The organism is Candidatus Paceibacterota bacterium (assembly GCA_041666915.1).
GTDB lineage: Bacteria > Patescibacteriota > Minisyncoccia > Phycocordibacterales > PALSA-1337 > C7867-002.
In genome coordinates this window covers 1-57,671 of sequence record JBAYFZ010000001.1, presented here as the reverse complement: position 1 = coordinate 57,671, position 57,671 = coordinate 1, and the positions used below count along the sequence as shown (strand labels likewise).

At 38.8% G+C, this 57,671-nt stretch carries 54 protein-coding genes, 3 tRNA genes and 1 pseudogene (1 of these 58 running past the window's edge); 26 read left to right on the top strand and 32 right to left on the bottom strand.

Going from position 1 to position 57,671, the window contains the following annotated elements; genetic code table 11:
- Positions 1–62, top strand: the final stretch of a protein-coding gene (locus WCS89_00290) for a S1 RNA-binding domain-containing protein (GenBank protein ID MFA6553934.1). The gene continues 1,228 nt to the left of window position 1, outside the view; 62 of the gene's 1,290 nt are visible here — the last part of the coding sequence; its start codon lies off the left edge, out of view; it ends in the stop codon at positions 60–62.
- 452 nt (positions 63–514) lie between these two features.
- On the opposite strand, the gene pyrF is transcribed toward WCS89_00290, so the two are convergent.
- The 4 genes from pyrF to WCS89_00270 form a co-directional block, all read right to left on the bottom strand.
- Positions 515–1,264, bottom strand: a complete 750-nt coding sequence (pyrF, locus tag WCS89_00285; GenBank protein ID MFA6553933.1) for an orotidine-5'-phosphate decarboxylase — start codon at positions 1,262–1,264, stop codon at positions 515–517.
- A 29-nt stretch (positions 1,265–1,293) separates the two neighbouring features.
- On the bottom strand, positions 1,294–2,043 hold the full coding sequence (locus tag WCS89_00280) for a phosphoribosyltransferase (protein ID MFA6553932.1): 750 nt from the start codon (positions 2,041–2,043) through the stop codon (positions 1,294–1,296).
- A gap of 184 nt (positions 2,044–2,227) precedes the next feature.
- Positions 2,228–3,361 carry a dihydroorotase gene (gene pyrC / locus WCS89_00275; protein ID MFA6553931.1) on the bottom strand — a complete coding sequence of 378 codons (1,134 nt, stop codon included), beginning with the start codon at positions 3,359–3,361 and terminating at the stop codon, positions 2,228–2,230.
- A complete protein-coding gene (locus WCS89_00270) occupies positions 3,322–4,191 on the bottom strand; it encodes a hypothetical protein (GenBank protein MFA6553930.1) in 870 nt (289 codons plus the stop codon). The genes pyrC and WCS89_00270 overlap by 40 nt, the downstream gene beginning before the upstream one ends.
- Positions 4,192–4,392: 201 nt before the next feature.
- Between WCS89_00270 and WCS89_00265 the strand changes: the two genes are divergently transcribed.
- Positions 4,393–4,602 carry a hypothetical protein gene (locus tag WCS89_00265; protein MFA6553929.1) on the top strand — a complete coding sequence of 70 codons (210 nt, stop codon included), beginning with the start codon at positions 4,393–4,395 and terminating at the stop codon, positions 4,600–4,602.
- Between the two features lie 58 nt (positions 4,603–4,660).
- Here WCS89_00265 and pth read toward each other — a convergent pair whose 3' ends face one another.
- Positions 4,661–5,254: an aminoacyl-tRNA hydrolase gene (gene pth / locus WCS89_00260; protein MFA6553928.1), complete on the bottom strand. Its 594-nt coding sequence runs from the start codon at positions 5,252–5,254 to the stop codon at positions 4,661–4,663.
- Positions 5,255–5,322: 68 nt separating this feature from the next.
- Here pth and lepB point away from each other — a divergent pair, with 68 nt between their 5' ends.
- From lepB to WCS89_00230, 6 genes are all read left to right on the top strand, one after another.
- Positions 5,323–5,940: a signal peptidase I gene (lepB, locus tag WCS89_00255; GenBank protein MFA6553927.1), complete on the top strand. Its 618-nt coding sequence runs from the start codon at positions 5,323–5,325 to the stop codon at positions 5,938–5,940.
- A 19-nt stretch (positions 5,941–5,959) separates the two neighbouring features.
- Positions 5,960–7,186, top strand: a complete 1,227-nt coding sequence (locus WCS89_00250; protein ID MFA6553926.1) for a His/Gly/Thr/Pro-type tRNA ligase C-terminal domain-containing protein — start codon at positions 5,960–5,962, stop codon at positions 7,184–7,186.
- A gap of 40 nt (positions 7,187–7,226) precedes the next feature.
- On the top strand, positions 7,227–7,478 hold the full coding sequence (locus WCS89_00245) for a hypothetical protein (protein ID MFA6553925.1): 252 nt from the start codon (positions 7,227–7,229) through the stop codon (positions 7,476–7,478).
- Between the two features lie 5 nt (positions 7,479–7,483).
- On the top strand, positions 7,484–7,867 hold the full coding sequence (gene ybeY / locus WCS89_00240; GenBank protein MFA6553924.1) for an rRNA maturation RNase YbeY: 384 nt from the start codon (positions 7,484–7,486) through the stop codon (positions 7,865–7,867).
- A 44-nt stretch (positions 7,868–7,911) separates the two neighbouring features.
- The gene (gene ftsA / locus WCS89_00235; protein ID MFA6553923.1) at positions 7,912–9,093 is read left to right on the top strand and encodes a cell division protein FtsA; all 1,182 of its coding nucleotides are present in this window, start codon (positions 7,912–7,914) and stop codon (positions 9,091–9,093) included.
- A 74-nt stretch (positions 9,094–9,167) separates the two neighbouring features.
- A complete protein-coding gene (locus tag WCS89_00230) occupies positions 9,168–9,737 on the top strand; it encodes a metal-dependent hydrolase (GenBank protein MFA6553922.1) in 570 nt (189 codons plus the stop codon).
- A 437-nt stretch (positions 9,738–10,174) separates the two neighbouring features.
- On the opposite strand, the gene WCS89_00225 is transcribed toward WCS89_00230, so the two are convergent.
- Complete coding sequence (locus WCS89_00225; protein ID MFA6553921.1) at positions 10,175–10,429, bottom strand: hypothetical protein; 255 nt, start codon at positions 10,427–10,429, stop codon at positions 10,175–10,177.
- A 243-nt stretch (positions 10,430–10,672) separates the two neighbouring features.
- On the opposite strand from WCS89_00225, the gene ftsZ reads away from it, so the two are divergent.
- The 3 genes from ftsZ (at position 10,673) to WCS89_00210 (ending at position 13,976) form a co-directional block, all read left to right on the top strand.
- Positions 10,673–11,884 carry a cell division protein FtsZ gene (ftsZ, locus tag WCS89_00220; GenBank protein ID MFA6553920.1) on the top strand — a complete coding sequence of 404 codons (1,212 nt, stop codon included), beginning with the start codon at positions 10,673–10,675 and terminating at the stop codon, positions 11,882–11,884.
- Between the two features lie 117 nt (positions 11,885–12,001).
- Positions 12,002–12,976 (top strand): matrixin family metalloprotease, encoded by a 975-nt coding sequence (locus WCS89_00215; GenBank protein MFA6553919.1) that lies wholly within the window; start codon positions 12,002–12,004, stop codon positions 12,974–12,976.
- A 67-nt stretch (positions 12,977–13,043) separates the two neighbouring features.
- Positions 13,044–13,976 (top strand): FAD-dependent oxidoreductase, encoded by a 933-nt coding sequence (locus tag WCS89_00210; GenBank protein ID MFA6553918.1) that lies wholly within the window; start codon positions 13,044–13,046, stop codon positions 13,974–13,976.
- A 51-nt stretch (positions 13,977–14,027) separates the two neighbouring features.
- On the opposite strand, the gene WCS89_00205 is transcribed toward WCS89_00210, so the two are convergent.
- The 5 genes from WCS89_00205 to WCS89_00185 all read right to left on the bottom strand — a co-directional run bounded on the left by WCS89_00205 (position 14,028) and on the right by WCS89_00185 (position 18,662).
- A complete protein-coding gene (locus WCS89_00205; GenBank protein ID MFA6553917.1) occupies positions 14,028–14,339 on the bottom strand; it encodes a hypothetical protein in 312 nt (103 codons plus the stop codon).
- A gap of 147 nt (positions 14,340–14,486) precedes the next feature.
- On the bottom strand, positions 14,487–14,873 hold the full coding sequence (locus WCS89_00200; protein ID MFA6553916.1) for a hypothetical protein: 387 nt from the start codon (positions 14,871–14,873) through the stop codon (positions 14,487–14,489).
- Positions 14,874–15,005: 132 nt separating this feature from the next.
- The gene (locus WCS89_00195; protein ID MFA6553915.1) at positions 15,006–16,355 is read right to left on the bottom strand and encodes a hypothetical protein; all 1,350 of its coding nucleotides are present in this window, start codon (positions 16,353–16,355) and stop codon (positions 15,006–15,008) included.
- A gap of 83 nt (positions 16,356–16,438) precedes the next feature.
- Positions 16,439–17,497 carry a type II secretion system F family protein gene (locus WCS89_00190; protein ID MFA6553914.1) on the bottom strand — a complete coding sequence of 353 codons (1,059 nt, stop codon included), beginning with the start codon at positions 17,495–17,497 and terminating at the stop codon, positions 16,439–16,441.
- Between the two features lie 16 nt (positions 17,498–17,513).
- The gene (locus WCS89_00185) at positions 17,514–18,662 is read right to left on the bottom strand and encodes a GspE/PulE family protein (GenBank protein ID MFA6553913.1); all 1,149 of its coding nucleotides are present in this window, start codon (positions 18,660–18,662) and stop codon (positions 17,514–17,516) included.
- A 617-nt stretch (positions 18,663–19,279) separates the two neighbouring features.
- On the opposite strand from WCS89_00185, the gene typA reads away from it, so the two are divergent.
- Positions 19,280–21,100: a translational GTPase TypA gene (gene typA, locus WCS89_00180; GenBank protein MFA6553912.1), complete on the top strand. Its 1,821-nt coding sequence runs from the start codon at positions 19,280–19,282 to the stop codon at positions 21,098–21,100.
- Between the two features lie 27 nt (positions 21,101–21,127).
- Here typA and WCS89_00175 read toward each other — a convergent pair whose 3' ends face one another.
- On the bottom strand, positions 21,128–22,105 hold the full coding sequence (locus tag WCS89_00175) for an RNA-binding domain-containing protein (protein MFA6553911.1): 978 nt from the start codon (positions 22,103–22,105) through the stop codon (positions 21,128–21,130).
- Between the two features lie 27 nt (positions 22,106–22,132).
- A complete protein-coding gene (locus tag WCS89_00170) occupies positions 22,133–24,865 on the bottom strand; it encodes a hypothetical protein (protein MFA6553910.1) in 2,733 nt (910 codons plus the stop codon).
- Between the two features lie 100 nt (positions 24,866–24,965).
- On the opposite strand from WCS89_00170, the gene hisS reads away from it, so the two are divergent.
- The 3 genes from hisS (at position 24,966) to WCS89_00155 (ending at position 27,787) form a co-directional block, all read left to right on the top strand.
- Complete coding sequence (gene hisS / locus WCS89_00165) at positions 24,966–26,282, top strand: histidine--tRNA ligase (GenBank protein ID MFA6553909.1); 1,317 nt, start codon at positions 24,966–24,968, stop codon at positions 26,280–26,282.
- 69 nt (positions 26,283–26,351) lie between these two features.
- On the top strand, positions 26,352–26,927 hold the full coding sequence (locus WCS89_00160; protein ID MFA6553908.1) for a ribonuclease H-like domain-containing protein: 576 nt from the start codon (positions 26,352–26,354) through the stop codon (positions 26,925–26,927).
- A gap of 41 nt (positions 26,928–26,968) precedes the next feature.
- Positions 26,969–27,787, top strand: coding sequence for a thioredoxin domain-containing protein (locus WCS89_00155; protein MFA6553907.1), 819 nt, complete (start codon positions 26,969–26,971; stop codon positions 27,785–27,787).
- A 137-nt stretch (positions 27,788–27,924) separates the two neighbouring features.
- On the opposite strand, the gene WCS89_00150 is transcribed toward WCS89_00155, so the two are convergent.
- The 3 genes from WCS89_00150 to WCS89_00140 all read right to left on the bottom strand — a co-directional run bounded on the left by WCS89_00150 (position 27,925) and on the right by WCS89_00140 (position 33,040).
- Complete coding sequence (locus tag WCS89_00150) at positions 27,925–30,948, bottom strand: ATP-dependent DNA helicase (protein MFA6553906.1); 3,024 nt, start codon at positions 30,946–30,948, stop codon at positions 27,925–27,927.
- Positions 30,949–31,106: 158 nt separating this feature from the next.
- A complete protein-coding gene (locus tag WCS89_00145; protein ID MFA6553905.1) occupies positions 31,107–32,336 on the bottom strand; it encodes a sigma-70 family RNA polymerase sigma factor in 1,230 nt (409 codons plus the stop codon).
- Between the two features lie 188 nt (positions 32,337–32,524).
- Positions 32,525–33,040, bottom strand: coding sequence for a CxxC-x17-CxxC domain-containing protein (locus WCS89_00140; GenBank protein ID MFA6553904.1), 516 nt, complete (start codon positions 33,038–33,040; stop codon positions 32,525–32,527).
- A 185-nt stretch (positions 33,041–33,225) separates the two neighbouring features.
- Between WCS89_00140 and WCS89_00135 the strand changes: the two genes are divergently transcribed.
- The 3 genes and pseudogenes from WCS89_00135 (at position 33,226) to WCS89_00125 (ending at position 34,638) form a co-directional block, all read left to right on the top strand.
- Positions 33,226–33,295, top strand: a tRNA-OTHER gene (locus WCS89_00135).
- 577 nt (positions 33,296–33,872) lie between these two features.
- Positions 33,873–34,226, top strand: a pseudogene (locus tag WCS89_00130) (DUF84 family protein).
- Positions 34,227–34,257: 31 nt separating this feature from the next.
- Entirely contained in the window at positions 34,258–34,638 is a 381-nt protein-coding gene (locus WCS89_00125) for a hypothetical protein (GenBank protein MFA6553903.1), read from the top strand.
- Positions 34,639–34,718: 80 nt separating this feature from the next.
- On the opposite strand, the gene WCS89_00120 is transcribed toward WCS89_00125, so the two are convergent.
- The 13 genes from WCS89_00120 to rpsP form a co-directional block, all read right to left on the bottom strand.
- Positions 34,719–36,653 carry a CHC2 zinc finger domain-containing protein gene (locus tag WCS89_00120; protein MFA6553902.1) on the bottom strand — a complete coding sequence of 645 codons (1,935 nt, stop codon included), beginning with the start codon at positions 36,651–36,653 and terminating at the stop codon, positions 34,719–34,721.
- Between the two features lie 304 nt (positions 36,654–36,957).
- Positions 36,958–37,284, bottom strand: a complete 327-nt coding sequence (locus WCS89_00115) for a type II toxin-antitoxin system PemK/MazF family toxin (protein MFA6553901.1) — start codon at positions 37,282–37,284, stop codon at positions 36,958–36,960.
- Entirely contained in the window at positions 37,277–37,528 is a 252-nt protein-coding gene (locus WCS89_00110) for a hypothetical protein (protein MFA6553900.1), read from the bottom strand. The genes WCS89_00115 and WCS89_00110 overlap by 8 nt, the downstream gene beginning before the upstream one ends.
- Positions 37,529–37,600: 72 nt before the next feature.
- Positions 37,601–38,305, bottom strand: coding sequence for a class I SAM-dependent methyltransferase (locus tag WCS89_00105; protein MFA6553899.1), 705 nt, complete (start codon positions 38,303–38,305; stop codon positions 37,601–37,603).
- A 3-nt stretch (positions 38,306–38,308) separates the two neighbouring features.
- Positions 38,309–39,055, bottom strand: a complete 747-nt coding sequence (locus WCS89_00100) for a Fic family protein (GenBank protein ID MFA6553898.1) — start codon at positions 39,053–39,055, stop codon at positions 38,309–38,311.
- 458 nt (positions 39,056–39,513) lie between these two features.
- On the bottom strand, positions 39,514–43,191 hold the full coding sequence (gene rpoC, locus WCS89_00095) for a DNA-directed RNA polymerase subunit beta' (GenBank protein ID MFA6553897.1): 3,678 nt from the start codon (positions 43,189–43,191) through the stop codon (positions 39,514–39,516).
- Positions 43,192–43,236: 45 nt separating this feature from the next.
- Positions 43,237–43,881 (bottom strand): hypothetical protein, encoded by a 645-nt coding sequence (locus tag WCS89_00090; GenBank protein MFA6553896.1) that lies wholly within the window; start codon positions 43,879–43,881, stop codon positions 43,237–43,239.
- Entirely contained in the window at positions 43,878–44,255 is a 378-nt protein-coding gene (locus WCS89_00085; protein ID MFA6553895.1) for a four helix bundle protein, read from the bottom strand. Before WCS89_00085 ends, WCS89_00090 begins: the two co-directional genes overlap by 4 nt.
- A 26-nt stretch (positions 44,256–44,281) precedes the next feature.
- The gene (locus WCS89_00080) at positions 44,282–47,470 is read right to left on the bottom strand and encodes a DNA-directed RNA polymerase subunit beta (protein ID MFA6553894.1); all 3,189 of its coding nucleotides are present in this window, start codon (positions 47,468–47,470) and stop codon (positions 44,282–44,284) included.
- 281 nt (positions 47,471–47,751) lie between these two features.
- Positions 47,752–48,027, bottom strand: coding sequence for a hypothetical protein (locus WCS89_00075; GenBank protein MFA6553893.1), 276 nt, complete (start codon positions 48,025–48,027; stop codon positions 47,752–47,754).
- 63 nt (positions 48,028–48,090) lie between these two features.
- The gene (gene trmD, locus WCS89_00070; protein ID MFA6553892.1) at positions 48,091–48,792 is read right to left on the bottom strand and encodes a tRNA (guanosine(37)-N1)-methyltransferase TrmD; all 702 of its coding nucleotides are present in this window, start codon (positions 48,790–48,792) and stop codon (positions 48,091–48,093) included.
- Positions 48,793–48,874: 82 nt separating this feature from the next.
- The gene (locus WCS89_00065) at positions 48,875–49,228 is read right to left on the bottom strand and encodes a KH domain-containing protein (protein MFA6553891.1); all 354 of its coding nucleotides are present in this window, start codon (positions 49,226–49,228) and stop codon (positions 48,875–48,877) included.
- A 91-nt stretch (positions 49,229–49,319) separates the two neighbouring features.
- Complete coding sequence (gene rpsP / locus WCS89_00060) at positions 49,320–49,712, bottom strand: 30S ribosomal protein S16 (GenBank protein MFA6553890.1); 393 nt, start codon at positions 49,710–49,712, stop codon at positions 49,320–49,322.
- Between the two features lie 85 nt (positions 49,713–49,797).
- Here rpsP and WCS89_00055 point away from each other — a divergent pair, with 85 nt between their 5' ends.
- Positions 49,798–50,811: an alcohol dehydrogenase catalytic domain-containing protein gene (locus WCS89_00055; protein MFA6553889.1), complete on the top strand. Its 1,014-nt coding sequence runs from the start codon at positions 49,798–49,800 to the stop codon at positions 50,809–50,811.
- On the opposite strand, the gene WCS89_00050 is transcribed toward WCS89_00055, so the two are convergent.
- A complete protein-coding gene (locus WCS89_00050; GenBank protein ID MFA6553888.1) occupies positions 50,804–52,078 on the bottom strand; it encodes a cysteine desulfurase family protein in 1,275 nt (424 codons plus the stop codon). The genes WCS89_00055 and WCS89_00050 overlap by 8 nt on opposite strands.
- A gap of 77 nt (positions 52,079–52,155) precedes the next feature.
- Here WCS89_00050 and WCS89_00045 point away from each other — a divergent pair, with 77 nt between their 5' ends.
- The 7 genes from WCS89_00045 to WCS89_00015 all read left to right on the top strand — a co-directional run bounded on the left by WCS89_00045 (position 52,156) and on the right by WCS89_00015 (position 56,108).
- Positions 52,156–52,638 (top strand): DUF4446 family protein, encoded by a 483-nt coding sequence (locus WCS89_00045; GenBank protein ID MFA6553887.1) that lies wholly within the window; start codon positions 52,156–52,158, stop codon positions 52,636–52,638.
- 68 nt (positions 52,639–52,706) lie between these two features.
- Positions 52,707–54,296 (top strand): translation initiation factor IF-2, encoded by a 1,590-nt coding sequence (infB, locus tag WCS89_00040; GenBank protein ID MFA6553886.1) that lies wholly within the window; start codon positions 52,707–52,709, stop codon positions 54,294–54,296.
- A gap of 11 nt (positions 54,297–54,307) precedes the next feature.
- Positions 54,308–54,631 carry a hypothetical protein gene (locus WCS89_00035; protein MFA6553885.1) on the top strand — a complete coding sequence of 108 codons (324 nt, stop codon included), beginning with the start codon at positions 54,308–54,310 and terminating at the stop codon, positions 54,629–54,631.
- 30 nt (positions 54,632–54,661) lie between these two features.
- Positions 54,662–54,733, top strand: a tRNA-Cys gene (locus WCS89_00030).
- A 73-nt stretch (positions 54,734–54,806) separates the two neighbouring features.
- Entirely contained in the window at positions 54,807–55,304 is a 498-nt protein-coding gene (locus tag WCS89_00025; GenBank protein MFA6553884.1) for an HNH endonuclease signature motif containing protein, read from the top strand.
- Positions 55,275–55,358 (top strand) — tRNA-Leu (locus WCS89_00020). The genes WCS89_00025 and WCS89_00020 overlap by 30 nt, the downstream gene beginning before the upstream one ends.
- A gap of 210 nt (positions 55,359–55,568) precedes the next feature.
- The gene (locus WCS89_00015; protein MFA6553883.1) at positions 55,569–56,108 is read left to right on the top strand and encodes a hypothetical protein; all 540 of its coding nucleotides are present in this window, start codon (positions 55,569–55,571) and stop codon (positions 56,106–56,108) included.
- A gap of 382 nt (positions 56,109–56,490) precedes the next feature.
- On the opposite strand, the gene uppS is transcribed toward WCS89_00015, so the two are convergent.
- Positions 56,491–57,147 carry a polyprenyl diphosphate synthase gene (gene uppS / locus WCS89_00010; protein ID MFA6553882.1) on the bottom strand — a complete coding sequence of 219 codons (657 nt, stop codon included), beginning with the start codon at positions 57,145–57,147 and terminating at the stop codon, positions 56,491–56,493.
- A gap of 50 nt (positions 57,148–57,197) precedes the next feature.
- Positions 57,198–57,473 (bottom strand): acylphosphatase, encoded by a 276-nt coding sequence (locus WCS89_00005; protein MFA6553881.1) that lies wholly within the window; start codon positions 57,471–57,473, stop codon positions 57,198–57,200.
- Positions 57,474–57,671 lie beyond the last annotated feature (198 nt).

Sequence of the window (57,671 nt, the reverse complement as noted above, 5' to 3'; positions counted from 1 at the left end):
TAACCTTGTTTGATCCTAAGGAACAAAAGATGGCATTAGCTTATTCAGGAGAAAAGAAATAATTATCACTCTCAAAAAACCCTGAGCTTGTCGAAGGGTTTTTTGATTGTTAATATTTTAAAAATATGGTATTTTTTAAATGGTGGTGAAAATCTTTAGCAGAAAGGTTCCTATGCCAACAGTTCTAGAGAGTTGTACATCCGCAGTCAGAATAGGCAGACCAATTGCAGGAGACGTGAGATTTCTCGAAGATCCTTTTCCTTCGCAATGTCTCCTAATGCCCAGCACGGTTCCAGAAGAAGATTGCTCATCTGTAACATGTGATGTGTGTGGCAAGAAAGTGCCACGAGAATTGATGATGGAACATATTTGCCAAGCAGACTGATATGCTTCACATTACTCAAAACGGCGTCATCATAAGGTGGCGCTCTTTTTTTATTTAAAAATTTATATAAAAAATTAGCCCGCCACCGAAGTGAGCGAGCTAATTGTTGATAAGAACTTTCCATGTTGACTACGTCACAGCCGAAGCGATTTCATCAATTGTCCGCATGACCGCGTCGTATGGTTTTTCAGCCTTAACAATCGGTCTACCGATGACGATACGATCCGCACCAGCCTTAATGGCTTTTGCAGGAGTCATAATCCGTTCCGGATTCTGATCATCACCAGGGACGATAGCCCATGTCGGCCGAATTCCAGGAGTGTTGATGCTCATACGATCACTTAATGTCCGAAGTGTTGATGCTTCCTTTGGAGAACAAATCCAACCGTCAATACCTGCAACCAGGGCATGTTTAGCTAACATTAAGACTGTAGCACCAATGTCGCTGGAATAGATTTTCTGCACATCTGCCCCATTGAGACTCGTGAGAACTGTTACACCGAGCACTTCCGTATCAGGTAATTCTTTCTTGAGTGCTTGCATCGCTAGAACTCCTGCCGAACAGACAGTAGTAAGCAATTCTGGCTTCGCTTCCTTCAATAAGATTCCATCTGTAGACAGAGTCTCACCGATATCGTAGAGCTTTAGGTCAGCGAAGACTCGCAAACCACATGATTGAATCTCACTGATCAAATCGTAACCACAAGCTCGTAGAGCAGAGTTTACCTTGAGGTAGACCCCGGTTCCTTTGAGACTGTTGGCTAACGCAAGAACCTGTGATCGAACCCCCACTCTGCCGTAGAATTTTTCCCAAGGCTGTCCCGGTTTGAAATCAGCAGCAACGATCAACCGTTCCGCCGGTGTCAATATTTTTTGCATACTATTTTCCTTTCTTTTTTTCTTTTGGTCTAAGAATACTGTTCCATTACTGCGCAGAGACGCGCCCAGTTTTTCTTCACTTCCAGTTCGAGTCTCCCAGCAGCGATATCGTTCGCAACCGCAGGATCATCCTGTTCGTATTCGGGATACGCTTCACGAATAGAAGCAACAACAGGCAGATCTTTTCCAGCGAACAAACCACTTTTTGGCATGTAGGACATTTCGTAAACAGGAGAACGATTGAGTGCTCCAACAAGGAGTACAATCTCCGCTCCAGTAGCAGCGACCTCGGCCAAGGTGTTATCGGTATTTTGGAAGTTGTTAAAAACGTCTTCCGCGATGGCGATGCGTTCACCTTTCTCGAAATCAAACTGCGAGAGGTCCCACGTATATTCCTGTTTCTTACCCGCTTCTGTCGGTTTCGGTTTCTTGTCTGCATACACAAACCGTTTACCAGCAATACGTGCTAGCTCCTGACCAAATGTTCGCCCACCTTGCGGAATTCCACAGACAGTGTCGAACGTGTCGAGCAGGTTTTGATCGCGAAGTTTCTGACAGGCAACTTCGGCAAACATCTCGACGACTTTCAGATGAGATTCAATCCGCCGGAAGTTGAAGTAAATATTTCCGACGAGATTCCGTCCTTTGCTATCTTTTCCTGCGTAGGCAACCAAAGGTCCCTTACGCTCAGAACCAACTTTTGGGCGGATATATACTGCATCGCAACGTTTCCCAAGTTCCATGAGACTTTCTCCTGGATATGGATTGATTGGCTTCATAATTGGCTTCATAACTATTCTCTTTTTTTAATGTTCAAAATTGACGCTTTAAGGTAGCGCCTTGACCTGTGTCAACTAAGTTAACTCTAAATGAACATTAGCTTAAAATCTGTAAATAGTAAAGCCGACAACAAAAAATCAGCCCCGACAACAATTAAGTGTCAGGGCTGAGTTGTTTTTAATCTTAACCAACGAGTTTCCAAGGAAGTTCCGTACCTCCTGTGAAAACCTGAACAGAACCAACTTTCTTTGGAACCATCAGAGCAGTACGTTCAATCGTCATCGTCTCCGAACTCACTTCCATACCATAAATTCCAAGGAAGTTTTCAGAAAGAAACGGACCGAGATGTTCAAGTGCGTTTTCTTCGTCAAAGACGGTCGCATAAAGCTCGACGGCCGATGAGGCAGTGAATATGCCAGCCGCGCAACCGTAGCAACGAGACTTAACGCTTTCATCATGAGGGGCGGAATCTGTTCCTGCTCCAAAACGAGGATGACCCGAAGTTACATATTCACGAATGCGTTGCCGATGTATTTCACGCTTCGGTACAGGCTTGCAATAGTGACCGGGATTCATACCACCCCAAAACATCGCATTACGATTGATCATGAGGTGATGAGCCGTCACGGTGGCATATACTTCTTCATAGCCAAGTGCCGGAGCTAATGAAACGAATTCGGCTGCACGTCCGTCAGTGATATGTTCAAAGACCACCGGCAATCCTGGAAAGGACCTGAGGATGGGCTTGAGATCACGATCAACGGAAACGATCTCGCGATCAAATTCGTCAACATTTTCTTCAACCGCTTCAAAGTGTCCGAGCAATGGAATTTTATATTTCTCCATTGCTTCAAACACTGGATAGCGACCAAGAAGATTCCTCACACCATGTGCTGAACCAGTAGTTCCACCTTGACCTTTTTGATTGGCCATATAGAGTTTCACTGCTCGCCAGACACCATCTTTGAATCCACGTACGACTTCTTCTGGACTTGTATCGTCCGTGAGATAACAAGTCATACACGGCATGAATTGATTTTCACCATTACCAATGAATGGAATGCGATTCATAAAATAACCACTTCTAACCTCATCAATACGTTTTCGATAGGCTTTCGCTTTCTCAATCGTAGAGATTGGACTTGTTAGATTCGGCATGATAATCGCTCCCGTTGCACGCTGTTTAAGCGTAGACGGAAGGACCATTTTCATCATCTCACCATCGCGGATGTGGAGGTGGCGATCAAACCACCGAGGTATTGTTACTGAGTTCTCTTTCATAAGTCTTCCTTTCTGACGATTGCTGTTGGCTTCCATGGAGTCCGTAAATGAATTGCACCGAAGCCGATCGCTTTCGCGCCGAGTCTCCGGAGTTTTTCCATATCTTCAAATTCCATGACACTTGGACCGATCACTGGGAGCGATCCTTGTTTTGCAAGAGCTTCGACTGCTGGCCAGTTGTACTTCTGTGCCGGTTTGCCAGAGACGCCTCCGCCTCCACCACCGACTTGTTTCTCGAGCTTCCACAAAGGTGTTTGCTCGCCGTTAGTAAAAACTGTCTTCCAAGGTACGCTATTGAGTGAAACTGCTTCCACAATTCCAACAAGTCCACGTACAATAGTGAGATAGTCCTGATCAGCCGAGACTTTGACAATGACGGGATGACGCGAAACACGTTTGACTGCCTTCACACTGTTCACAACCATTTCTACCATTTCCATAGCATGACCAGTGTTTGGACATGAGACGTTGACTTCAAGCGCAACAAGATCGAAGCGATTGAGCATCTCTGCCATTTCCACAAGTTCTCTTTCATCACCGAAAATTGATCCGGCTGTCGGAAACTTTTGAAAATCAATATTAGGACCAACTTCCCTACACCACCATTCAATACCGGGATTTGTAAGTCCTACTTTATTGACCGAACCACCAGGGATCAGACGAACGCAAGCCCAAGGTTTCCACCATCGAAGATTTCCTTGACGCGGATTACGAGTCAAAGATTTGATCACTACAGTGAAGAGTTCAGGTTTAATGAGACCGAGCCACACCAGTGGTCGTTCCCAAAGCCAGCCTTTACCATCAAAGGCGAGAGCCCCGCTTGCAACCATATAGTTGAACGCGTGACCGTTTGAAAGAGTTATCATTAGAAAGTTCTCCAGTCTGTTGATTTATTTTAATGTTCAAATGAGCACACTGAGCCGTGCTTTTGGCTTTATCGATTTATCGATTCTTTTAAGACCCTACAACAAAATTATTTGGTAGTCAATCAAGCTACACCAACAATTAAATATTGAACACTATCAAAGATAATGCTAATATTTCATCGGACTGGAGAAAGGAATCTTATGTCAAAAAGTTTCAACAGCCAAATCCTTATGGCGAGGATGTTGGCTGATGAAGACGGAGGATTGTTTGGCGATTATTCACAAAAACACACTCTTGGTAATGAGACGGAAATTCCTGTAAAAAAGGAAGATGATCCGAAAACATGCCCACGTTGTGGATTAGTTTTCAGTCGAGGATGCGACACGGCTCACGCTTGTGTGGCAGACTAATAGGAGGCGTTAATGCCGAATTCAAAACAGCATACCTTTTAGGCAATGCTGTTTTTTGTTACATCCCATTGTAAACACTCATAGCCTTTTCCCTTCCCTCTTTGATTATTGTAAGAACCGCTTCGGTAACTCTCTTCCCTACAGCTTTCAATTCTTTCAATTCATCATCTTTGAATTTTCCAAGAATAAATTTTTCAATTTTATCTTCGCCGTTTATGAGTTTAGCATTACCTTTTGCATTTTCTGGAGCAGTACCGATACGAATACGCAAAAAAGCTTCTGTCTTCACAGCTTTGATGATGGACTCCAAGCCATTGTGTCCACCAGAACTCCTGTTATACGAAATCCTCATACGACCCAAAGGTAAACTAAAATCATCATAAATAACGATCAATTTTTCTGCCGCTTTGACACTTTTTACAAGTGGAGCAATAGCTTTACCAGAAAGATTCATAAAAGTTTCTGGAGCAATTAGTGTAGCTTTTTCTTTTCCGATTTTCGCCTGACAAACTTTTGAATTTAGCTTTTTATTAAATTCAAATTCATCACCATATTCTTTTACAACAAAATCAAGAATCATACGACCTGTATTATGTCGTGTATTCTCATATTCTTCTCCTGGATTCCCTAGACCTGCAATAATGTAAGGCATAATACAAAACAGTATAGAATAAAAGACGATTTGTGTAAAACCGTTTTTTGTACTATAATGGCCTAATCATGGAGCCTTCAGACAATCTTTCTACCACTAATACTCCAGTCGTTATCATTAAAAAGACATTTTGGGACGATGTTCGCGAGTGGATACAAGTTATAGTCATTGCCCTACTCATATCTCTTCCGATCCGTTTCTTTATTGCGGAACCTTTCATTGTAAACGGTGCTTCTATGGACCCAACTTTCGCTACGGGACAATTTCTCATTGTTGATCGTCTAACATATCGTCTTGAAGCGCCATCGCGTGGAGATGTGATTGTCTTTGAATATCCCAACAATCCAAGTACTTATTACATCAAACGTATCATTGGTTTACCTGGAGAAACTCTAGATATAAAAGATGGGACTATCACAATAAGCAACCCTTCTTCAACTTCTACAATTCCAAACAATCAAACAGTTTTGAAAGAACCTTATGTAAAAAGCATTCACCGCTCATACGACACATTCCACACAAATCTCGGACCTACGGAATATTTCGTCATGGGAGACAATCGCGCAGAGAGTTCAGATTCTAGATTGTGGGGACCTCTAGATAAACATTACATAGTAGGTAGACCTATTGTTAGGCTTTTACCAATAACTACTATGTCAATATTACCTGGTGAATATAATCAATAATCAATTAACAGACAAAAACATGAACAAAAATAAAAAAAATGAATCAAGTGGCTCAAAATTTATTGCTCATGACCATTTAGATAAGATTGGAGAAGTTGCTGTGTACTACGGATTTACACCTATAAAAAGTCCTTCAATAGGCAAAGCTGATCTTGATGCTGTAAAAGATATCATTGGTAATGACTACATAGACGATGAAACTGAAAATCATAAAAGGTTACCTTTACACGTAGAAGAAAAAATAGCTCTTATTCGTACATACCACGAGCTAAACATGCATTCTGCCCCTCAACCAGTAATGCTTTATTTCAAAGATTCTTGCAGAGGTTCTGGTGCACACAGATACGCTGATCTAGAAATCCTAGGACCTTCTGGACCTATTGCAGAGGCAACTCTCATCCAGACAGCCAGAATGATGCTAGCCGAAGAAGGTTATACTTCTACTACCGTAGAAATAAATTCTATAGGAGACCGTGACTCCCTCGGTCGTTTCTCTAGAGAACTTACTGCTTACTACCGCAAACACATAAATGAGATGTCCACCAATAGTCGTGAGCTTTTCAAGAAAGATGCTTTTGAACTTCTAGCTTGCCACGACAAAGATTGTCAGGAATTAAATAGCAAAGCTCCACGTGCGATGGATTTCCTTTCAGAAAGTGGTCGTCAACATTTGGAAGAAATCTTAGAATTTTTTGAAGCTTTGAAAATACCTTACACAGTAAACAACGGTCTTTTGGGTAATCGCAAATATTGGACCGAGACGATCTTCACAATCCTCAACAATGACAAGACAACAAAGAGTGATCATATCTTGGCTGTCGGTATGCGTTACAACAATCTAGCAAAACGTCTAGCTATGAAGCGAGACATCCCAGGAGTTGGCATATCCCTTCTCATCAAAGAGAGCAAAAACGGTCTACGCAAACCTATAACAAAAACCAAAAAACCTATCGCTTCTTTCGTCCAGCTTGGTCTTCAATCAAAACTTATTTCCCTTGAAATCATTGAAAGTCTTCGTCAAGTCAAGATCCCTCTATATCTATCGTTGGCCAAAGATAGACTTGGTGCCCAAGTATCATCTGTAGAAAAATACAACACTCCTTACGTCATTGTGGTTGGCAAAAAAGAAGCCGTAGAACGAACAGCTATCGTACGTAAAAATGATACCCATTCTCAAGATATTATCTCTTTGGAAGAATTGCCAAAATACATGAAAAGTATTGAGGCTAAACATAATAAGAAGTAAGGAATTTGCGCTATTTTCTTCTTCATGCTATTCTTTTTCCATGATAAATGTTGAAGTAACAAAGAATGCTGGTGAGAACGCCATGGGTGTTATTCGCCGTTTTACCCGTAAAGTACAAGGTTCCGGTATTATTCCTCGCGTTAGAAGCCTCCGTTCTAGCACTCGTGTCCAATCAAAATACAAAGTCAAACAACGCGCTCTTACTCTCATGAAGCGCCGTGAGAACATGGCCGAACTCATCAAACTAGGCAAAGCTCCAGTCAAAGCAGAGAGAGGTGCCAAGAAAAAGTAAAGGTTGTGTCTAAGACTTTTTCAATCATAAACGAAACTACATCTGAGCTTCCAAAGCTTCCTTTTCAAGCAATAAAGGAAGCTTCTTTGGGTAAAAAATACTCTTTAAATCTGATTATCACTACTTCAAAGCAGATAGAGAAACTCAATACCATATATCGTGACAAAGAATATCCTACCGATATCCTGAGTTTCCCTATTTCAGATAATGAAGGAGAAATCTATATCTCTTTAGCCGAAACGAAAAAAGAAGCGGTAAAATTTGAAAGGACTTTTGAAAATTTCTTAGCTTTTCTCTTTATCCACGGTTGTGTTCATTTGAAAGGATACGACCATAGTAGTACAATGGAAGACATAGAGGTTGATTTGCGCAAACAATTTAAAGTCTAAAAAGACTTGAGTTATTTGGACGCAATTTGAACATCTTTCTAATTATGTCCAGAAATATAATAACCGGAATAGATATAGGAACTTACTACGTGAAGGTTGTTATCGCTAGTGTCAAAGATCGTAACGAAAAAGGCATGCCAAAAATCATCGCTTCTGGCATGGCCGAATCTCGCGGACTTAGACACGGTTACGTAACCAATGTTCGCGATGTTGCCAACAGTATCGAAAAAGCTATAGCTATAGCCGAAGAAAAAGCTGATCTAAAAATCAAAAAAGCTTTTATAGGTATTTCTGGAATAGGTCTAGCTGGTACGACCGTCAACAGTTTCGTCATGACATCTCGTGCCGATGCAGAGATAACTAGTCTTGATCTCAAAAATCTTCACGAACAATGTGAAAAAGATATTCCTCGTGCAGATATAGCCAATCGTAGAATCATTTACGATATTCCTTTGCAATATAAAATAGATGGATTCCCTTCCCTAGGTTCACCCGAAGGTATGAAGGGTAATAAAATAGAACAGAAAACTCTCTTCATAACTTGTCTTGACCATCATGTTACTGATCTCATCTCTGCAGTCAATGAAACTGGTGTAGAAGTAGAAGATGTCATGGCTGCACCTTTAGCAGCAGGTTTTGTTACTCTTACCAAATCACAAAAGATCGCAGGCTGTGTATTGGCAAATATCGGAGCCGAGACCGTCTCTATCGCCGTCTTTGAAAATAATATTCCAACATCTTTAGAAGTCTTTCCTATCGGCTCTACAGATATAACAAATGACATTGCCCTCGGTCTCAAAGTTCCACTAGAAGAAGCTGAGCAAATCAAGATCGGCGTCATCACAGGCAGTTCATATCCAAAAAAGAAACTAGAGGAAATCATCGCTGCTCGCCTTTCTGATATTTTTGAACTTATTGAGGCCCACCTAAAGAAGATTGGTAGAAATGGTTTACTTCCTGCTGGTATCATCATTACTGGTGGAGGTTCTGGTCTAAATACCATAGATACATTAGCCAAAGTCTCTTTGAAATTGCCTTCACGTATTGGTTCCATTGGTCACCTTGATTCCAAATCTTCATTCAAAGATGCTACTTGGGCAGTGGCTTACGGTCTATGTCTCTGGGGCCTTCATACCGAAGAAAGTCCTGAGATAGACAATACCAAAGTCGCCATAAGAAACGTTTGGAAAAAAGTTAAACTTTTAATAAGACAGTACTTACCTTAATATTAAACTTACTCCAGATGCCCCACCATACACCAGCCGGCTAATGGTAAGGGTGTCTGAAAAACAAAACTAATATGGTTCTCCCCGGACATCTTGCAGGCGGATACTTGGCTACATATGGAATATTGGCACTGTCTTCAAGTACAGCTGGTTTTTCATCATTTTCACCCACCGAACTTTCGGTACTTTTTATAATTGGAACTTTGGCTGGTGAATTGCCGGATTTGGATCTTGCGTGGTTTTATTTAGAAAATCGTAATCATAAACATTCAAAAGTTCACTCTCATCGCGAACATATAACTCACACACCTATTTTTTGGTTAGGAATTAGTGCGTTAATCGCTATCTTTGGTTTTATTTTTAATTCATCATTCATATCTTTTGTGGGATTACTGATCCTCGCCGGCACATGGACCCATTTTATTTTGGATTCTATAGAATCAGGTATTCGTTGGTTATGGCCGTTTTCTAATAAGAGCTTTTGTCTCATAAAGACAAAGATTGAAGGTCCAAAACCAAATGGTACAGTTGGTGGTTTCAATTATTATTGGAAATATGTGAAGAGTGAATACTTAACGTCAGTGACCTTCTATGCTGAGACTTTCATTACAATGATAGCAATACTAGTTTTTTTGTTTGCATAGATTTTGTGTAAGCTTTGTGTAGGATAAGACTACTAAGATAGTTACAGAATATCGTCGACCGTTGGATGGATACGGTCAGATGAACGTGGTTGGACAAAGCGTTTTTTTGATGACCATTAAACATAGCTAAACATCTAAGATATCTCTTTTTCTCACTTACAAAAAAGTGACGAAAAATCCGTCACTTTTCAATTAGTACTTACTATTACGAAAAAGAATACCCGCCCGATTAACATTTCTTATTTGTAATACCTCTTTGATACCCCCTCCCCCCTAGGGGGTATCAATCAAACGAATACGGAAACACCCCCTCCCCCGGGGGGAGGGGGTCACTAATCTTTAAAGAAAAACGTACTACCGCCGTAAAGATAATCGCCACCATCAAAAATCCCGCAATCTCCTTTTGGAAATTGCGGGGTGAATTTAAATGACTTTTTTTAAGTACGCATCATATGAGCACGTATCAGAGCTCTTCTCAATCCGGCAGCATTACCATCGTAATCAGGGATATAATCCTTGATGACTACAGTTTCGACAGGAACACCTATTTTTTGAGCAACCGCAAGAGCGATTTCCCGAATGACTAACTCTTCTGAAAGACCCCCTAAGCTAACATCCACTCTTTCAGCCTCAACGCCGCGGTAAGATCTCATTTCACCACTCTTAAAAGCAACTAGGTATGATCTAGCCATAAACGAACTTCTCCTTTCTTTTATTAATGTCCTATTTCTATTCTATTTATTGTAAAGTCTGACACAATTTGACATATCAGTCAATCCTTTTGACGGTTCCTACTTGTCATGTCTTAATACGGCTCTACTAAGCCCTCTTTACTTGTATCTTGAAACTCCTGTGGTAATATACAACCTAAGGACAACCCAGAGCCTACCGCTTCGGAATAATCCAGAATTCATTTAAGATTAAAAGAAAAAATCATGCCAAACATAACTCCCGATATTGAAGCATTTGCCAGAATTAAAGTCCTTGGAGTAGGTGGCTCCGGTGGCAATGCAGTAAACCACATGATCGCTTCCAAAGTCAGAGGCGTAGATTTTATTGCCATCAACACAGATTCTCAAGACCTCCATCGTTCTCTAGCAAAAAAGCGCATCAACATTGGTAAAAATCTAACTCGCGGTCTAGGTACCGGTATGAATTCTGACCTTGGCCGTCGTGCTGTAGAGGAAACAAAAGATGATGTCCAAGAAACAGTCAAAGGTGCTGACATGGTTTTTGTTACTTGTGGTCTAGGTGGAGGTACTGGTAGTGGTGCCAGTCCTATCGTTGCAAGAACAGCAAAAGAACTCGGTTGCCTCACGGTTGCCGTAGTTACAAAACCTTTCTATTTTGAAGGTCGTCAACGTTCTCGTATTGCTGAAGCTGCCCTTGAAGATCTTCGCAAAGAAGTTGATGCTATCATTGTTATTCCAAACGACCGCCTCCTATCTGCTATAGGCAAAGAGACAACCGTCAAAAACGCTTTTAACATGTGTGATGAAATCTTGCGCCAAGCAGTTGAAGGTATCTCCGACCTCATCACTACACCCGGACTCATCAATATAGACTTCGCCGATATTCGTACTGTCATGGAAAATGCTGGTTCTGCTCTCATGGGTATAGGTAATGCCTCTGGTGAAAACCGCGCCATAGAAGCTGCCAAAGCTGCCATCAATTCCCCTCTTCTGGATGTTTCCATCGCTGGAGCCAAAGGTGTCCTATTCTCTATCGCTGGTGGTGAAGATCTTACAATGTTTGAAATCCAAGATGCTGCAAAAGTTATTACCGAGTCCATTGACCCTGAAGCCAAAATCATCTTCGGTACAGTTCGCGACGATAAGCTCAAGAAAAATGAGATCAAGATAACTGTCATTGCTACAGGTTTTCCAGAAACAGCACCATTAGCACAAAAACCAGCTCAACATTCCAACGTCCTCTCTTCAACACCAGCCGAATCTTCTCTTTCAAGTATAATGAAACGTACTCAAGAAAAAGGAAAAATATTCAATTCCCCACTTGATCCAAGAAAAGAACCTGTCTTAGTAGAGAAAACTGAATCAAAAAAGATTGAGGTTACGAAAGAAAACAAAGATGAAGATGATGATTGGGGTGCAATACCAGCTTTCTTGAGGAGATCTAGGTTGAAGTAATAGACCCTGCGTCATTCCCGCGAAGGCGGGAATCCAGGATTATTACAAATCAACAATCTATATCTTGTGGTAACCGTGGATTCCCGCCTTCGCGGGAATGACACAGAAAGAACATTAATGAATATTTTGAATAAAATTGTAAAATTTCTATTCTTTTTACTAGTCATCGCTACTCTAGGCGGTGTCGTCTATTACAATCGTGACAATTACAAACGCGCTTACCAGAATATCCGCTTATCTATTGGGTGGGACAAGCCTTGTACTATACCAATAACATATTACATTGGAGATTTTGATGAAAAATTTGGTCAGACACGATCACAATTCATAACAAATATGAATAAAGCGGTAAGTATCTGGAATTCAGCACTTGGTAGAGAGTTATTCAAATATTCTGACGATAAAACCAACGATATAGACGACCTCAAAATAAATCTGATTTTTGACAATCGCCAAGAAGCTACGGTGCAGATGAACACTATCGGATCAACTATAGATAATAGTAAAAGCTCATATAGTGATCTAAAAGCCAAATACACTTCTCTGCAAAATTCATATAATAGTCAAAAGAGTGCTATTCAGATACTCATAAATACATACGAAGCCAATAAAACGGCTTATGAAAAAGCTGTAGCGTATTGGAACAGTCGCGGAGGTGCTACAAAAGAAGAATTCTCCAAGTTACAAAAAACAAAAGCTTCTCTCAATTTGGAAGCAACTAACATCAATGATGCGAACAAAAGGTTGAATGATACGATAAATCAACTCAACTATACAGCCAATAGTTTGAATTCTTTGAATAAAGAAATAAACCAAAATGTCAGTACTTATAACACCATCAGTACTTCCAACGGCCCAGAATTTCAAGAAGGAGAATACGTGAGCGATGAAACTGGTCAAATAATAAATATTTATCAATACAAAGATTACAACAAACTAATTCGTGTCTTGGCTCATGAATTTGGCCACGCTTTGGGATTGGATCATGTAGCAGATTCAAAAGCTATAATGTACGCCTATAATATGGATTCAAATCTTACTCTAACCACAGACGACATTACCGCACTGAAAAATGTTTGTGAGATAAAGTAATCCCGGAGGCTTCACCTCCGGAAGCGAGGCTTCCGTAAACGATTTTTTATGTTAGAATAATCCCACTATGATCTACGACTTAGCAATTATTGGTGGAGGACCAGCCGGAGCAGCCGCCGCTGTTTATGCAGCCAGAAAGAGACTTCATACTGTCATTATTACAAAAGACTGGCTTGGTCAAAGTTCTGTTTCTGAAAAAATAGAAAACTGGATAGGTTCAGTAGCTATTTCTGGTACAGACCTTTCCAAGAATTTAGAAAATCACGTAAAGGCTTATGCAAAAGAAATCATTGATATCAAAGAAGGTGAAGGTTGTATTGATATTTCTGCAAATATTCAACCTCCTCAAAGTCTAATCGTAAAAACAGAAAAAAACGAATATTCAGCAAAAACTATCCTCATAGCATCTGGCAGTCACCGAAGAAAGCTAGATATTCTAGGCGCCGATAAATATGAACACAAAGGCCTCACCTATTGTGCCACTTGCGATGGACCTATGTATTCTGACCAAGATGTCGTAGTCATCGGTGGTGGTAATGCGGCTTTTGAAAGTGCCGCTCAACTCATGGCTTATTGCAAAAGTGTAACTATCATGAATCGTAGTGAGAAATTCAAAGCCGATCCGGGTACTATAGAAATAGTGAGTAAAAATCCAAAGGTCAAAGTCCTCACTATGGCGGTACCAAAAGAAGTTATTGGTGACAAATTTGTGACATCTATGATTTACACTGATATGAAGACGAAGAAAGATATTAAAATAAAAACTACTGGAATCTTCGTCGAGATCGGTTCTCTACCAAATACCGACTTTGCAAAAAATACTATCAAGTTAGACTCATTCAATCGTATTCCTGTAGATGCCAAAAACCAACAAACCGCTGTTCCTGGTATCTGGTCTGCTGGCGACTGTACCGATGGTCTCTATCATCAAAACAACATTGCTGCTGGTGACGCTGTCAAAGCTATTGAAGATATCTATTCGTATTTAAAAGCGAGGTAAAGAAAAGCCCGCACCTGTTTTTACACAAGCGCGGGGTGAAGTCTTCTAAATCTACTTTTGCTTTTGAACTGTCACTTGTGGTTTCTTCAGCTTATAAGTAATCCAAAACCCTGTGAAACTACCCGGACCACCGTTGATAGTGTTGACAGTGATGCAGATAATTTTCTTTGTTGGATTAGCACGCTCCCAATCTGATAGTAACCTCGCTCCATATTCACCTTCATTGAAACCTGAGGCATAATAGTTTCCATCAGCCATCTTCCTAGTTTCCTTATCCTTCCCACAATGAAGAAAAATAGTTTCTGCACTACTAATGTAACCAGAGCAAACAAACAACATGACTGCAAGAAATAACGTTTTCATGGTCTTTTTTACTTTCTATTTGAATGAACTTGTCGGATTTTTTCAGAGCCCAACATATGGCTCCAAGAACCTAATTTATTCTCTGTGTACGGTATAACATATCAGAACACAGAGGTCAAGGTATGTCTACTAATTCGTTGGAATGGCTTACACCCCCTCAGAAACAACCTCCACCGAATTATCGGTAATTTTTAGTACCCCATTCCCTTCAACCACAATCTCGCCCAAATTAGCCTTAACATTAAAAGAAATGTTACCCTCAAAATCATTCAGTATTTCCGCCGTACAGCCAAACTTTTTAACTTCAACATTCCCTGAAATAAAATAATCTTTTACAACCATCAGAGTAACCGTATCCAGACAAGCTTGCGCATTCATCTGTGTCTGGATTCGGAGTTCCCTCCTACTAATACTATCCGCATAAGCAATAGCTGAAGACATTGCGACCAAAGAAAAAGTCAGTGTTCCTGTTGCTAATAGGACCACGGCAATAAGAGCAACAAAACCTTTTTTATCATTGGTCTTGAATTTCATTAATTAATTGAATGTTATTTATATTTACAGCATAAGCATATTGAATAAAACCAGCCATCAAAAAAGACAAGAGAACCGTGTAAATTATTACTTCAATAAGAGTCATACCTATATTATAAGCTCTACTTTTAATCATAATTTATTTAAACTTATCTTATAAATAACCGGTGCTGTATGAGCCAAGATATACAAATGATCTCCATCGCAAGTCATAGCCTGCGGTTGTATTGGTAATGAATAAGCAGACGAAGTAGAAGCTGACAACTGCGTATCAAATATCTGTAATTCTCTATCAACTTGCCTAGTCGCCAAATAGATTCTATCTCTGTCCCTAACTATTCCATAAACACCGCTTGGTACATCTATTGAAAACGGATTATCCAAAGTTGTTGAAGAATTGGCTAACCACGAAAAAGCTTCATGATCACTAATAAAATTGAAACCACCTGAAGTGCGTCCAAAATTCAAACTTTGTTCAAATAATGAAATAGTCTTACCTTCTTGCCTTTGCCAACCAGAAGGACTAAAAGTATTCAAAACCGTAGGATTATTAGGATTTTTAATATCAACAACTCTCAGTTGAAACTGATCTGAACTAGCTACATAAGCAATATTGCCATCAACATAAATATCATTGACCTTACTTCCAATCTCCAGACCACCAATCTTAACAGGATTGATAACATCCGAAACATCTATAATATTAAACTCCTCACCACTCCATTTTTCTGTGCCAAGATAAACTTTATTATTTTTATAAAAAATAGAACTAGCCAAAGCTGGAGTGGCCGTTGCAAAAGGTAAAGGTAATTTGAATTTCTTTTCTAAAACAGGATTCGCCAACCCATTCAAACGAATAATATGTAATTCTGAAGCCGTGCTAGGAGCTGCACCAAATATTCTATCACCAGCCAAACTGATTGAGACTAAACCTGGACCAGTGTTTATACTTGAAATAATTGCCGGATTGGAAATATTACCAATGTTTACAATAAATAAATCGGGGTCTGAAGCTATTGAAGAGTCTGCTGAAATGTAGGCCGTACCATTTCTAACTTCAAGATCTGTCAAAGGCATGGTCGGATTGATCGGCAAAGTTATAGGGGTGATTGAAACTATCGGAGTATTTACGGCTATTTGATTACTGAAATACTCATAAGAACCAGCCACATTCTCATTAGAATAATCAACTGAACATAAAGGTGTTCCGACAAATTCAGTTAGATTAGCATCTGAATTTTTGATAATTTCAATAAAAGATAACTTGCCAGAAGATGAAGCCATCTCTATATTTTTCTCTATTAAATCATTGCCATGTAAACCGGTTTTAATAGTCCCAAGTCCTGAATCGTACAGACCTAATAGGACGCTCCGATCTTTTGCTCTTTCAAATATTTGTCTTGATGAAATGGATGATTGTCCAATTATTACAATGAATATTGCTGACAAAGAAAAAGCCAAAAGAATATCAATCAGAATCATTCCGCTAATTCTGTCACGTTTAAAATTTCCTAATCGACACAACTTTTTTTTCTTCAAATCTGGATACATTTTATTGGTAATAATTATTTTTGCAGAGCACCTGAAATATTATAAATTGGCATCATTATAGAAAGAGCTATAGCTCCGACAATACAACCCATACCGACCATCATGATAGGTTCTATGAGAGCAGTTAACCTTTTCAATGAATGATCTATTTCCCTATCCAAAATATTTCCAGCTCGAATTATTGAGAGTCCCAAAGTACCAGAAGCTTCCCCGGCGTTAAGGAGTGCCGTTATATAAGAAGGGATATCCTTATGGACAATAACAGTTCCCAAAGAGAGCCCGCGAGATATTTTGATAATCTGATCGTGTAAAAATTGATTTAGTGGTATGAGTTGAATTGTATTAGCTGTACCCGAATAAGCTTCTTTGACCGATAAACCAGACTCTACAAGAGCTCCACAAGAATGTAGAAAAACGGCTAAATAATAGTTATAAAAAAGTCTACCAACAATAGGTATCTTTATAATTAACAATTGAAAAAACTTCCGAATAACTAGATACTTCCTCAGAATTATTCTCGAGATAATAAGAGCTATAATAGTTCCAACAAAAAGATGCAGTCCGTATTTAGTTAAAATCTCCGAAAAATAAATGACAATCTTTGTAACCAAAGGCAACTGCACATGCAGACTTTTCAGCATTGGAATAATCTGCGACATAACCCCACGTACAAGACCTATAGTTAATAATCCCGCAAATATCCCTATGACTACAGGATAAACCATGGCTGAAGTACATTTTTTGAATAGTTCATCTTCTTTTTCCAATAATAATCTAGCGGTCAACAACGACTTTGATAAAGAACCGGATAATTCACCATGTTCAATAAGACCCGAAGTAGTCTTGGAAATATGAACGAACTTTTCGAGACCAGAAAAAAGAGAGTTGCCAGATTCTACAGATAATCTTAGTTTCTGAATACTTATCTTTTGCTTTGGCAATAATCCTTCTTCTGATATTTGCAGAGCTTTGTTTATTTCCAGACCAGAAGAAAGATACATCTCCAGCCTCTCCAGCAACATTATAATGTCGCGACGCTTCCATTTTTTATTTTTTAATTTAATTTTTAGCATAAGATTATTCCGGCAATTATGTATGCAAGACATTTAGAACTTCCTCCTTGGTGGTAATACCCCATTCAATCTTTTCCAAACCATCTTCTCTGATAGGTCTAAAACCTTTTGTCATGGCATAGTCCAAATAAGCAGAGACTGGCTCCTTGGCAGAAATAAGCTCACTCATACCTTCATCTATCTCACAGGCTTCTGCTATGACAGATCTGCCAGAATATCCTGTATAACGACACGACTCACAGCCTTGAGAATTGCACTCGTGGCACATAGATCGAACAAGACGTTGAGCTACGACTAACTTCAACGTAGAAGCTAGTAAATAATGGTCTACACCCATATCAACCAAACGTGGAATAGCTTCTAAAGCAGAATTGGTATGCAAGGTAGAGAGAACCAAATGACCTGTGAGAGAAGTGTGAATGGCGACTTTTGCAGTTTCACTATCACGAATTTCGCCAACCATTATGACATCTGGATCTTGTCTTAAAGCAGACCGCAAACCAGTAGCGAAATTAACTCCATGAGAATGACGAATATGGATCTGACGAACACCTGCAATCTCGTACTCAACAGGATCTTCTAAAGTAATGATAGATAACGGTTCTCTTGCTTTCATAGATAAACAAGTATGGAGAGTCGTAGTCTTTCCAGAACCAGTCGGGCCAGTGACAAGAATGAGTCCGTGTTTTCTTTCCAAAGCATTACCGATAGACCTCACATGGTCTGGAGTAAAACCAAGCTTGGCAAAAGAAATATCTCCATCAACTCTGGTCGGCAAAAGACGCATGACAGCATTTTCACCATGATATGTAGGCATGAACGAAATTCTAATATTGTAATCTGACCCACCTATAACAGTCTTCCAACGCCCATCTTGTGGAGTAATATGTAAATCTGTACGAGCTCCAGAAAGGATCTTGAGCCTAGCGATAAATTCTTCTAACAGACGTCTTGGCAAAATACCGACATCACTTATCTGTCCATCAACCCTAAACCTAATAAAGATACCTTTTTCTCTAGGATCACAATGCACATCCGAAGCGTTCAGATGAACAGCGTAAGTCAAAAGCTGATCTATCGCTTCTACGGCTGTAGTCGGATCTACTGGGAATTTAATAATATTGATCTTGTTATTCAGATTTTCATCTATTTGTTTTTCATTCATAAAAAGATGATACCAAAACGAGTTAAAATCCTGATTAAGAAAGGTTAAAGAAACAATAAAAAAGTTATGAAGAAGTGATGAAGATTTTTTGGCGAGATGTCGCCTACATCCTGACAGATCCGATTGGTTGAAGAAAACCGCCATATGTTTGTGCACATTACCACTCCCTTGCAAACTTTTTATAATGTTGTACTATTATTCGCGGAGGTTTCTTGTTACAACCTATATATGGAATAGGAATGCAATAGGAGATCAAAAAATAAAATCAACGAAAAAGATAATATGGCAAGAAAAGCTGAAAGAAATTATCGGTTGGATCTGGAATCCACACTTAACGCCTGGAAAAACCGTCGGGGCAAAAAACCGAGTCTTGTTGCAGTCTCGGTAGCTTGCGCCGCTTTGGAGGAAGAGCGTAATGGACCGCTCGCACGTACTAGTAAGAGGTCAACAAGGGCACCGATGCTCGCGTGTGCTTAAGTAATATTTTTCGTTCAAACCCCGTCACATGTGACGGGGTTTTTAAAAATTTGACTTTTACTTACTTTTTATGCTTTACTTATGGGACGAGCCGTCGGCTCTCTTTTTAATCCTTCGACGGAAAACCCAATTAAAACCACATGGAAATCAGAAATATAGCTATTATCGCCCACGTAGACCACGGTAAGACCACTCTTACCGATGCCATCATGACCCAATGTGGTCACGGTGACGAAGGTACCATGGACTCCAATGCCCTAGAACAAGAGCGCGGTATTACTATTTACGCAAAGAATACTTCCATAAACTACAAAGGTACCAAGATCAATATCGTTGATACTCCCGGACACGCCGACTTCGGATCCGAGGTTGAACGCGTACTTCGTTCTATTGATACGGTTTTACTCGTAGTTGATGCACAAGAAGGTCCTATGCCACAGACACGTTTCGTCTTGAAGAAATCTTTGGAACTAGGTATCAAACCTATAGTTATCATCAATAAAATAGACAAGCCTGCCGCCAACCCTGCACGTGCTCATGATGAAGTTTTAGAATTATTCATGGAACTCGGTGCAAATGATGAACAAATAGATTTCCCTACTATTTACGCTATTGGTCGCACAGGAGTAGCAAAGAAGGCTCTTACCGACGATTCCAAAGACCTTACTCCACTTTTAGATACTATTTTGGAACATGTTCCACCTGCAAATAAAAAATCTCTAGAAAACAAAGACAGTTCAGCTGTTGAACCTCTAACTGCTCAAGTTTTCAACTTGGGTTATGACAATTTCCTTGGAAGATTGGCTGTTTGTCGTATCTATACTGGTAAAATAAAGAATGGTCAAAATGTTTGGGTCAAAGATATCAAAGGCAAATCATTCACTGGCAAGATCACAAAGCTTTTTACATTCAATGGTAAACAACGTACCGAGACTGAAACCGCCGAATCAGGCGACATCGTCACAGTCGCAGGTATGCCAGATATTTATATCGGAGAAACTATCGTAGATAATGAAAACACCCCTGCCATGACAGCTATCACGGTTGATGAACCAACCATTTCTCTACAATTTTTAGTTAACAATTCCCCTTTTGCAGGAAGAGAAGGTACATTCGTCACGGGTCGTCAGATTCGCGAAAGACTACAGTTAGAACTAGAGACAAACGTAGGATTAAAAGTTGATTTTACTTCTACAGATCCTGCCGTAGAAGGATTCACCGTCTATGGACGCGGAGAACTTCACGTAGCTATCCTCATAGAAAACATGCGTCGCGAAGGTTATGAACTCCAAGTTTCTCAACCAAAAGTCATCACTCGTGAAGAAAATGGTCAACTCATGGAACCATTTGAAGAAGTTATCATTGATACACCAGAAACATATTCTGGCATCATTATTGAGACTCTCGGAAAAAGAAAAGGTATCATGACTGATATGAAAAATCACGGCAATCAAGTTCGTATGGTTTTTGAAATACCTACTCGTGGTCTTTTGGGTTATCGCAACGCTTTTACTATTGATACAAAGGGTGAAGGTATCATGTCTAGTCGTGTCATTGGCTTCAAACCTCATGTAGGCGATATAGAAAAGCGTCAGACAGGCTCTATGACGTCTATGATGTCAGGACGTTCATTTGGTTTCTCACTCTGGAATCTACAAGACCGTGGACGCCTATTCATTATTCCAGCTATGGAGATTTACGAAGGTATGGTCATTGGTGATACATCAAAGGGTGACGACCTAGAAGTCAATCCTTGTAAAGGAAAACAACTTTCTAACATGCGTTCTTCTGGTAAAGACGAAGCTTTGACTCTCGTACCACCTTATACCCTCAGTATTGAACGTGGTCTAGAGCTCATGCGTGATGATGAATATCTAGAAATAACTCCAAAGAGTATCCGCTTACGCAAGAAGTTTCTCACAGAATTAGACCGAGCAAGAGCAAGAAGAAAAGATTTATAAAATAAAAAAGGAGGTTAACCTCCTTTTTTATTTCCACCTTGTTTTCATATATTCCTCAGCTTCACTCATAGAAAATGGCTGGGTGGAATTTCCCATTCTAACGAAGAATTCTTCTTTACCTTCAGAATTGTGGATGTAAGCCGGCTTATGACTAGGGTCTACAGAGACTAGACAGGCTTCATTGTCGTTGAAATAGTCAAAACGGGTGTGTATATAATTGGCAAATTTTATACCCAACATCGTCTTTACAAGATTATTCAAATGATTTTCAAAACCATCTCTATTTTTCTTGGCCAAAGTTTCAAAATCATTTTTAAGACCAGTAACCTTACCTTCATCATCTACACCTATTATCAGAGTTCCTCCGTCAGCATTCATAAAACCAGCAATAGTTTTTATCACTGCCCTTTCTACATCTTTGCTTACACTTTTTTTGCGGATATCATAACGCAAAGTCTGTTTGTATTCTAAAAACAAACCTTCACCTTCTTTGAGGAACATCTGCAAACTTCTAGAATGTATCGGTTTCTTCATCGTATTATCAATAGTCTGCTTGATAACTTCAACGTATTCTTCATAACCAGCAACATTTTGAATGATAGTGGTTCTGCCATTATCGTGTTCTAGAATTAAATTTGCATGACGAAGTATACGATCCAGAGGTCCTTGAGTTACTTCTACGGCAACGATGTGCAACAAAGAAACAGACCTTTGACGTCTCAAAAACAAACCTGAGCGACGAACTATTTCTCTTTCACGGATTTCGTAATACTTGAGATACCAATCAAAAAATAAAGCTAGTATATAGAATAGTTGGAATAAAGAAAATACAATTATAATGAAATTGTGATACTGAACATACTTATCCAAACCAATTCCAATAAATAATTGCTCATAATTGGCTAGGTAAGATATAGCCACAAAGATAACCACGGCCAGTATCTCCATGATTACAACATTCCTCAAAAAGACTACTGGACCTTCCTTGATGACTATTCTTTTCATAAATCTATCCTAACATATTTTTTACAATTACAAATTAAAGACGTTAGAAAATGTTTCTGTAGTTTTGTTTACACCATTCATTATTTGCAAGATAATTCCAGATACAAGTGACTTGATTATATCTGCTCCTTTAGGAACTTTGATATCAATAGATTCTTGAGTGGTGGTCGTAGATAGATCTGGAATAACATAGTCTTTAGGATCAACTCGATTGGCTGGTTTTGGGATAAAAGTAATAGGCTTATTTTCAATAACCTTTGGAACTGTATTCATTGATACTATAACCTTTGATGACGAACACTTTGAATCAGCCCCGCCATTTGAACCGAGACATGACCAGTTGTAACTAAACTCACTATCTTCTCTGTCAGAAAAAGAGCCTCTTACGCAAGAATTAAATTCTGTTGAACAATAACCAGAAACGGCTGTCGAGGGTGTATTAGAGTCAGAGTCAGAATCATTTGTATCAGAAGATCTAGACTTAGAAATGAATATTGCTGTTACCGTAAGGTTTGTATTTATTGTAACATTACAACTCCCATTTCCAGAACATCCTCCACCACTCCAACCAGAAAATGTAGAACCAGAAGCTGGTATAGCGGTAAGACTGATAGAAGTTCTAGGAGTCACATCTGACAATGAACAAGAAGATCCACAATTGATAGAACCACCCGTTACAGTTCCTTGGCCTGTACCGTATTTGGAAACAGATAATGAATAAGCTGTTGCAGGTTGATTGGTGACTGGTGTATTCGGCACAACAGGAGGAGGTGTGGTTGGAGGCACCGAAGGTGGTGGTGTAGTATTTACGTTACCTCTAGAAATCGCTGATCCTACAGTCTTAACTATATTAAGAATATTTGTACTCCAATCACTATTAAGTGCCGATGTTCTTACCGAGTATTTTCCAGCTGGAGCTTCTGGTGGGACGGTAAACTTCAAAGTGATACCGTCAGATAATATGTTATAAATCTTAAAGATATCGTTGAAACCAGCCGAGGCTTGCGGTATTGAAGTTGGGAAGATTTGTTTGATAATATCCGCAAATAAATTTGACTCTTCTTTAACAGCAACTGAACCAAGCCATGTAAGTTCAACCGTATTTCCTGTAGGTGAGAATCCTGTACCAGATACTATGTAAGTATTGGAATCATCAGGATCTGGCATGATTTGGCTAGGGGTTGGGGTAGGGCGTCTAACAGGAATTTCATCAGCATTTACACTTCCGTCTGTCTGTGCCATCTGAAGACATTCTGCCCAATGCTTTTGTGCATTTTTCTTCATTATTGGCTCATTTAACATAGCTGATATGACATAACCGCAACTAATGACGTTAAATCTCTGGCCCGCACCAGGAGTCAAAAGATGACCATACAAATCCATAATACTTACAGGAGATGGCCTGTAAAATACAGAAGCTCTGTCACTTTTTGGATTATCATCAAACAATTCATGATACACGTGGGAACACCCTAGATTATTATCTGAGCCATACATTATATTATGTTCAGAATCTACATAATCTTCAAATGGTTTCGTAGTACAATTCTTGGAATCTATATTTTTTGCAAGATCTCCAAAATAATCTTCCTTGGAAATGATGTACTCATCAGAAAGCTTAGCAAATGCATGTCCCCATTCATGTACTGCCACAAATTCAGTTATTTTCCCTTTAGACGATCCCATATTTAATTTGATAACCCTACTATCAAAATCAGTGTAGGCTATCATTTTAACCGTAGAAGCTGTTCTACCTTTATAAAATAGCAAATATATCGTATCACCTTTATCAATTGAATTGCATTTTGATTCGGTCCTAACAGCCCTATTAATACCATATTCAAGTCCATTAGAATACTGATCTCCAGAAGAATACGGCAAATCATCAAGTTCTACTTCATCTATATAAAAAGAAAGGAGATTTGAATATTTCTTTATAGGTTGAACAGATTTAAATCCACGATTAATAAAGTCATTTGCCATACCTGAAAGATCACTACTTGATAGTTCGGATGTCCTTCCTCTCAAAAATACAATTTTATTTGGCCCATCACCAGAAATCTTCTTACAAGTTTCTGACTTTTTCATTGATAAATCAAAAGTTAGCGGGCCAACCTTTATTGTAATCTTGCCATTTTTCGCTATAAGATTTTCTACAATAGGAAGATCTGTGGATTTATTCTTTACGGTCAAATACCAATATCTACTTTCAGACGATTGACCTTTTCCCAAGTCATCAAGGACAAACTCAAACAAAACAATTTCATTAAAGACTCCTCTATTTGCATACTTAATGTTCCAATTTGCCCCAGAAACATTTGGCACCAAAGGAATGTTCGGTCCGCCAGGATTTACTATAACTGCATCTAAACCATTATAAAGATTAAGCTTAGATAAGAAAGTTATGTAACACTCAATATTAGACCTGTTATCGTATATACCAAAACGCTCAGTGATTAATTTTCCTTGACCCCCAAAATAAAAATACTTTTTCATATTATCACAAGGTCTATAATTATTACCGTAATAATTATTAGAAAAATTTGTAGGAAAAGTATTGCTCTGATCTTGAAAATCACTACCTTGATTCTGGATGATTTCCGTATTATTTTCTTCCAAATTGGGCAGGTCGTAAGGTGTCCACCCCTGATACCCCCAGACCGAACCATCGACCTGAGCATAAACTTGATGAAAAAAACCTAGAGATATGCCAACCATCAATGTAACTACAAAAATACTGGTCTTAGCAAATAATTTCATACTTTATAAAAGTTAATTATTCATTATTAATTATTCATACAATTATACCATATACCCAAACCCTATTTGGCAGTTATACACTCCATGCTACAATATCCTCATGAAAGAAAATGTAAAAAAACTAGGTGTTGACCCATATAAGGGTGTCCGTGACTTCTATCCAGCCGATATGGCCACCGAAAATAAAATCTTCAATATCTGGAGAAATAATTGCGAAAAGTATGGCTACGAAGAATACGGCGCCTCCGTTTTGGAACCTGCCGATCTTTATCGAGCAAAATCCGGCGCAGAAATAGTCAACGAACAAACTTACACCTTCACTGACCGCGGAGATCGTGAGGTTACACTTCGTCCTGAGATGACACCTACCGTTGCTCGCATGATAGCTGGGCGTAGACGTGAACTCGTATCCCCTATTCGTTGGTTTTCTATTCCAAACCTTTTCCGATACGAACAACCACAACGTGGACGCACTCGTGAACATTGGCAACTCAATGCTGATATTTTCGGTGTAGAATCCATAAACGCCGAGATTGAGATCATCAATCTAGCTTACGATATCGTCAGATCTTATGGTCTCAAAGATACAGATTTTGAAATTCGTCTCAACAATCGCAAGGTTATGAATTACATAACCAAGGAAGTTTTTGGTTTGGATGAAACATTGTCACAAAAAGTCTCTAAACTCATAGACAAAAAAGATAAACTCAAACCAGAGGCTTTTCAGGCTGGGGTTGAAGAGATATTCAACTCTGTTGTCATTTCCCAAAAATTCCTTACTCTACTCAATTCCAAAAATTTTGAAGAATTCACTTCCCTATTACCCCAAACAAAAGAAGAACATGTTGGTTTAAAGGAGATTCGTCAGGTCATAGAAGGCCTCGAAAGGCTCGGCATCACCAATGTACGCTTTGATCAGACACTCATGCGTGGTTTTGATTATTATACTGGTATCGTATTTGAGATATTTGACCTCAATCCTATAAACCGACGCTCAGTCTTTGGTGGTGGCCGTTACGACGATCTCTTGGCATTATTCGGTAATGACAAAATGCCAGCCGTTGGTTTTGGAACTGGAGATTTGATAGCAAAAGACCTTATGGAAACATATGGCACCCTCCCAAAGAGAAATGATATTGCCGATGTTTCTATTTGTATTGTTGGCGAACAAAATACTCCATATTCTCTAGAATTAGCGCAGACGCTACGCGAACAAGGTATCCGTGTTGCAGTAGATTTATCAAACAAAAAACTCGGTGACCAGATCGGCAACGTAGTCAAACGTGGAATTCCAAAAGTTATCTGCATTGGTGATGAAGAAATCAAGACTGGTAAATTATGTGTAAAAACTTTGGCAAATGGAAATGAAGAGTTCGTCACCGAAGGAGAAATAATAAATATCTTAAAAAAGAACTAAAAGCCTGCTAAAACAGGTTTTTTAGTATTTTCCTTGCACTATCTCTAGTAGACCTTTACAATAGAACCTATGCGCAAAATAACTTTTGACTTGGAAACAAAAAACTTTTTCCAAGATGTAGGATCAAACGACCCAGTAGATTTAGATATTTCTGTAGTTTGTATACACGATTCAGCTACCGATCAATATACAAGTTACTTAGAAAATGACTTCAACAAACTTTGGCCTATATTAGAACAAGCCGATATGCTCATCACTTGGAACGGTGACCATTTTGATATTCCGCTTTTGAATAAATACTATCCTGGTGATCTGACGAAAATAAAAAGTCTGGACCTTATGAAAGAAGTACAAAAGATATTGGGCCGACGACTCAAACTAGATGGTGTAGGCGAAGCTACTTTAGGCAAAAACAAAACTGGTCATGGTTCTGAAGCTATCACTTGGTGGCAAAATGGTGAGATAGATAAACTCATCTCATACTGTACCGAGGATGTCAGATTGACCAAAGAATTATATGACTATGCCGTAGCAAATAAACTTTTGAAATACAAAGAACTTGGTTCTATAAAAGAAATAAAATTGGATATAAGCACGTGGGAAATACCCGAGTCTAGTGCCATGACTTACACATTGCCTTTTTAGAAATGTTACAATGATTACAAGCCACTAACAAAAAAATAATTATGGAAAATAAACCAAGTTTCATCACAATACCAGGAGCCATCATCATTGCCGGAGCTATCATTGCAATGACTCTCATATACGTATTCAAACCAAGTTCTACTATTGTAAAAGATGCAAAAGTTGAAAATGCCCCAGCCATAAATCTTGCACCGATAACATCCGCCGACCGTATTTTGGGAAATCCAAACGCTCCAATAAAAATTGTTGAATACTCCGATCCTTCATGTCCATTCTGTAAAATCTTCAACGAAACAATGGTAGAAATAATGGACAAATATGGACCAGAAGGTAAGGTTGCTTTGATTTATAGAAGTTTTCCTCTAGACACTCCAGATGCAGAAGGTAATGTCCTTCACCCCAACGCAGCAAATGAATCACGTGCCATAGAATGTGCTGGTATCTTGGGAGGAAATGAAAAATTCTGGGAATATGAAAAGAAGCTCTATGATTTGACTCCTTCAGTAACCTCCAAAACTCCAGAAGGTTTGGATCAAAAACAACTCCCTATCATGGCAAAAGGTTTGGGTCTTGATATTATTGCATTCAATGAATGTCTCAATAGCCAAAAAGCTAAAGATATAGTCAGTGCTCAAAAATTGAGTGGTATAAATGCCAATGTCTCTGGTACTCCAACTAGTTTCTTTGTTCTTAGTGAAAAAATCAATCCTACCGCAACTACATATGTATCCAATGCTCTTATCCAATACAGAATTCCTCAGAGCCTACTATACGTCACTGATGATAAAAAGATGATCGTTATGAGTGGTGCAATGCCAAAGATTATGGTAACGGGAATTATAGATAGTCTGTTGAAATAATTTTTGTGTCATTCCCGCGAAGGCGGGAATCCAGGATGTTACCACAAAATCCATTTTCAAATAAATTATAGCAAACTATTATCTCGTAATAATCCTGGATTCCCGCCTTCGCGGGAATGACAACAGTTAGAAATTCTTTAACTCTTAAGAAGCCTTCCAAGTCTGCAATAACTACACTCCTTATCGTCACAACTTGAATCTATAAAAGAAAGATTAACAATATCTTTTGCTGTTTTTTCTATCAAAGATTTGATATCCTCAACTTCTCTATCAGTTATTTCAAATCGTTCTTTCTTGAATTTTCCCCTTTCGTTAGGTTCTATAAAATCTATCTCCCCATATTTCATAGTAAACTTCTTACTTTCATCAAGAAGTAATCTATAAAAAACCAACTGACGTTTGTAATTACCATTGGCAGTTTTTGTCTTACCTTCTATATCATTCCTAGACTTAGGTTTTGAAGTTTTATAATCCACGACAAGGACATTCTTCTCATCAAGAAGTTCAACCTTATCAAGTTTACCCGTAAGATATAACTTTATTTTTACAGAATTTTTATCTTTTTGATTTTTAATATTTAATTCAAGTTCCACAGCTTTAACAGCATACTCCGTAAGCAAGTTACGATCCCAACTACCATTGTATGTAGAAAAATATCCTTCCAAAGCTTCTTTTCCCTTTTTGAATGAATCCTGACGATCATCTGTGGACATAGGCTGTCTATCCAAATAATGCTTGAAAATATCAACTAATTCCTTCTTGGACATGTCTCTTTCTATCTTATAAGCCTCAAAAAAGGCCCTTAAAGCCGAGTGTATAGCTGTTCCATACATTTGATGCTTATTTTGCGCCTGTGGCACCCTGACAAGATTTACGAAGAAGTAACGCCACGGGCATTCCAGATAGCTATTCAAATGAGTAACAGAAAAAGGTTGTGACAAAAACTTTGATCTGACGAAGTCTGGATTGAGTATAGAAACCGCTGGTGTAGCATGTGGAGTTTTCATCTTACGAATAAAAAAATCTGGACTGTTTAAAGTTTCTGGTTTATTGAAAGAAATAAGAGTTGGTTCTATTTCAGATAAAAACTGACTTCTGACAGTTTCCTTTTCATCATTAAACCTCGCATAAGAAATGTTTATAGATTCACGAGCTCGAGTCATGGCTACGTAAAATAGACGACGCTCATCTTCAATCCTACCAACATCACGAGCATGTTCTATGACTGGAACGGAAAAATGATTTCGCCTTGTACGATTGCCCCAAACTCCATCTACAGCATTAACAATAAAAACATGATTGAATTCCAAACCTTTGGCACGATGAGCAGTCATGAGACGTACACCGCCGACATGATCCGTGAAAGTGCGCTTGGTCATGATACCGTGATTGCTGACTATATCTATATATTCTATAAAGTCAGCCAGATAAAATGTCTTCTTGGATGAAGAAGCTTTTACGACTTTTTCAAATAAAACTTCCAACGAAGCCAATCTTTCCAACGAATTTGGTGCAGAAACTATTGATGCCAACAAATTTGTTTCTTGTATCAATTTCTGCAAGAAATCTGGAAAAGCCATCGTCTGAGATTCCCCTGACCAAGTGGTAATCTTTTTATAAGCACTCTTAATTTCATTTAACCTAGAAGGGCCGATAAAATCTCTAAGTTGTGGCCACTTTTTACCAGCCAAAAGTTCTTCAATTATTTTATATAATGATATTCTTTCGCGACTAGCATGATTGAAAATTTCCGAGACAGAAGCTGGGCTACAACCGAGTTCGGAAAGTAGTAGGGCTTTGCCCAACAATTCACTATTGGATGGATCGTGTATAGCTCGGCAAATGGCAATAACTTTTGCAGAATCAACATCATCTAGAATGTTGTGATCTGATTCAATACGACAAACTACGCCATGGAATCTCAAAGCTTCAGCCACTGCTTTGGCTTCTTTATTCTCACGATACAAAATAGCTATCTCTTCTGGCTTCTCACCTTTTTTTATCAGACGTTCCATAATGTTGGCCAAATATTCTAACTCATCATTTTTAGTAGAAAATTCATCTATGAATATTGGCTTACTACCAACTTGTAGGGATAATAATTTTGGTAAATCACGCCCATGAACACTAGGATTATTCACAATAAGACTATGTGAAGCATCCAAAATACCCTGATGTGAACGATAGTTATGAGTAAGTTCAATGACTACAGCATCTTTATATTTTTTGGAAAAATACAAAAAGTTTTCCAAAGAAGCTCCTTGGAATCTATATATAGCCTGTTTATCATCACCGACAATAAACAAGTTTGGAGAATCATGAAAATCTGCTAACAATTCCAATATTCTATTTTGGGAAGCGTTAGCATCTTGATGTTCATCAGCCAAGATATATTGGTAAACTTCCTGAAGAAAAAGTTTGAGCATAGGCTCTTTTTCCATAGCTCTTATCAATTCCAAAAGCATATCGTCAAAATCGTAATATTTTTGTTCAGACAATTCCCCTTCGTATTTTTTGTATATTCCAGCTAACTCCAGATTTTTCTCATTTCTCTTTTCCAGTTTTTCAATTTCGGTGGCCGACAATTCCTTATCCCCTTTTACAAATCTAGATGGGTCGTTCATGTCCTCTTTTACACTTTTCAGTAATTTTTCAGGAGAAATATTTTCTCTCTTCAATAGATGTATTTCATTCAAAACCGACTTAACATAATATCCAGGATCTCCAAAAGGACGTAAAATTTTCACATCGCGAGCTTGAATAAGTTTTTCCACAATCTTAACCTGCTCAGCGTCAGTAATAATCTTTGATCCAATAATCCTAGAAAAATAATCTGGATATTCTTGAATAATCTTTTCTGCAAAACCATGAAATGTATGAATATTTACCTTGTAAGCATCTGGACCAATGATCTCCATAAGTTTACGTCGCATAACATAAGCTCCAGATTCGGTAAAAGTGAGAGCTAGGATATTTTCTGGTGCAGTGTCGGTCTTCTTCAAAATATTTGCTATACGCAAAGTGAGCACCGTGGTCTTTCCTGTTCCCGGTCCAGCAATAACAACTACCGGACCTTCTACGGTATCTACAGCCATTTTTTGGGGTATATTCAAGAAGCCATAAAGCTTATCAAATTCGGTAGTATTCTGATTTCGAGGCATTCTTGAAGTATAATGCTAATTTATAGTAAGTAAATACTCAGAGGTAAGAACTTAGAAAATTTCTAATTACTAATTTTTAATTTCTAAGAAATGACCAAATTCCAATGTCTAATTAGGACTTACTCATTGGGATTTATTTAGAAATTAGTAATTAAAAATTAGTAATTCTTGAGTCTGTTAATCTTGTCATGCTGGCGAATCTTTTCGTGAGCCTTGGCTTCAATCTGACGAATACGTTCGCGAGTAACTCCGAACTCTCTTCCAACTTCTTCTAGTGTATGAGTGATACCATCGTTCAAACCATGACGCATTTCTAGAATCTTGCGTTCTTTTTCTGAAAGATCATTCAAGATCATATTGACCTGATCACGTAGAATTCTGCGTGAAGACTCTTGATCTGGTGAAAGAATCTTGTCATCAGCAATAAAATCTTGGAGTGTAGATTTACCATCGTCACTATCGTCACCAACTGGACTTTCCAAAGAGACAACATCTTGTTCAATCTTTTCAATCTGATAGATCTTTTCTACGGCCATATCCATTTCCATAGCGATCTCATCTGCTAGAGGTTCGCGACCGAGGTCATGACTCAAACGTCTGACAACTTGTTTATACTTGGCAATAGTTTCCACCATATGCACTGGTACACGAATAGTTCTACTTTGGTCAGCCAGAGCACGAGTAATAGCTTGTCTAATCCACCATGTGGCGTAAGTTGAGAATTTGAAACCTTTTGTCCAATCAAACTTATCTACTGCGCGGAATAGTCCCAAGTTTCCTTCTTGGATAAGGTCAAGCAATGTAAGGTCTGGACTGCGACCAACATACTTTTTAGCAATAGAGACAACGAGACGAAGGTTGGCTTTAGCGAGAAGATTTTTTGCTTCTGTATCACCTGCCAATATTCTTCGTGCCAAATCTTTTTCTTGTGCAGCGTTGATAAGTGGGTACTGACCGATCTCTTTCAAATACATTTGAATAGAATCATAGGCAGAATCTGCACCACGAGACATATGTGGAGCAACTTTTTTGTGACTCAAATCTTCAACCTCTAACAAACCTCCACCTTCAAGGACATCAACGTTGGCAGTAACGAGTTTGGCGTAAAGTTCATCGAGAAAAGTTATATCGTTTTCAATCTGTGGGAACTCTTTCAAAATCTCATCATAAGTTACGAAACCACGATCACGTCCTTTTGAAATGAGTTTGTTTGAACGTGTCTCAAAATCCTGAGCTTTGTTACCCTTGGTTACCTTTGCGACTTTAGATGAAGATCCTGAAGACTTTGCCTTCTTTGTTTTATCTTTTTTTGCATGCAAAGCCTTCTTTTTTGGAGAAGGACTAGAGGATTTACGAGCCGTTTTGGTCGTCTTTTTTGTTTTACTCATATGGAGAATTTATATTAAGTAAGCAGATTCTAAGGTATTTTTAGAGATTACGCAAGCCATATTAAGAACAAAATTTCTAATTACTAATTTTTAATTTCTAAGAAATGACCAAATTCCAATGTCTAATTGGAGCTTGTTTATTGGGATTTATTTAGTAATTAGTAATTAAAAATTAGAAATTCTCACTATTACTTGGTCTTCTTGGCCTTTACAGTCTTAGCTTTCTTAACTGACTTAACTGTCTCTTTAACCTCAACTTTCACTGGCTTCATAGCCTCAACTGTTCTAATCAGACTATCTATTTTAATATTCAAAGCTTCCAACTGTTTCTTTACTTCACTATTTGAAGAAAAATTGGAATCTGCTTGTGGTTTGAAACTTGAATTGAATTGTGGCTTGTTACCAAAATCTTTTTTAGCAAGATCATTTGATCTAGATTTGCCCGCAAGACCACCGTTTTTGGTAAAACAATCTTTACAATAAACTGGACGATCGTTGGTTGGACGAAAAGGAACTTGGCAAGGCTTGTGACAATCTGCGCAAACAGCATCATGCATAGTTACTTCTCTATCGCCACCGAAACTTCTACCACCACCCCTGTTACCACCAAAACCTCCCTTTTTGAAACCTCCACCACCGAATCTAGAACCGCCATCACGGTTACCACCGAAACTTCTACCACCTCCTCGGTTATTATTTTCCATATTATATGTATTTGTTTGGCCACACCCTCGGGAAGCCATTAGTATATTAGGTCATGATTATGCACTATTTTTTAGGAAAATGCAAGGAAATTGGGCTTATTTTTCTTCATTGTTTCTTTAACCTTTCTTTATCAGGATTTTAACTCGGTTTGATATTATCAATCTTGAAGGTGAAAACCTTCAGTGGGCCATTGACGCGGCGTCAGTTCTGTTTTAGCAACCAGAACTTTGCGGGTTCGACTCCCGTATGGTCCACAATATTATATGGAACTTGCTTTTCAATAAACTAAAATGCTATAATGTTACTAGGTTGCTAAAACAGAACTCTCAAAAGAACCCGAAAAGTTCTGCAAAATCCGCTGAAAAGCGGATTTTGTTTTGATTATAAAAATATTTAAATTAATCCTAGGAGGCGAAACCCCGCCTTATGGCGGGGAATCTCGGAGGCCGCAATGGCCACGGTGCATGTATTTTATACCTTGTCTGATAAAAGTCCACTTAATTGGGTTCTTTTTAAGATAGAACCAGCATATGAACCTTTAAAAGGGTGTTGCAATTAGCCTGCAAACTTTATCGCATTTAGAATGAGAATTCAGTGATTCAGTATTGACATAACATCTATATAATGCTATCGTATTTATGTATAGTTTTTTGACATACAACATTCAACCAAGGCTTAAAATGAACATAACAGTTGGTTCTACAAGTATCCATAAGCTCGATGCGGTGCGCCAGGCTTGTGAGAAATTAAAGCTTGAAGTGATTATCAATGGAGTGAAAGCTCCATCTGGACAAAATGAACAACCAGTAGGTTTCGAGGAGAACCTTTGCTGGCGCTCTCACTCGCGCTACTGCTGCGAAATTCCAATTTCCTGACAATCTGACGATTGGTATTGAGAGTGGAATCTTTCGAATCAACCACCCTTCAGTTAGTCTCGATATTGCAATCATCGTAATTCTTGCTGGAAATCGAAAAATCATTACAGCTTCAAAAGGAATTCAATTTCCTGAGGAGTGTGTGCGAATTGCCGAAAAGCGTGGATTCAAAACAACAACAGTCGGATCAATTATCACCGAGCAACTCGGTGGTGACCCAACTGATCCACATTCAACACTCACAAGTGGAAAAATAAGCAGAACGATGACACTTATTGATGCAGTAGCTACTGCACTTCAGCAAGTGTAAACAAACAACAAGACATAGACAAAGGAAAATTATGAATCAAATTATTGAGCAAGCAGTAGACAGTTTAAAACAGACAGACGATGCAATTGCGACTGAAAAGTGGCGAATAATCAATGAATTCATTGAACTCCTACGTTGGATTGACAAAAATGTACCGAAAAATGTCATTCTACCGTTCCAAGTCGCAATCAATGAGGGAATCTTCCGTTGTGTCTGTTTCGATACTGAAACAGAGATTAACCTCTATAGCACGAATGGACCAAGTCTTAGACATGACCAAATACATCAGATTATTAGACTCGTTGATCAGGACTTCGTCGGCGACCTCCTCAAAGAAATCCAGAGGCTGACGGAAAAAAGCCAGAACAAGTTGGAGGACTTACAGAAGATTACCGTCCCTCAAAAACTTTAAGAACAAGTTGCCTAGACACAATCCCCCATTGCCAAGTTGGTGACGGGGGTTTTTTATATAAAATTCCACTTCATATTGAATTACACCCTCCTCTGCTTCCCCACCTCTGCCTTCCTCATAGACAAAACCTGACATTTTTTAGCTAACTCTGAAACAGTTTTGTTGTCACCGGCTTTCTCGGCAGAACGAAGTTTACCCATAGTCTCTATGAGTTCTTTATTGATAAGATCTTCTTCAAAATTGAAGATGAGTTCATTCATATGAATATTAAAACGATCTTTTTCATTACCATAAAAAGCTTCGGCTTCAAAAGAAAGGTCACCCATCATAGGTGTGATCTTATTTATCTTATCTTCATAAATATCACCAGCAATTTTTTTGATTCTCTCACGATACTCTTTTGCATCAGCAATACCAGAAGTTTCCATCAAATTCAAAAGACCGAACATTCTGCGTTCAACCAGATCCAGACGATGGGCTGAATTTTTATCTGCATTAGTAGAAATATTATTTGTTTTTGCACTACTAAGAGGTCTTTGTACAGCAGATGAAGCTAAATTATTTGAAACTGATGATTGATTGGTGGAACTTGCCGAAGTCTGTTTCATTGTCTTTTCAAATTTTCTCAAATCCTCCCAGACGGATTGTTCATTCAAACCTGATTTCTCAGCAATAATCTTTACGAAATAGGCTTTATCCATCTCACTATCTATTCTCGCCAAAAATGGAAAAACTCTTTCACGAACAGCTTTACCCAATTTTTGTGAATCTGGAACTTCTTTCAAAACATTACCGAGTTCAAATTCAATAACATGTTTAGAATTCTTGAGAACATTTTTCCAATTTTCAGGATTGTCCAAGATGAGATCTGCAGGATCTTTACCACCTTCTATATCTGCAATCTTGACCGACATGCCCATGGAAAGTGCCGTAGCTGCGACAGCACGCATAGCAGCGGTACGACCAGCCTTATCGGAATCAAGAGCAATAATCATATTTGAACTTAGACGTCTGACCATACCGAGATTACTGATAACTCCACTTTCACCTTGACTCTGATCTGTAAGAGCGGTTCCAGAAGCAGCGATGGCGTTTTTGACTCCGACTTGATGTGAGAGCACGAGATCCATTTGACCTTCTACAAGGATAGAATAACCGACGCGACGGATTTCAGTCTTTGCTTTATCTAGACCAAATAATATTTGAGATTTTGTAAAAATAGGAGTTTCTGGACTATTCAAATATTTTGCATTTTTATCATCCTCTTTGAGAATACGTCCGGTAAAAGCGACGACTCTTCCACTAGAATCAGTGATAGGAAACATTACTCGGCCACGAAAACGGTCGTAATAATTTGAAGAACTATAACTAGCACCGTCGCCTTTTGGCTGTGCCAGTTTCCCCTTCGTGTTGCTCGACAAGCTCGCAACAGTCGGGGAAATGGCTCCGCCAGCGGCGACGGCTATCGTGCCACCATCTCTCTTCTTTATAAACCCCGCCTTTTCAATAACCGATTCATTCCAGCCTTTTGTCTTTAAATAATTCAATAGATTCTGCCAACCTTCTGGAGCCCAACCAATACGAAAATTCCCTCTTGTTTCTGGACTAACACCGCGACGGTTTACATAAGCCTCTGCTTCTTTTGATTTTTTGAATTGATCTTCAAAATATTTACAAGCTTCTTCTGTTATTTTAAATAATTTGTCATTATCACTATCAGTTTTTTGATCCATCACCAATGGTACTCCTGCCCTCTCTGCCAAGACCTTGAGTGCACCTTTGAAATCAAGCCCTTCAAATTGTTCAACAAATGAAAAGATATCGCCTTTTGCTCCACAACCAAAACAGTAATACCCGCCACGTTCTGGTGAGATGAAAAAGGAAGCGGTTTTCTCATTATGAAATGGGCATCTAGCTTTGAGCGATCTGCCAGACTTTTCCACTTTCACATAAGAAGCTATGAGTTCCTCTATGGGTATACGAGCTTTTATTTCTTCTACTGTGGTGCGACTCATAGGTGAAGTATAACCTACAAAAATTCAAGTATCACTATTGACAGGGATAGGAAAAGGGATACACTTTCAGATAAGGAAACTTTGTTGGACCGATTGGTATGAAAGCCTTTATTACAAAAGTTGTGTGTACAACGACTTGATAGTAACAAAAACTAAAAGATATTGTGGCGTATCCACATTATCAATTAGAGGCAAGCTTATAGCCACGACCAATCGCTAGTCCTGCCGTGAAGGAGCGCAAGGAATCCGAACGCATCTTTTAATAGGTGCGTTTTTTATTACAAAAAAAGGATACATCCGTATCTTAAATACTGAACAGTTTTCTTAACATAACATTCACTTTTGATACAGTCACTGATTCCAACTGACCAAGTTCTCCAAGAATTGTCTTTTTCTGTAAAGTTGCAATCTTTGAAATTTTGATTGTTGAATTAACTTTAAGTCCATTACTTAATGACGGAACAACTGGTATATCGTAAACTCCAATTTTTTTATTTTGAACCGATGAGATAAAAGCTACTATACAATCTTCTCCACCTCTTTGATTATGCAAAACAAGAGCTGGTCGTACCTTTTGACCAGATAAATCAGTAAACGGAAATGGTATCAATACGAGAGTCCCTTTATACATATTTTTCTTTTAGATCAGAAAGTGAGTAAATATCCTTTTCTTTTGCTAAAAATTCAAAACTCTTTGAACTAGCGTTAACATTTGTAATGTCATTCAAATCTTCGTTATAAGCACTTGGAAACTGAATAAGTAATGCATCAATAGAATTACGACGGCCAATTCCAAAAACTTCACCGTAATATTTAACTCGGTTTAACATACTCCCTATAGTCTTACGAGCGACGGTTGTGGTAATAATCTTCATAATGTACATATTGTACAAAATCAATGGATAAATGCAATACCCTATAATTCTTCGCTTGACATTTAAAACTCATTAGACCTTCTCAAACGTAAATACTGTACAAATGTATTCGTCACTATTTAGCTTATCTTTTTTTACCAACTTCAATCCATTATCTTCAAGAAGGGCTTTGTAATAATCTTCTTCTCTATCGTAATCTATAACCGTACCCATATCAGGTATTTCAACATAATGTAGATATTCTTTGTATTCCTTACCTTTAAACTCAATGGTATTTTTTTCGATGAACAAATCTCTTTTTGTCTCTAACTTATTTCTCAAATACTCTTCGTTGGAGACGACGATTATTAGTCTTCCTTTTTCATTTAGCATTCCCGATATTTTTTGAGCCACCTTACTCAAATCAGCTTCAATAAAATGTGGAAAGACGTATATTGCCGTAATAAAATCAAACTTCTTATCTGTTTTAAAGTCTTGAAAAGTATCTTGATAAATCTCAACATTACTTTTGTCTATATCACTTTTAATGAAATAATCGTAACTCTTCTTTGATGGCTCGCATCCAGCGATATGGATATTGTCGCCATATTTTTCTTTTAACATCCTTATAAAAAATCCAATTCCAGAACCGATACCAAACAAGCTGAAAGGTATACTTTGTTTGGAGATGATTTCATCGAGAATAAACTTATTTACAGAAACATTGAGATGTGTCTTTTCTTGGTTTACCCAATTTATCTTATCGTACTGTTGAAAGAAAAAGTTTCGGTTTTTCATGTACTATTTAATAGATTTCAAATACTCCTCTGCCGATTTTAGTACCGCCTCCAACATAAAATTCTCATAATCATCTTTGCTTCCGCCTGTTTGAGCTTTTTCAAGAGATGTTACGTAAACTCTCCTGTCTTCAGGGTGAATAATAACTGGCGGATAATTATTTTGTAAAAGTATTAGATTAAGAAGAAGACGGGCGGTTCTACCATTACCATCGGTAAATGGATGAATGGAGACAAAACGATAATGAGCTTCTATAGCGGTTGAGGCTGAATGATCTTTACTACTACTCAACCAAGTAATGAATTCTTCCATGAGTTTTGGCACCGAGGCTGGATTGGGCATTATTGATGTTGAACCAGAAATCCTGACTGGAACATTACGAAGTCTGCCAGCATTCACGTCATCATTCTTTTGTAAAATGATACGATGAATATCAAGAATAGCAGGTAAAGTGACATCACCGAGGCCAGAATGATCCTTGGCAAATTTTTTAATAAACTCAACTGCTTCTCCATGATTCTTCGCTTCAATGAGTTCTCTTAGTTGCTTACCATCAATACTAATATCTTTTTCAACCACCAATGCGGTTTCTTGACGCGTCAAAGTGTTACCTTCTAGAGCATTTGAAGTGTAGGTTAATTCTATGCGATACCACTCATCAAGATTCTTTAATAATGCCGGATCTAGGACGCCATGCTTTTCGATTTCGGCTTTAACAGCATCGATTTTTGTGAGAAATTCAGGTTTCATTAACGGTAATTATAGGTTTATAGGCGGAGTTTGTATACATTGACAAGTTAACAATCGGTATTGTATCATCTAGAAAGTAGCTGACTGATCTTCAACAACAAAAAACAAAGATAAATTTATGAATAATCATTTAAAGTCAATGATTTCATGGCTATTTTGCCTATTGATATCTACCTCTGGAGCAATTGTGATACACAATATCATACATCCTTATGTACTAGAATGTATGATGTTAGGAATATTGACCATTCGAGAGATTTTCTCTATGTTTATTTTATCTACCGTCTTATCTGTTGCCCTTGCCTCGTTAATGGAGACAATGTTCTATTATAAAAAGTATAGACGCTGGAAAAGAGAGTCTAACAATACACCGCCCCAAAAAATCTAAAGATAGATCTTCAATCAAAAAACCAACCCCCTTTCAGGAAGTTGGTTTTTCTTTTTATTAAATTATCCTATTACTCCCCCTCAACCTCCTCACTACCTGCTGAAACAGCGTCAATCATCTTTTTCTTTGGTGATCCAACGAAACCTGAACCAGCTGGAACCAAGCGACCAATGATAACGTTTTCCATGAGGCCTGTGAGGTCATCTGAAGCACCACGGACCGCGTTGGCGATGAGGACACGAGTAGTGTGCTGGAATGATGCAGCTGACAAGAAACTCTTTCTTGATAGAGAAGTTTCGGTAATACCCATGACCAATTTCTCGGCCTTGGCGATAGTACCTCCAGCTTCTTTGGCTTCCGCATTCTCTTCTGCAAATTGAATATCATCGATGATCATACCTTCAGTGAAGTTTGTATCTCCACCATCAATGATCTTACGACGACTGAACATCTGTTTAACGATGAGTTCAATGTGCTTACGGGAAACCGTTTCTCCCTGAAGTTCGTAGATCTTACCAACTTCAGTAATAACGTAATCCTTGGCACGCTCTTCTCCACCGTATTCAAAGATCTCGTCAATATCAGCAGAACCATCAGTCAAGAGTTGACCCTTCTTTACACGATCACCTGCTTTGACCATAGTAGTACGGCGATATGGGAAGACATATTCAACTTCAGTTGCTTTGCCTTTACCCTTGTCTTCAATATCTGGAATGACATAGATCATCTTTTCTTTTCCAACATCCTTCATACCTGTAACTACACCGTTCACGGTTGCTACCACAGCAGGATTCTTTGGACGACGCTTTTCAAAAACTTCTTCAACGCGTGGTAGACCTGATGTGATGTCTCCACCTTGTGAAGCAGTACCACCAGCATGGAATGTACGCATTGTTAGCTGTGTACCAGGTTCTCCGATGGCTTGAGCAGCAATAGTTCCTACAGCTTCACCTAGAGCGATAGGAGTATTCCTACCTAGGTCTAGACCGTAACACTTGGAACAAACACCACGTAGAGTTTTACATGAGAGTGGTGAACGGACTTTGACTTCATTTATACCAGCAGCTTCAACTTTGAGAGCGTCCGACTTATTCAAGAGATGTCCCTTTTCAAATAAAACTTTTCCATCGGCAGTCTTGATATCTTCAGCAATATTACGTCCGCGAATATTCTTTGAAAGAGGAATATTCATACCAGAAGCAGTCTGCTTGTATATAGTAATAAATTCTTTTGTACCACAATCTTCTTCAGAAACTACGACATCTTGAGCAACCACGAAGAGCTTACGTGTGAGGTAACCTGCTTTAGCGGTGTTCAAAGCGGTGTCTGTGAGACCCTTTCTTGAACCGTGAGTAGTAATGAAATATTCAATAGGAGTAAGACCTTCCTTGGAACAGGATAGGATCGGGAATTCAATAGTTTCTCCAGAAACTGATGAGATAAGACCTTTCATACCAACCATTTGTGTGATCTGTGATAGGGATCCGCGAGCTCCAGAGGTGATCATGTCGTAGACAGAACCGAGCTTGTCCAAAGAAGCAGGAATTGCTTTTTCAACTTCACCCTTGGCTCTCTGCCAAATTTCAATATGTTTTCTGATTCTTTCTTCTTCTGCAAGAAGACCTTCATCAAACTGCTTACTGACAATATCAGCTTGGACTTTACCTTTGGCAATGATTGCTTTCTTTGAATCTGGAACCATGATGTCATCAATACCCCAAGTTGTACCAGAAATAGTAGCGTAACTAAAACCGAAAGATTTTATCTTATCTAGAATTGGCGCAACATTCTCAGCTCCACGGAGAGTGATCATGTCGTCAATAATCTGACCTAGATATTTGCGTCCAACTTCTTCATTGATGAAAGGATAATCATCAGGCAAAATATTGTTGAGCAAGATTCTTCCGACTGTAGTCTCAAAAATCTTACCTTCAAATTTTGCATACTTTGGAGTATTTGGAGCTACAACTTTAACCTTGGCACGAAGATCTATACTTTCAAAACTATTTGCCAAGATAGCTGAATCAGGAGATTCAAAAGCTTTACCTTCACCATTTGCACCAGCCACAACTTTCGTAACCCAGAAACAACCGAGCACAATATCAAGCATCTTTGCTACAACAGTAGGGTCATTGTTACCTGGTTTCAAGATGTTCCTATCAGAAGCCATGATCATCTTTGCTTCCATCTGAGCCTCATCTGACAACGGAACGTGTACGGCCATCTGGTCTCCATCGAAGTCAGCGTTGAAAGCTGTACATACGAGTGGGTGAACATGGATAGCATTACCTTCAATAAGTTGAGGTCTAAAAGCTTGAATACCTAAACGGTGCAAAGTAGGAGCACGGTTCAAGAGTACGTATTTACCTTTAATAACTTCTTCTAGAATTTCCCAAACTTCTTTTGCACCATCATCAATGAGTCTGTTTGCACCACGAATGTTGTAAGCTAATTCTTTTTTCAAAAGTCCTGAGATGACGAATGGACGGAACAATTCCAAGGCCATGTGTTTTGGCAAACCACATTCATCTAGTTTGAGCTCTGGGCCGACGACGATAACTGAACGACCAGAATAGTCTACGCGCTTACCGAGAAGGTTCTGACGAAATAGTCCTCTCTTTGACTTCAAACTATCTGAGAGTGATTTCAAAGCTCGCTTCTGAGCAGCAACTGCGGCAGCACCAGCAGAAGAACTGTGACGGATAGAGTTATCTATGAGAGCATCTACAGCTTCTTGCAAAATACGCTTTTCGTTGCGGAGAATAACTTCTGGAGCATTGATCTCTTTCAATTTCAAAAGACGATTGTTGCGGTTGATAACACGGCGATACAAATCGTTTACATCTGAAGTAGCGTAACGTCCACCATCAAGAGCAACCATTGGACGGAGTCCTGGTGGAATGACTGGAATACGAACTAGGAACATCCATTCTGGACGAACCTTGGCTTTGATCATTTGCTTGACCAATGACAAACGCTTTGAGAGTCTTTCACGATCAGCTGTACCAGCAACATCATGAACCTTGATCAATTCTGCTTGGAGTTTGACTAAATCAACCTTCTTCAAAAGTTCGTATATGACTTCTGCACCAATACCAGCTTCAAATAGAGAGCCATACTTCACAGCAAATTTATGATAAGTAGCTTCATCCATAACAAAACCTTCTACGAGACTTTCAATATCTTTACGAGCATTGACTACGAGTTCTTTCAAAGCTTCCTTGGTCTTGTCATCTTGAGCAGCCTTAACTTTACTCTTGTATTCAGTATCAAGTTCTTTGAGGAAACTCTCCTTTTCACCTACGTGAACTTTGGTAACAATATATCCAGCGAAATAAACTACTTTTTCAAGATCTGAAGTAGTCATTCCTAAGATAAGACCAATACGTGAAGGGACACTGCGGAGGAACCAGATATGAGAAACTGGACTTGCTAGTTCAATATGTCCCATGCGGTCACGGCGAACTATTGAGCGTGTAATTTCAACTCCACACTTTTCGCAAACAATACCTTTGTAACGAATACCGCGATATTTTCCACAGTAACATTCAAAATCTCGGTCTGGACCAAAGATGCGCTCGTCAAAGAGACCGCTCTTTTCAGATCGTTGTGTACGATAGTTGATGGTTTCTGGTTTGGTGATCTCACCATATGACCATTCAAGGATCTTATCAGGTGATGCCAATGTCAATTTGACTAGGTCAAACTGTGTTGGTTCATTTTGCTTTTTATTTATATTTGGTTGCATGGTAATTAAATTAAAGATTAAATATCAAAATTAAAAATGTTAAGATTATTGGCTGATAAATTTAAAGGTTGATAAGATTTGTTTGAGATAATCCTGTATTTTTTGCTCATCGAAATTCCTTCCAGATGATCGATTCCATTGAAGATCCATGACTAATTGATAACAAGCACTATTCTTTATAATGGCATAGTTGGTGTATTCACCAATCGCACCACCCATACCTTGATCACCACCGCTACCGACATGGTAAGTATTTCCATTAATCGTCACCGTTCTGGTAGACGTGCCTCTTAAATCATTTTTATAACAATTAGCAGTGTTGTCAGAAACTGAAACTGAAAATTGAACACCAACCCCCTGACTTGGCTGTGGAAAAATTACAACTATGAGGTTACCATTATTGTCAAAAGATTTTTGATCCGCCAATTCAGATTCAGAAGGGTACTTAAAACTGTAGCCGAAGACGGGGTTAGTATATGTCTTCCAGCTCGCAGTATCCGGATTCGTAGATGTAGCCTCTCGCATTTGATTCTTAATGATTTCTCTGTCTTGATCAGTCATATTTGGACAATATGGCCAACAATAACTCTGTTTCCTTTGAGTGGAGTAATACACTACGCCGACAACGAGAATAACCACAATAGCGGTGACTAGAGGAATTACATAACCTTTTTGCTTATTTGTTTTCATAATTGTTTTTTCTTCTTTAACGTAATGATGCTGGAAGCTATAATGTTCGAAACCTCAATTAACTCTTTCAATAACCACAGCAACTCCTTTACATCTCCCTTCTCCGTATCACGTAACAATGTTAACCAAACCTTTGACTCATTTGAAGATTTGAGCGAATGTGTGAAAAAATTAATAAAATCTTTTCTTGAACTCGCTGAGCTTGCTTCAACATAATTTGCCAATATACTTGTACCACTTCTAAGTAACTGCTTTCCCATAACATTGGAGACTGAATCTTTCGGAAGTTTATCAATGAATTTAACTAATCTCAGCACCCACTTATACAATCTCTTTTTAAATTCATTTTTAAATTTTTCTTTGTCATTTTCCATTTTGATTTTTACACTTTCATTTACTCTTATTCTTCATCTACTCTAGGCTTATTAACCAACTCCACGTTAAGCGCCAATCCACGTAATGTCTTCAAAAGCACATTGAATGAGGCTGGTAAATTCGGAACACGCATCTTTTCACCCTTGACGATAGCATCGAATGTTTGTGAACGACCGACGATATCATCTGACTTAACTGTAAGAATTTCACGCAAAGTATGAGCGGCACCGTGACCGAGCAATGCCCAGACTTCCATTTCTCCAAATCTCTGACCTCCACCTTGAGCTTTACCTCCTAGTGGCTGTTGAGTAATGAGAGAGTAAGGACCGATAGAACGCATGTGGATCTTGTCTTCAACCATGTGATGTAGTTTCAAGATGTACATGTATCCGACAGCAACAGGCTGTTTGAAATGTTCTCCTGTGCGACCATCGCGTAGCAACATTTTTCCTGACTTATCGAATCCTGCTTTGACCAACTCTTCTTTGATTTCTGCATCAGTTGCTCCTGTGAAAGGAGGAACGATAGCTTGGTAGCCAAGAGTATTTGCAGCAAGACCGAGGTGCAATTCTAGGATCTGTCCGAGGTTCATACGAGAAGGCACACCGAGTGGAGTAAGGATAACATCAATAGGTGTTCCATCTTCCATATATGGCATATCCTCTTCTGGAAGAATCTTTGAGATAACACCTTTGTTACCGTGACGTCCGGCCATCTTGTCTCCAACGGAAACATTACGAACTTGAGCGACTTCAACATAAATCTTCTTGATGATACCTGACTCTAGCTTATCTCCCTTCTCACGAGAAAATACTTTGACAGAGATGACGCGACCACGTTTGCCGTTTTCCATTCTCTTTGAAGTATCCTTCACATCGCGAGCTTTTTCTCCGAAAATAGAACGTAAAAGTCTTTCTTCTGGTGTAAGTTGAGTTTCACCCTTTGGAGAAATTTTACCAACTAGAATATCGCCAGGACGAACTTCTGCACCAATACGAACAATACCCTCTTCTGTAAGATTCTTGAGCTTGGCTTCACCGACGTTAGTGATATCACAAGTTGTAACTTCAGGACCAAGTTTGGTGTCACGAACATTGACTACGAATTCCTCAATGTGAATAGAACTCCACTTACTGTTCTTTACAACACGTTCAGAAAGGATGATGGCATCCTCGTAGTTTGATCCAGACCATGACATGAAGGCTACTAGAGCATTGTGACCGAGAGCCATTTCTCCATGATCTGATGTAGAGGTATCAACTAGAATATCTCCTTTCTTAACCTTATCTCCAAGGTTGATGATAGGACGTTGATGGAAAGCGGTGAAACCGTTTGTTCTAGAAAATAGAACGAGATTGTATTCATGACTCTTGCCTGTCTTTGCAGATTTGAAGACAACTCTCTTTGCGTCAACATGAGTGATCTCACCATCTTCTGGCGCAGCGACCACACGACCTGAGTCAATGACAGCCTTTGCTTCAATACCAGTAGCGACGAAAGGTGCTTCTGGAACGAGACAAGGAGTAGCCTGCTTTTGCATGTTTGATCCCATGAGCGCACGGTTTGCATCATCGTGGTTCAAAAATGGAATGAGAGAAGTAGCGATAGAGAAAGCTTGGTTTGTAGCTACGTCAATATAATCAACTTCATTTTTCTTTGCCAAGAATGGTTTGCCATTGATACGAACTTCAGCTTCATCAACTGTAATGTTTCCTTCTTTGTCATAAGGAGTTGCAGCGTGAGCAATACGGAAGTTTTCTTCTTCAAGAGCGTTCATGTAGACGATCTCTTTTGTAACTTTTCCGTTTTTGACCTTTGCATAAGGAGTTTCAATCATTCCGAAATCATTGATGCGAGCATACATTGTCAAACGCAAAACTAGACCAATGTTTGGACCTTCTGGAGTATGGATAGGACAGAGACGACCGTAGTGAGATGGGTGCACGTCGCGAACTTCGAATCCTGCACGCTCACGAGAGAGACCTCCGGGACCGAGAGCAGTCAAAGTACGGAGATGTTCCACTTCGGCCAAGACGTTCTCTTGCAACATGAATTGTGAAAGTTGGTTTGTTGTAAAGAATTCCTTGATACGAGCTTGCAATGGACGTGGATAAATAAATGAAATAGGAAGAGTAACATCAGGTTCAACCGTAGACATCTTGTCTTGAATGTTACGCTTCATCTGAGTGAGACCTAGACGAATACGCTGTTCTAGAAGTTCACCGACATAGCGAACACGGCGTGAACCTAGGTGGTCAATATCGTCAGCTTGCATATCAGGAGTGATACTCAAAGTGACAATGTGACCAATAGTAGTAGCGATATCATCAAGATTCAAAGTCTTGCGTTCTAGAGACTTCTCATCCATAGGCTTTGAGAAACGCTTGTTGAAACGGAAACGACCAACTCTTGAAATATCATAACGATTTGGTTCGAGCAAAGCTTGGATAAATGAACGTGCGTTATCTACTGTAGCTAGATCACCATCACGAAGACGCTTGTGGATTTCTAAGTATGATTCATCTACGGTCTTGGCATGATCCTTAGCCAAAGTCAGTTCAATAACTTTTCTCATTTCTGGCTTATCTTTGAATAGGTCAAGGATAGCCTCATTTGTAGTTGCGCCCAAAATACGCAAAAGTGAAGTTACTGGAAACTTGCGCTTACGGTCAATACGACAATATATAGTACTATCTGCATCACTTTCTATTTCCATCCAAACACCGCGAGCAGGAATTATTTTTGCCCCAAAATAATTCTTGCCTTTTACTTCTTCTGAAGTGAAGAAAATACCGAATGAATGAGCGAGCTGTGGAGTGATGAGACGTTCAACACCATTCACGATGAAAGTTCCGTGGTCGGTCATCAGAGGAAAATCAGCCAAAAACATTTCCTGTTCTTTGACTACGTTTAGGGATTTGTTTTTCAAAGTCACCTTGACCTTGATCTGACCCTCATAGTTCATCTTATTATTCTTGGCGAAATGTTCGTCATACTTTGGTCTAACGAGTTCCATACCTCCGATGGAAAGTTCAAACTTTTTGCTTGCATAGTCTGTGATAGGAGAAAATTCCTTTAGGAGATTTTCAAATCCACTTTCCATGAGATCAGCAAAAGACTTGAGCTGAGACTCAACCATGTGCGGAGTGACGGTAAGAGGCGTCTGATATCTTGAGAAATATTTCTTTGGTCTAAAGGTAGTAGTAATGGGCATTTTAATAAAAATTAATTTGGAACCGATCATTAATAATGAACAATAATAGATGACGCAAAAAGTCCGTTTTATATTAAAAACGGTAAATAATATTGGGGCAATTAATTTGTTTTATACACTGTAGGATTAATGGTAGACCTTTCTAATCCCTCGCTATAGGCCCTCCTTCGTTAAAACTTCGGAAGGGCGCTGCAGAACACAATCTGCGAAGTTGTTGTGAGCCTAGCATACACCCCTTTTTTGTCAAGAGGTAGTTGTACACAGGTATCTAATAGTAGCTATTAATCGTCGCATAAATCTAATTTTTGACAGGTGAAATATTGCGTACTCATTGGTTGAAACGTTTTCCAATTAGCTAGACTAATTGCATCAGGGCCATTAAAAAACTCTCTAGTTGCTTTTCTTATAGACCGAAAATATATAAAATCATGCCTTCCAAAACGTCTCATGGAATGCCTCATCCTCTCATCAAAGGCGTCATCCATCGCCTTTCTAAAACGAAGTACTTTTTTACTTGGTCTACCAAGTTTTTTATGTAAAAATGGAAATGTTTTCACCCAACAATTTTAACTCCGTAAAATAACTTTACAAGCTCACAATAACTATTTTTTGTTTCGTAATTATCTTTTTGACTCATTCACCTTCTTTTTCCACTCCTCAATCTTGGCGTGGTCACCAGTGAGTAATATTTCTGGTACTTTGTACTTCTTTTTCTTGTAGACGATAACCTCTGGTCTGGTATATACATCTCTACTAGCGATTCTAGATTCTTCAATAGAAAGATCGTCGCCGAGAACACCAGAAATCCTTCTGGTAATAGCATCTATCATTATCATGGCTGGCAATTCCCCACCAGTTAGAACATAAGGACCAACTGTAACATCAACCATTGGAAAAACTTCTTTTATTCGAGCATCTATACCTTCGTAACGTCCGCAGACAAAGACAATGTCAGTATATTTCTTATACGTCTCTGCCATTTCATTAGAAAATTGTTCACCGGATGGGCTAAAGAAAATTATCTTTACTTTCGATTTTCCTGCCCTTCGTAGCTTCAGCGAAGAAGGGTTTCCAACAGCTTTCTCTATAGCTTTTATAATAGGCAAAGCTTCTATGACCATACCCGGACCACCACCATAAGGTCTTTTGTCTACCCTTCTATCCGAATAAGTCAAAACTGCACCTTTTTTTGAAGTAAAGTCTCTAGGATTATAATATCTCACAACAATCTTCTTATCTTCTTGGGCACGCTTGATTATGGAAGCGTTCAAATACGATTCAAAAGACTCTGGAAATAAGGTTATTACATGGAATGTAATCATAAAAAAACTGTGGTAATACAATACCACAGTTTTTTTAATTTGACCATTACTTCAAGAAATGCGCCAAATTTGGAAGTTCTGATTACTCTAACTTGAGATCGGCCATAGCCTCATCAACCGTCTTAGAATTTGGAGTTGAAAGTGGAACAGCTGGAGCTTCTACCGCCATACGCTCTGGTGATTTCAAACCACCGACCGGTTCGTTGATCTTGAGGTTAACGCGAGAATTATTTTTCATCCCAACAACACGTAAAAGTGTGCGGATAGCTTTGGCAGTATTGCCTTGGCGACCAATAATCTTTCCCATATCTGCGGCACCAACTTCGAGAGTGAGTAATACTCCCATCTCATCTACCGTTCTTGTTGTTTTGACTTCACTAGGATTGTCCACTAAAGCTTTGATAACGTAATCTAGAAACTGCTGATCTTGCTGCATATATCGTAAAATTATTTCATAAAATCGTACAGGTAACTGTACTGTACTGGTACAAGTGTAACAAACTGAATGATAGCGTCAATGAGGAAAACTAAACAGCTGGAGTAACTTCGGCAACTGGAGCTGGAGCGACCTTAGCTTCTTCCTTTTTTACTTCCTCCTTGGCCTTCGAAGCCTCGGCGGAGGAGGCAGGCTTCTTTTGAACAGTCTTCTTTGGGAGAGCATTCAACTTTTTACCTTCAATAATCTTTTGAGAAACAAGGAAATTGTGAAGGGTCAAAGAAAGCTTTGCACCCTTTGTCATCCAATGTTTGATAGCTTCTACATCAATCTGCTTCTTGGCATCATTTTCTAAACGTGAATCGTACCAACCCAAATTCTTGAGATATTTACCACTCTTTGGTCCATTCTTGGAATCGGTCAAAACGACTCTGAAAGTCGGTTCGTGTTTGCGTCCTGTGCGCTGTAATCTAATCATTAACATGATGGGAAAAGACTAACAGATTGTAGTAAAAAAGGCAATGGTTAAGAAAATACTGAGTACATCCCAAAAATGCTATAATTCCACAATGAAAGCAATCATCTATAAAGGACCGAAAAATTTGGAGTACGTAGACTTACCAAAACCAGACATCAAAGACGACGAAGTCTTGATGAAAATAAAAAGTGTCGGCATCTGTGGTACCGATCTACATATTTACAATGGAAAGATGGACTTGCCTACCCCACTTGTGATGGGTCACGAATTTTCTGGAGTCATAGAAAAAGTCGGCAGTAATGTAACAAAATTTAAAATTGGAGACCGTGTCGTGGGTGAACATGTAGTCCCTTGTCATGTTTGTCATTATTGTTTGAATGGCAAACCCAACTTATGTCTTAGTGCAAAAGTTATTGGACTTCACCTTCCTGGAGCGTTGGCAGAATATCTCGCTATTCCCGCAGACCTAGTCTACAAAATTCCAGATCAAATAAGTTTTGAAGAAGGAGCTTTGATAGAACCTTTGACTATAGCGCTCTACGCCATCAAAGAAATTCGCCAATTGTTAGACAAAAATGTTGCCGTCATAGGACAAGGACCGATCGGATTATTCCTTGATCAAGCACTCAAAACGACTGGCGCCAATGTTGTTGGAATAGATGTTCAAGATTCTCGTCTGCAATTCGCCAAAAATAGAGGTTGGACCGATAAGACTATAAATAGTAAAGATGAAGATGTAATTTCAAAAATAAATGAATTCTATCCTAGTGGTATAGATGTCACATTTGAAGTAGTCGGTAAAGAGATAACTGCACAACTAGCCTTAGACATTACTGCCAGAACTGGCAACGTTTTCATCCTTGGCGTTTTTGAAGAGCCTTCCAAATTGGATCTGATGAAGATAATTAAAAAAGAATTGAATGTCCACGGTTCATGGACTTGCGCTTTTACATTTCCCGAAGCGATCACCTTGGTCACAGAAAATAAGATCAATTTAAAAGATTTGATAACTCACCGATACTCTGCAGAAAATGGCATAAAGGCTTTTGAAGAAGCTTTTCAATATTCAGAAAATCGCATCAAAACGATAATCAATTTTAACTAATTTTCTTCAGATTCGCAGAAATAATCTTTATAGCCCTCTTTAATTCCCTCTTTGTTGTCCATCTTCCAAAAGAAAATCTCACAGAACGTTTGCTGTCTGCCCCGATAGATTTCAAAACATAAGATTCATCTTCATCATGAAGACAGGAACTTTTCGTGGAACAACAAATACCTTTTGCATCCAACTGTAAGACAAAAAATTCATTATCAATCTTAGGGATAAAAACATTTAAGATGTGTGGACTTTGAGTTACCGCGGGGTTAGCTTCGGTCCGCTGTAGCTCATCAGAGCGAAAGCGACACTTAGAGGAAGATTCTCCACCATTCACTGAGATATCCGACTTAATAACTTTCAATTGGCTAATAAAATAATCTTTTAATCCCACAATCCTAACGACCTCTTTTTCCCTTTCAGCACCAGCAATATCCAGAGCTTTCGCCAAACCCATAATAGATGGAAGGTTCTCTGTACCAGATCTGCGACCAGATTCTTGACCACCACCATATATAATAGGAGAAATAGGCGTATCTCTTCTTATAAACAAAACTCCAACGCCTCGTGGACCATAAACTTTTGTACCATCCAGAGTCAAAAGATCTACTCCTAGTTTTTCCACATTCAAATCTTCATACAAACCAGCTTGTGAAGCGTCTGTATGAAAAACAGGATATTGATAATCTTGAAAATTAAAAGCTGAAGCTGATTTCTCGGCAATTTCATTTCTATAATGTCTGACCATCTTTGCGATATCACGGATAGGTTGCACCGAACCGATCTCGTTATTGACCGTCATTATAGAGACGACTACCGTATTGGGTAATAATTTCTTTTTTAATTCTTCCAAAGAAATAATTCCATTTTTATCAACTGAAACAGTATCCACAATCACACCTTTACCTCCGAGATAATTTGCGCACTCACGAACAGAAGAATGTTCAATAGCACTGATGATGATATGCATTTTTTCATAATCAATACCTTTCTCGTGCAAAGATTCAACAGTTCCAAGTATTGCCAAATTGTTTGATTCAGTACCACCACTAGTAAAAATAACCTCACTAGGATGAGCACGCAAAAAACTGGCAACTCTAGAACGACCATCACTCAAAGATTTCTTTGCAGAAACACCCTCCTTATATAAAGAAGATGGATTGGCATACCTGAGTGATGAAAACTTCCTCATTTCACAAATGACACGAGGATCTATCGGAGTGAGGGATGCATAGTCTAAATAAATGCGACGATTAAAGAGGTTGCAATTGAACATATGTATTAGTTTACATTTCCTACAATAAGGTGCAAGGTTTTTTGTACTTAAGTTAAAAGTTTGTATAATGAAAGCATATGACATTTTTCACCGACCCAAACAATCTTTTTTACGGCTTCATCATATTAGCAATACTCAACATCATTCTCCTTGGTGTAGTTATCTGGATGTACACAAAAATAAAGCGCTTTCTCATTGGTTCAGAATCACACAATATTGCCGATTCACTGACTCATACTGCTACGAGTCTCAAAGATTTAGAAAAATTTCAAGACGAAATGGAAAGTTATCTGGCTGATGTAGAAAATAGATTGAAGAAAAGTGTTCGTTCCGTCCATACAGTTCGTTTCAATCCATTCAAAGGCATTGGTGAAGGTGGTAAACAAAGCTTTGCTACAGCTTTCGTAAACGAAGAAGGAGACGGCGTAGTCCTCTCAAGTCTCTACTCTAGAGACCGTGTCAGTGTATTTTCAAAACCTATCAAGACATTTTCTTCTGAACATGAATTGTCCGATGAAGAGATGGAGGCTCTAGAGAAAGCAAAGTTGGGACTGAAGTAGAAAACATCACAATCCAGAACTTTGATTGTCAATAACAGTCATTTCTGCTAGACTGTATAACTAACTATATGTCTACAAACAATCAGAAAAACCTGATTAGTCGCCCTCCTGTGGTCGTCATCATGGGGCATATTGACCATGGCAAATCTACCCTTCTAGACTATATCCGCAAGACCAAAGTCGTCGCTGGAGAAGCTGGCGGTATTACCCAACACGTTGGAGCATATCAAGCCGTCTACACTTCCGCAGATGGTAAGGTCAATCCTATTACCTTCCTAGACACTCCAGGACACGCCGCCTTCTGTAATATCCGTGAACGTGGTGCACAAGCAGCAGACATCGCAATCCTCATCGTCTCTGCTGAAGATGGAGTCAAGCCACAGACTATAGAGGCTCACAAAAATATCAAGGATTCAAAAATTCCATATATTGTTGCTATTACAAAGATAGACAAGCCAAATGCAAATGTAGACAAAGCCAAACAAAGTTTAGGAGAAAATGAGATCTACGTAGAAGGTTGGGGTGGTGATGTTCCCTGCCTCGCTATTTCTGCAATCACCGGCGAAGGCATTCCTGAATTACTTGAAATGGTTTTGTTAGTAGCAGAATTAGCCGTACTCAAAACCGATCCTACCTTGGATGCTTCTGGAGTAGTTATAGAATCTACACTTGATACTAGAAAAGGTATTTCCGCTACTCTACTCATCAAAGATGGTACTTTGAGCGAAGGTTCATTCGTGGTTGCAGATGGATCTTATGCACCAGTCCGTTTTATTGAAGATTTTAAAGGTGACAAGATAAAGAGTGGAACAGCTTCTATGCCAGTTCGAATTCTCGGCTGGAATACTATTCCTCAATGTGGAGCTCTGTTCACAACGACGACTTGTAAGAAAGAAGCAGAAAAAATAACCGAAAAATTCAAAGATGAACAAAAAGACTTTATCAACGCTTTCAATCTAGAACAGAAAAAGATTGATTCAGCTGCAAAAGCTTCATGTCCTATTCCAACAACAACTGAAGATGAAAATAAAGTTGAAACCGTCGTCTTACCTATCATTGTCAAAGCTGACGTTATCGGTAGTTTGGAAGGAGTCAAACATGAATTGGCAAAGATAAAGCATGACAAAGTTATTATAAAGATTATCTCTGAGGGTATCGGTGATATAAACGAAAATGATGTAAAGATGGCACAAGGTAATCCAGAAACAATCTTGGTTGGATTTAATATCAAACCAGACAAGAAAACATCTGCTCTCATAGATCGCGCCGCTGTACCTATAAAAGTCAAAACTTTCAATATCATTTACGAATTATCAAAATTCATAGATGATGCTGTTGTTGCAAAGATTCCAAAAGAATATGTTGAAGAAGTCAGTGGTTGCGCAAAAATCTTGGCATTATTCTCAAAAGACAAAGAACGTCAGGTTGTCGGTGGTAAAGTAGAATCTGGGACTATGAACAACGGTAACGATGTCCGCCTCATGCGTCGTGGTACCGAAATAGGACGTGGCAAGATCAAGGAATTGCAATCAAAGAAAATAAAAGTTTCCGAAGTTGCTGAAGGTTTTGAATTCGGAATGATGGTTGAAGCAAAGATAGAGATTGCCCCTGGCGATAGAGTTGAAGCGGTGAAAGTAGTAGAAAAGAAAACAAATTAAATCCCCCACCAATGAATCAAAAAAATGAAAAAGTACAAGAAATGTTACGCGAGCTTGCAGCCGATTTCTTTTCTCGTGAATCAAACAGATTATCTCTCATCACGGTCACAAATGTACAACTGATGAGTCGTGGTGGTAGAGCTGTCATACTCATGACGGTATTACCAGAAAGTATGGAAACCGAAGCTGTAGAATTTGCTCATCGTAGACTCAGTGATTTTCGTGATTATGTCAAAGAAAAATCCAGAATTGCCCGCATACCTTTCTTTGAAGTCAAAATAGACTCTGGTGAAAAGAACAGACAAAAGATAGACGAAATAGAAAAAAGTATATAGAATAACCAATGAGCCGAGATATCTTATTTCGGCCACGTAGAAAAGTGGTAATTCGGCTCTCTGCAAAAGAGCTATACGCGAGTTCGATTCTCGCCGTGGCCTCTACTTAATTCATAACATTTTTAAGATAATTTCTAGAGTTGCAATTATTTCATTGGGTATATAATTGCATTCAATGAGTAAAAGAAGTTGGACAAAAGAAGACTTAATAAACGCAGCCGCACAATCAAAAAGTGTGCGCCAAGTTTTGTTTAAATTACACCTAGTTGAAGCTGGGGGTAATTATGAACAGGTCAAAAAATATCTTAAACTATACAATGTGAGTATTCCTCACTTTACTGGAATGACGTGGAATAAAGGACTTCGAGGACATTATCAACCTCAAATTCCTCTTGAAAAAATTCTTACCACTGAAAATCATTACCAAAGTTATCAATTAAAAAATCGACTTTTCAGAGCAAATTTAAAACAATGTAAATGTGAGGAATGTGGCTGGGCAGAACGTTCAATTGATGGTAGAATCCCAGTTGAACTAGACCATATAAATGGTGACAGACATGATAATAGACTTGAAAACCTCAGAGTACTTTGTCCAAATTGCCACAGTTTAAAACCAACTCATCGTGGCAAAAACAAAACAAAAGCCCGGGTGGTGAAATTGGTAAACACGTAACACTTAAAATGTTATCTCTTACAAGGGTTGTGGGTTCGATTCCCACCCCGGGCACTATTGATCTGTGACTCATAAAATTAACGTTAACTCAGTTTTTACTGTGTCTTTTATTTTAAACCAAACCTTAATAGAGCCGTGCTAAAACACATATTTGACGAAATAGCAAAGTATTGACAAGTAGACTGCATTATGCTATACTTGTAGCAGAAGATCAAGAACATTGAAACGGCTAAGTCTAGCTCCGAAAAGGTAGAAATTTGCCTTTTGAGAGCTAGATTTAACCAAAAAAACAAACAAAAACAAGGAGTTACAATGAAAGATTTTCCAGTTTGGAAAACCATTAGACTTGGTACAGGCATCATGCTGGGATACTTCAGTGAGGCCTTGGCGCAATCCGGCCTTAGGATGAACCCTTGGTATGAATGGATGTTGCAAGACCCCGCCTTCAAAGCGACGACTGAACCAACGGAAGTGGATCTTGTTGTCGTTACGGAAGCCGATCTTGGTTTAGAGAAAAGCATACTACTAACCCCAGCTGACATCTACAAACAGGCCATCGAGGTCGGACTAGACCTTTGTCCGAACGAAGTCGGTCCACAGTTACGTCTGCAATACAGGGATCAACCGCAAGGTGAATATCTCTGGATTGCGATGGAACCAATCATCGAAACTCGTAATAATAATCAGCCGCTAATCTTTGTTGTTGGGCGGGACATCTGGCATCTCTTGCTCGATGTCAAGAATGTCGACCCAAGCACGTTACGCTGGTCGCCCCGCTGGGTCTTCATCAAACCTCGCAAATAGTGGTTTATCCACTCGGTCAGAGAGACCGGAGCGAAAGCTCTAAATGTCCTCACGGATTTCCCCCGCGGTCAGCAATGATCGCGGGTTTCTGTTTTTATGCTAAAGTATTCAATACCAGAAAGGTTCCAACATTGTCCCAGACGGCGCACTATTGATCTGTGACTAATAAAGCGTAAACAAAAAAACCGCTAAAACAACAAACTTAGCGGTTTTGCATCTAATAAACCAAAATGGTATTAGATCCTCAATTTTTTAGGATGTCTCATGACCAATCTCCTTTCTACAGTTTTCTCAGTTTTTTAGGATGATTCATTAGGACCTCTTTCTAGTTCCACATAAAATGTTACTCCTTAACAATAGAAATGCAATAGCTAATTGTCCCCTATTTCCCCTTATTTATTTTCCTCTCCCCATACTCCTTCAAGATCTTTTGAAACTCTTCTTTACTAAAATCTGGCCACAAAGTTTTGGTAAAAAACAGTTCACTATAGACACCTTGATAAGATAGAAAATTTGATAAACGAATTTCTCCACCGGTACGAATAATCAAATCGGGATCAGGAGTTTTTGCTGTCCATAAATAATCTTTTAGCGATTCCTCATTCAAAGATAATATCTCTTCTTTTGGTAACAACGATACGTGTTTTATAGCTCGCAATATTTCTGCACGACCACCGTAAGATAACGCTACCGTCAAAGTTAACGGCCCATTAAAAGAAGTTTCTTTTTCTGCCCATTTCATCGCAGTCTGCAAATCTTCTGGAAACATAGAAAGATCGCCGATAAATTTCAGACGGACACCTTGATTGACCAAAGATTCTACTTCATTGGAAAGAGCAAAAGAAAGGAGCCCTATGAGTGCACCGACTTCCTCTTTTGTACGTCTCCAATTTTCCGTAGAAAAAGCATAGACAATAGCGTCATTCACACCAGCTTCTTTGACCCAGCCCAAAACTTCTTTTAATTTCTTATAACCCTCCGAATGACCTTCAATACTCTTTACGCCACTTTTCCCTGTCCAGCGTCTGTTTCCATCCATTATAAAGCCGATACAAATCGGTTTTTTTGTTTTTATTGAGTCCATTGAAGTTAGTAGATTATCAAAAAATCAGAAAAAGTTCCAGTAGGTTTTCCCCAATTCACTTTAACTTCATCAACTTTTGATAAAACTGAACCTTTTTTGAGATAAGAAATGTATTTATTCAAGACTTCTTCATCACCTTCTGCTACTACGGATACTGAACCATCTTTCAAATTTTGAACTGTACCAACTATTCCAAGTTTCCTTGCCTTTCTCTGCGCAAAATCGCGATACATAACTAGTTGTACGCGACCTGTAACTATTACCTCTAAGTGTTTAAGCATAGGGACAATGATACACGAATATTTATTAATTGAAAATTCTTTTTAAGAATAAGAACTCGGCGAACAAAACTTTGAGTTCATGTTTATCTCGACACGGTCAGCCCTGCTCGTATTAGGGAACGCCTCGCAGGGCTGCCTATTCTCACGACGCTATTCGTAGTTATAAAACTCGCAATCCAGCGTCGTTCCGAAATGTCT

Bases quoted from the DNA above. Each gene is read 5' to 3' on its own strand.
- ftsA (MFA6553923.1), top strand. From the start codon at position 7,912: ATGTCCAGAAATATAATAACCGGAATAGATATAGGAACTTACTACGTG.
- WCS89_00145 (MFA6553905.1), bottom strand. From the start codon at position 32,336: ATGAGTAAAACAAAAAAGACGACCAAAACGGCTCGTAAATCCTCTAGT.
- WCS89_00170 (MFA6553910.1), bottom strand. From the start codon at position 24,865: ATGAAATTATTTGCTAAGACCAGTATTTTTGTAGTTACATTGATGGTT.
- WCS89_00115 (MFA6553901.1), bottom strand. From the start codon at position 37,284: ATGTATAAAGGGACTCTCGTATTGATACCATTTCCGTTTACTGATTTA.
- WCS89_00270 (MFA6553930.1), bottom strand. From the start codon at position 4,191: ATGATAACTCTTTCAAACGGTCACGCGTTCAACTATATGGTTGCAAGC.
- infB (MFA6553886.1), top strand. From the start codon at position 52,707: ATGTCTACAAACAATCAGAAAAACCTGATTAGTCGCCCTCCTGTGGTC.
- WCS89_00035 (MFA6553885.1), top strand. From the start codon at position 54,308: ATGAATCAAAAAAATGAAAAAGTACAAGAAATGTTACGCGAGCTTGCA.
- WCS89_00185 (MFA6553913.1), bottom strand. From the start codon at position 18,662: ATGAATGAAAAACAAATAGATGAAAATCTGAATAACAAGATCAATATT.
- WCS89_00125 (MFA6553903.1), top strand. From the start codon at position 34,258: ATGAATCAAATTATTGAGCAAGCAGTAGACAGTTTAAAACAGACAGAC.
- pyrC (MFA6553931.1), bottom strand. From the start codon at position 3,361: ATGGAAGCCAACAGCAATCGTCAGAAAGGAAGACTTATGAAAGAGAAC.
- WCS89_00250 (MFA6553926.1), top strand. From the start codon at position 5,960: ATGAACAAAAATAAAAAAAATGAATCAAGTGGCTCAAAATTTATTGCT.
- WCS89_00210 (MFA6553918.1), top strand. From the start codon at position 13,044: ATGATCTACGACTTAGCAATTATTGGTGGAGGACCAGCCGGAGCAGCC.
- WCS89_00065 (MFA6553891.1), bottom strand. From the start codon at position 49,228: ATGCAGCAAGATCAGCAGTTTCTAGATTACGTTATCAAAGCTTTAGTG.
- WCS89_00200 (MFA6553916.1), bottom strand. From the start codon at position 14,873: ATGAAATTCAAGACCAATGATAAAAAAGGTTTTGTTGCTCTTATTGCC.
- WCS89_00150 (MFA6553906.1), bottom strand. From the start codon at position 30,948: ATGCCTCGAAATCAGAATACTACCGAATTTGATAAGCTTTATGGCTTC.
- rpsP (MFA6553890.1), bottom strand. From the start codon at position 49,712: ATGTTAATGATTAGATTACAGCGCACAGGACGCAAACACGAACCGACT.
- WCS89_00085 (MFA6553895.1), bottom strand. From the start codon at position 44,255: ATGGAAAATGACAAAGAAAAATTTAAAAATGAATTTAAAAAGAGATTG.
- WCS89_00215 (MFA6553919.1), top strand. From the start codon at position 12,002: ATGAATATTTTGAATAAAATTGTAAAATTTCTATTCTTTTTACTAGTC.
- WCS89_00025 (MFA6553884.1), top strand. From the start codon at position 54,807: ATGAGTAAAAGAAGTTGGACAAAAGAAGACTTAATAAACGCAGCCGCA.
- WCS89_00100 (MFA6553898.1), bottom strand. From the start codon at position 39,055: ATGAAACCTGAATTTCTCACAAAAATCGATGCTGTTAAAGCCGAAATC.
- WCS89_00080 (MFA6553894.1), bottom strand. From the start codon at position 47,470: ATGCCCATTACTACTACCTTTAGACCAAAGAAATATTTCTCAAGATAT.
- WCS89_00195 (MFA6553915.1), bottom strand. From the start codon at position 16,355: ATGATTCTGATTGATATTCTTTTGGCTTTTTCTTTGTCAGCAATATTC.
- WCS89_00090 (MFA6553896.1), bottom strand. From the start codon at position 43,881: ATGAAAACAAATAAGCAAAAAGGTTATGTAATTCCTCTAGTCACCGCT.
- pyrF (MFA6553933.1), bottom strand. From the start codon at position 1,264: ATGCAAAAAATATTGACACCGGCGGAACGGTTGATCGTTGCTGCTGAT.
- WCS89_00045 (MFA6553887.1), top strand. From the start codon at position 52,156: ATGACATTTTTCACCGACCCAAACAATCTTTTTTACGGCTTCATCATA.
- WCS89_00175 (MFA6553911.1), bottom strand. From the start codon at position 22,105: ATGAAAAGAATAGTCATCAAGGAAGGTCCAGTAGTCTTTTTGAGGAAT.
- ftsZ (MFA6553920.1), top strand. From the start codon at position 10,673: ATGCCAAACATAACTCCCGATATTGAAGCATTTGCCAGAATTAAAGTC.
- uppS (MFA6553882.1), bottom strand. From the start codon at position 57,147: ATGGATGGAAACAGACGCTGGACAGGGAAAAGTGGCGTAAAGAGTATT.
- typA (MFA6553912.1), top strand. From the start codon at position 19,280: ATGGAAATCAGAAATATAGCTATTATCGCCCACGTAGACCACGGTAAG.
- hisS (MFA6553909.1), top strand. From the start codon at position 24,966: ATGAAAGAAAATGTAAAAAAACTAGGTGTTGACCCATATAAGGGTGTC.
- WCS89_00225 (MFA6553921.1), bottom strand. From the start codon at position 10,429: ATGGCTAGATCATACCTAGTTGCTTTTAAGAGTGGTGAAATGAGATCT.
- trmD (MFA6553892.1), bottom strand. From the start codon at position 48,792: ATGATTACATTCCATGTAATAACCTTATTTCCAGAGTCTTTTGAATCG.
- lepB (MFA6553927.1), top strand. From the start codon at position 5,323: ATGGAGCCTTCAGACAATCTTTCTACCACTAATACTCCAGTCGTTATC.
- WCS89_00105 (MFA6553899.1), bottom strand. From the start codon at position 38,305: ATGAAAAACCGAAACTTTTTCTTTCAACAGTACGATAAGATAAATTGG.
- WCS89_00140 (MFA6553904.1), bottom strand. From the start codon at position 33,040: ATGGAAAATAATAACCGAGGAGGTGGTAGAAGTTTCGGTGGTAACCGT.
- WCS89_00280 (MFA6553932.1), bottom strand. From the start codon at position 2,043: ATGAAGCCAATCAATCCATATCCAGGAGAAAGTCTCATGGAACTTGGG.
- rpoC (MFA6553897.1), bottom strand. From the start codon at position 43,191: ATGCAACCAAATATAAATAAAAAGCAAAATGAACCAACACAGTTTGAC.
- WCS89_00110 (MFA6553900.1), bottom strand. From the start codon at position 37,528: ATGAAGATTATTACCACAACCGTCGCTCGTAAGACTATAGGGAGTATG.
- WCS89_00190 (MFA6553914.1), bottom strand. From the start codon at position 17,497: ATGCTAAAAATTAAATTAAAAAATAAAAAATGGAAGCGTCGCGACATT.
- WCS89_00120 (MFA6553902.1), bottom strand. From the start codon at position 36,653: ATGAGTCGCACCACAGTAGAAGAAATAAAAGCTCGTATACCCATAGAG.
- WCS89_00265 (MFA6553929.1), top strand. From the start codon at position 4,393: ATGTCAAAAAGTTTCAACAGCCAAATCCTTATGGCGAGGATGTTGGCT.
- WCS89_00205 (MFA6553917.1), bottom strand. From the start codon at position 14,339: ATGAAAACGTTATTTCTTGCAGTCATGTTGTTTGTTTGCTCTGGTTAC.
- WCS89_00055 (MFA6553889.1), top strand. From the start codon at position 49,798: ATGAAAGCAATCATCTATAAAGGACCGAAAAATTTGGAGTACGTAGAC.
- pth (MFA6553928.1), bottom strand. From the start codon at position 5,254: ATGCCTTACATTATTGCAGGTCTAGGGAATCCAGGAGAAGAATATGAG.
- WCS89_00245 (MFA6553925.1), top strand. From the start codon at position 7,227: ATGATAAATGTTGAAGTAACAAAGAATGCTGGTGAGAACGCCATGGGT.
- WCS89_00155 (MFA6553907.1), top strand. From the start codon at position 26,969: ATGGAAAATAAACCAAGTTTCATCACAATACCAGGAGCCATCATCATT.
- WCS89_00230 (MFA6553922.1), top strand. From the start codon at position 9,168: ATGGTTCTCCCCGGACATCTTGCAGGCGGATACTTGGCTACATATGGA.
- WCS89_00050 (MFA6553888.1), bottom strand. From the start codon at position 52,078: ATGTTCAATTGCAACCTCTTTAATCGTCGCATTTATTTAGACTATGCA.
- WCS89_00160 (MFA6553908.1), top strand. From the start codon at position 26,352: ATGCGCAAAATAACTTTTGACTTGGAAACAAAAAACTTTTTCCAAGAT.
- WCS89_00005 (MFA6553881.1), bottom strand. From the start codon at position 57,473: ATGCTTAAACACTTAGAGGTAATAGTTACAGGTCGCGTACAACTAGTT.